The organism is Kamptonema formosum PCC 10802 (assembly GCF_000332335.1).
In the GTDB taxonomy this organism is placed as follows: domain Bacteria; phylum Cyanobacteriota; class Cyanobacteriia; order Cyanobacteriales; family Oscillatoriaceae; genus Oscillatoria.
On sequence record NZ_KB235948.1, the window covers coordinates 2,142,104 to 2,199,774 of the forward strand.

48 protein-coding genes (1 of these 48 cut by a window edge) are annotated in these 57,671 nt (G+C 55.4%); 28 read left to right on the forward strand and 20 right to left on the reverse strand.

Annotation, left to right across the window (positions count from 1 at the left end):
* Positions 1–468: 468 nt before the first annotated feature.
* On the reverse strand, positions 469–2,562 hold the full coding sequence (locus OSC10802_RS0109140; RefSeq protein WP_017716477.1) for an amylo-alpha-1,6-glucosidase: 2,094 nt from the start codon (positions 2,560–2,562) through the stop codon (positions 469–471).
* 183 nt (positions 2,563–2,745) lie between these two features.
* Here OSC10802_RS0109140 and OSC10802_RS0109145 point away from each other — a divergent pair, with 183 nt between their 5' ends.
* Positions 2,746–3,600 carry a DUF3153 domain-containing protein gene (locus OSC10802_RS0109145; protein WP_082218262.1) on the forward strand — a complete coding sequence of 285 codons (855 nt, stop codon included), beginning with the start codon at positions 2,746–2,748 and terminating at the stop codon, positions 3,598–3,600.
* A 509-nt stretch (positions 3,601–4,109) separates the two neighbouring features.
* Here OSC10802_RS0109145 and OSC10802_RS0109150 read toward each other — a convergent pair.
* A complete protein-coding gene (locus OSC10802_RS0109150) occupies positions 4,110–9,515 on the reverse strand; it encodes a trifunctional serine/threonine-protein kinase/ATP-binding protein/sensor histidine kinase (protein WP_017716479.1) in 5,406 nt (1,801 codons plus the stop codon).
* A gap of 829 nt (positions 9,516–10,344) precedes the next feature.
* On the reverse strand, positions 10,345–11,187 hold the full coding sequence (locus OSC10802_RS0109155) for a cyclase family protein (RefSeq protein ID WP_017716480.1): 843 nt from the start codon (positions 11,185–11,187) through the stop codon (positions 10,345–10,347).
* 87 nt (positions 11,188–11,274) lie between these two features.
* Here OSC10802_RS0109155 and OSC10802_RS49315 point away from each other — a divergent pair, with 87 nt between their 5' ends.
* The 4 genes from OSC10802_RS49315 (at position 11,275) to OSC10802_RS0109170 (ending at position 14,483) form a co-directional block, all read left to right on the forward strand.
* The gene (locus OSC10802_RS49315; RefSeq protein ID WP_155967494.1) at positions 11,275–11,595 is read left to right on the forward strand and encodes a hypothetical protein; all 321 of its coding nucleotides are present in this window, start codon (positions 11,275–11,277) and stop codon (positions 11,593–11,595) included.
* A complete protein-coding gene (locus OSC10802_RS0109160; protein ID WP_017716481.1) occupies positions 11,595–11,987 on the forward strand; it encodes a LapA family protein in 393 nt (130 codons plus the stop codon). The genes OSC10802_RS49315 and OSC10802_RS0109160 overlap by 1 nt, the downstream gene beginning before the upstream one ends.
* A gap of 218 nt (positions 11,988–12,205) precedes the next feature.
* Positions 12,206–13,072 (forward strand): segregation/condensation protein A, encoded by an 867-nt coding sequence (locus tag OSC10802_RS0109165; protein ID WP_044170712.1) that lies wholly within the window; start codon positions 12,206–12,208, stop codon positions 13,070–13,072.
* Positions 13,073–13,316: 244 nt separating this feature from the next.
* Positions 13,317–14,483 carry a nucleotidyltransferase family protein gene (locus OSC10802_RS0109170; RefSeq protein ID WP_017716483.1) on the forward strand — a complete coding sequence of 389 codons (1,167 nt, stop codon included), beginning with the start codon at positions 13,317–13,319 and terminating at the stop codon, positions 14,481–14,483.
* A gap of 161 nt (positions 14,484–14,644) precedes the next feature.
* On the opposite strand, the gene OSC10802_RS0109175 is transcribed toward OSC10802_RS0109170, so the two are convergent.
* On the reverse strand, positions 14,645–15,436 hold the full coding sequence (locus tag OSC10802_RS0109175) for a TspO-related membrane protein (protein WP_017716484.1): 792 nt from the start codon (positions 15,434–15,436) through the stop codon (positions 14,645–14,647).
* Between the two features lie 359 nt (positions 15,437–15,795).
* Positions 15,796–18,012 carry an AAA family ATPase gene (locus OSC10802_RS0109180; RefSeq protein WP_017716485.1) on the reverse strand — a complete coding sequence of 739 codons (2,217 nt, stop codon included), beginning with the start codon at positions 18,010–18,012 and terminating at the stop codon, positions 15,796–15,798.
* Between the two features lie 273 nt (positions 18,013–18,285).
* On the opposite strand from OSC10802_RS0109180, the gene OSC10802_RS0109185 reads away from it, so the two are divergent.
* The 3 genes from OSC10802_RS0109185 to OSC10802_RS0109195 all read left to right on the forward strand — a co-directional run bounded on the left by OSC10802_RS0109185 (position 18,286) and on the right by OSC10802_RS0109195 (position 22,457).
* Positions 18,286–20,172, forward strand: a complete 1,887-nt coding sequence (locus OSC10802_RS0109185; RefSeq protein WP_017716486.1) for an aminopeptidase P family protein — start codon at positions 18,286–18,288, stop codon at positions 20,170–20,172.
* Positions 20,173–20,261: 89 nt separating this feature from the next.
* Positions 20,262–21,344 carry a threonine aldolase family protein gene (locus OSC10802_RS0109190; protein WP_017716487.1) on the forward strand — a complete coding sequence of 361 codons (1,083 nt, stop codon included), beginning with the start codon at positions 20,262–20,264 and terminating at the stop codon, positions 21,342–21,344.
* Positions 21,345–21,455: 111 nt separating this feature from the next.
* Complete coding sequence (locus tag OSC10802_RS0109195) at positions 21,456–22,457, forward strand: YhdH/YhfP family quinone oxidoreductase (RefSeq protein ID WP_017716488.1); 1,002 nt, start codon at positions 21,456–21,458, stop codon at positions 22,455–22,457.
* A 64-nt stretch (positions 22,458–22,521) separates the two neighbouring features.
* On the opposite strand, the gene OSC10802_RS49320 is transcribed toward OSC10802_RS0109195, so the two are convergent.
* On the reverse strand, positions 22,522–22,734 hold the full coding sequence (locus OSC10802_RS49320; protein WP_155967496.1) for a hypothetical protein: 213 nt from the start codon (positions 22,732–22,734) through the stop codon (positions 22,522–22,524).
* A 113-nt stretch (positions 22,735–22,847) separates the two neighbouring features.
* Here OSC10802_RS49320 and OSC10802_RS0109200 point away from each other — a divergent pair, with 113 nt between their 5' ends.
* Entirely contained in the window at positions 22,848–25,331 is a 2,484-nt protein-coding gene (locus OSC10802_RS0109200) for an ATP-dependent Clp protease ATP-binding subunit (protein ID WP_017716489.1), read from the forward strand.
* A gap of 124 nt (positions 25,332–25,455) precedes the next feature.
* Here OSC10802_RS0109200 and OSC10802_RS0109205 read toward each other — a convergent pair whose 3' ends face one another.
* The 4 genes from OSC10802_RS0109205 to speA all read right to left on the reverse strand — a co-directional run bounded on the left by OSC10802_RS0109205 (position 25,456) and on the right by speA (position 31,438).
* On the reverse strand, positions 25,456–26,190 hold the full coding sequence (locus tag OSC10802_RS0109205; RefSeq protein WP_017716490.1) for a glutathione peroxidase: 735 nt from the start codon (positions 26,188–26,190) through the stop codon (positions 25,456–25,458).
* A gap of 704 nt (positions 26,191–26,894) precedes the next feature.
* The gene (locus tag OSC10802_RS0109210) at positions 26,895–27,884 is read right to left on the reverse strand and encodes an ARPP-1 family domain-containing protein (protein ID WP_017716491.1); all 990 of its coding nucleotides are present in this window, start codon (positions 27,882–27,884) and stop codon (positions 26,895–26,897) included.
* Positions 27,866–29,224 (reverse strand): hypothetical protein, encoded by a 1,359-nt coding sequence (locus tag OSC10802_RS0109215; protein WP_017716492.1) that lies wholly within the window; start codon positions 29,222–29,224, stop codon positions 27,866–27,868. Before OSC10802_RS0109215 ends, OSC10802_RS0109210 begins: the two co-directional genes overlap by 19 nt.
* 204 nt (positions 29,225–29,428) lie before the next feature.
* Entirely contained in the window at positions 29,429–31,438 is a 2,010-nt protein-coding gene (gene speA, locus OSC10802_RS0109220) for a biosynthetic arginine decarboxylase (protein WP_017716493.1), read from the reverse strand.
* Positions 31,439–31,837: 399 nt separating this feature from the next.
* Between speA and ndk the strand changes: the two genes are divergently transcribed.
* Positions 31,838–32,287 carry a nucleoside-diphosphate kinase gene (gene ndk / locus OSC10802_RS0109225; protein ID WP_026098325.1) on the forward strand — a complete coding sequence of 150 codons (450 nt, stop codon included), beginning with the start codon at positions 31,838–31,840 and terminating at the stop codon, positions 32,285–32,287.
* 142 nt (positions 32,288–32,429) lie between these two features.
* Here the strand turns inward: ndk and OSC10802_RS0109230 are convergent, their stop codons facing one another.
* The gene (locus tag OSC10802_RS0109230; protein ID WP_017716495.1) at positions 32,430–33,155 is read right to left on the reverse strand and encodes a MeeY/MeeF family manganese export membrane protein; all 726 of its coding nucleotides are present in this window, start codon (positions 33,153–33,155) and stop codon (positions 32,430–32,432) included.
* A 274-nt stretch (positions 33,156–33,429) separates the two neighbouring features.
* On the opposite strand from OSC10802_RS0109230, the gene psaM reads away from it, so the two are divergent.
* Positions 33,430–33,525 (forward strand): photosystem I reaction center subunit XII, encoded by a 96-nt coding sequence (gene psaM / locus OSC10802_RS46060; protein ID WP_071593293.1) that lies wholly within the window; start codon positions 33,430–33,432, stop codon positions 33,523–33,525.
* Positions 33,526–33,719: 194 nt separating this feature from the next.
* Complete coding sequence (locus tag OSC10802_RS52725) at positions 33,720–34,286, forward strand: slr1601 family putative cell division protein (RefSeq protein ID WP_017716496.1); 567 nt, start codon at positions 33,720–33,722, stop codon at positions 34,284–34,286.
* A gap of 5 nt (positions 34,287–34,291) precedes the next feature.
* On the opposite strand, the gene OSC10802_RS0109240 is transcribed toward OSC10802_RS52725, so the two are convergent.
* Positions 34,292–35,017 (reverse strand): tetratricopeptide repeat protein, encoded by a 726-nt coding sequence (locus tag OSC10802_RS0109240; protein ID WP_017716497.1) that lies wholly within the window; start codon positions 35,015–35,017, stop codon positions 34,292–34,294.
* A gap of 341 nt (positions 35,018–35,358) precedes the next feature.
* The gene (gene ctpA / locus OSC10802_RS0109250) at positions 35,359–36,591 is read right to left on the reverse strand and encodes a carboxyl-terminal processing protease CtpA (RefSeq protein WP_017716499.1); all 1,233 of its coding nucleotides are present in this window, start codon (positions 36,589–36,591) and stop codon (positions 35,359–35,361) included.
* A 247-nt stretch (positions 36,592–36,838) separates the two neighbouring features.
* Between ctpA and petB the strand changes: the two genes are divergently transcribed.
* The 7 genes from petB to OSC10802_RS0109285 all read left to right on the forward strand — a co-directional run bounded on the left by petB (position 36,839) and on the right by OSC10802_RS0109285 (position 43,259).
* Positions 36,839–37,486 (forward strand): cytochrome b6, encoded by a 648-nt coding sequence (gene petB / locus OSC10802_RS0109255; protein WP_017716500.1) that lies wholly within the window; start codon positions 36,839–36,841, stop codon positions 37,484–37,486.
* A gap of 87 nt (positions 37,487–37,573) precedes the next feature.
* On the forward strand, positions 37,574–38,056 hold the full coding sequence (gene petD, locus OSC10802_RS0109260; protein WP_017716501.1) for a cytochrome b6-f complex subunit IV: 483 nt from the start codon (positions 37,574–37,576) through the stop codon (positions 38,054–38,056).
* Positions 38,057–38,449: 393 nt separating this feature from the next.
* Positions 38,450–38,950 (forward strand): ATP-binding protein, encoded by a 501-nt coding sequence (locus tag OSC10802_RS0109265; RefSeq protein ID WP_017716502.1) that lies wholly within the window; start codon positions 38,450–38,452, stop codon positions 38,948–38,950.
* Entirely contained in the window at positions 38,947–40,074 is a 1,128-nt protein-coding gene (locus tag OSC10802_RS0109270; RefSeq protein ID WP_017716503.1) for a glycosyltransferase, read from the forward strand. The genes OSC10802_RS0109265 and OSC10802_RS0109270 overlap by 4 nt, the downstream gene beginning before the upstream one ends.
* A 43-nt stretch (positions 40,075–40,117) precedes the next feature.
* Positions 40,118–40,498: a hypothetical protein gene (locus OSC10802_RS0109275; protein ID WP_017716504.1), complete on the forward strand. Its 381-nt coding sequence runs from the start codon at positions 40,118–40,120 to the stop codon at positions 40,496–40,498.
* Positions 40,499–40,658: 160 nt separating this feature from the next.
* The gene (locus OSC10802_RS0109280) at positions 40,659–41,069 is read left to right on the forward strand and encodes a Z-ring associated ZapG family protein (protein WP_155967498.1); all 411 of its coding nucleotides are present in this window, start codon (positions 40,659–40,661) and stop codon (positions 41,067–41,069) included.
* 15 nt (positions 41,070–41,084) lie between these two features.
* Entirely contained in the window at positions 41,085–43,259 is a 2,175-nt protein-coding gene (locus OSC10802_RS0109285) for a pentapeptide repeat-containing protein (RefSeq protein ID WP_026098328.1), read from the forward strand.
* Here OSC10802_RS0109285 and OSC10802_RS49325 read toward each other — a convergent pair.
* On the reverse strand, positions 43,223–43,366 hold the full coding sequence (locus OSC10802_RS49325) for a hypothetical protein (protein ID WP_155967500.1): 144 nt from the start codon (positions 43,364–43,366) through the stop codon (positions 43,223–43,225). The genes OSC10802_RS0109285 and OSC10802_RS49325 overlap by 37 nt on opposite strands.
* Before the next feature lie 563 nt (positions 43,367–43,929).
* On the opposite strand from OSC10802_RS49325, the gene OSC10802_RS0109290 reads away from it, so the two are divergent.
* The 4 genes from OSC10802_RS0109290 to OSC10802_RS44150 all read left to right on the forward strand — a co-directional run bounded on the left by OSC10802_RS0109290 (position 43,930) and on the right by OSC10802_RS44150 (position 48,359).
* Complete coding sequence (locus OSC10802_RS0109290) at positions 43,930–44,436, forward strand: hypothetical protein (protein WP_017716507.1); 507 nt, start codon at positions 43,930–43,932, stop codon at positions 44,434–44,436.
* 98 nt (positions 44,437–44,534) lie between these two features.
* Positions 44,535–45,797 carry an ABC transporter ATP-binding protein gene (locus OSC10802_RS39355; RefSeq protein ID WP_017716508.1) on the forward strand — a complete coding sequence of 421 codons (1,263 nt, stop codon included), beginning with the start codon at positions 44,535–44,537 and terminating at the stop codon, positions 45,795–45,797.
* Positions 45,798–45,885: 88 nt separating this feature from the next.
* Complete coding sequence (locus OSC10802_RS0109300) at positions 45,886–46,683, forward strand: sulfotransferase domain-containing protein (protein WP_198525085.1); 798 nt, start codon at positions 45,886–45,888, stop codon at positions 46,681–46,683.
* 461 nt (positions 46,684–47,144) lie between these two features.
* The gene (locus tag OSC10802_RS44150) at positions 47,145–48,359 is read left to right on the forward strand and encodes a calcium-binding protein (RefSeq protein WP_017716511.1); all 1,215 of its coding nucleotides are present in this window, start codon (positions 47,145–47,147) and stop codon (positions 48,357–48,359) included.
* Here OSC10802_RS44150 and OSC10802_RS49330 read toward each other — a convergent pair.
* Positions 48,354–48,575, reverse strand: a complete 222-nt coding sequence (locus tag OSC10802_RS49330) for a hypothetical protein (RefSeq protein ID WP_155967502.1) — start codon at positions 48,573–48,575, stop codon at positions 48,354–48,356. The genes OSC10802_RS44150 and OSC10802_RS49330 overlap by 6 nt on opposite strands.
* Before the next feature lie 318 nt (positions 48,576–48,893).
* Between OSC10802_RS49330 and OSC10802_RS39365 the strand changes: the two genes are divergently transcribed.
* Entirely contained in the window at positions 48,894–50,309 is a 1,416-nt protein-coding gene (locus OSC10802_RS39365; protein WP_017716513.1) for a sulfotransferase, read from the forward strand.
* 217 nt (positions 50,310–50,526) lie between these two features.
* Here the strand turns inward: OSC10802_RS39365 and lepB are convergent, their stop codons facing one another.
* The 3 genes from lepB to OSC10802_RS0109340 all read right to left on the reverse strand — a co-directional run bounded on the left by lepB (position 50,527) and on the right by OSC10802_RS0109340 (position 53,649).
* Complete coding sequence (gene lepB / locus OSC10802_RS0109330; protein WP_017716514.1) at positions 50,527–51,630, reverse strand: signal peptidase I; 1,104 nt, start codon at positions 51,628–51,630, stop codon at positions 50,527–50,529.
* 129 nt (positions 51,631–51,759) lie between these two features.
* The gene (locus tag OSC10802_RS0109335; protein WP_017716515.1) at positions 51,760–52,533 is read right to left on the reverse strand and encodes an SDR family oxidoreductase; all 774 of its coding nucleotides are present in this window, start codon (positions 52,531–52,533) and stop codon (positions 51,760–51,762) included.
* A 258-nt stretch (positions 52,534–52,791) separates the two neighbouring features.
* The gene (locus OSC10802_RS0109340; protein WP_017716516.1) at positions 52,792–53,649 is read right to left on the reverse strand and encodes a DUF8623 domain-containing protein; all 858 of its coding nucleotides are present in this window, start codon (positions 53,647–53,649) and stop codon (positions 52,792–52,794) included.
* Between the two features lie 174 nt (positions 53,650–53,823).
* Between OSC10802_RS0109340 and murG the strand changes: the two genes are divergently transcribed.
* A complete protein-coding gene (murG, locus tag OSC10802_RS0109350; RefSeq protein WP_026098330.1) occupies positions 53,824–54,897 on the forward strand; it encodes an undecaprenyldiphospho-muramoylpentapeptide beta-N-acetylglucosaminyltransferase in 1,074 nt (357 codons plus the stop codon).
* A gap of 121 nt (positions 54,898–55,018) precedes the next feature.
* Here murG and OSC10802_RS52730 read toward each other — a convergent pair whose 3' ends face one another.
* Positions 55,019–55,213 carry a hypothetical protein gene (locus OSC10802_RS52730; protein ID WP_198525086.1) on the reverse strand — a complete coding sequence of 65 codons (195 nt, stop codon included), beginning with the start codon at positions 55,211–55,213 and terminating at the stop codon, positions 55,019–55,021.
* 382 nt (positions 55,214–55,595) lie between these two features.
* A complete protein-coding gene (locus OSC10802_RS0109360) occupies positions 55,596–56,222 on the reverse strand; it encodes a thioredoxin family protein (RefSeq protein ID WP_017716520.1) in 627 nt (208 codons plus the stop codon).
* Between the two features lie 67 nt (positions 56,223–56,289).
* Between OSC10802_RS0109360 and OSC10802_RS0109365 the strand changes: the two genes are divergently transcribed.
* The 3 genes from OSC10802_RS0109365 to OSC10802_RS49340 form a co-directional block, all read left to right on the forward strand.
* On the forward strand, positions 56,290–56,694 hold the full coding sequence (locus OSC10802_RS0109365) for an NIL domain-containing protein (RefSeq protein ID WP_026098332.1): 405 nt from the start codon (positions 56,290–56,292) through the stop codon (positions 56,692–56,694).
* A 54-nt stretch (positions 56,695–56,748) separates the two neighbouring features.
* Positions 56,749–57,225 carry a hypothetical protein gene (locus OSC10802_RS39375; RefSeq protein ID WP_198525087.1) on the forward strand — a complete coding sequence of 159 codons (477 nt, stop codon included), beginning with the start codon at positions 56,749–56,751 and terminating at the stop codon, positions 57,223–57,225.
* A gap of 360 nt (positions 57,226–57,585) precedes the next feature.
* Positions 57,586–57,671: the 5' portion of a hypothetical protein gene (locus tag OSC10802_RS49340; protein ID WP_155967506.1), read on the forward strand. 154 nt of this gene lie beyond the right edge of the window; the window shows 86 of its 240 coding nt (coding positions 1–86); its start codon is at positions 57,586–57,588; its stop codon lies off the right edge, out of view.

The following is a 57,671-nucleotide window of genomic DNA, read 5'->3' on the forward strand; positions in this document are numbered from 1 at the left end:
AAACAAGAGAGCAGCTTCAGGCACACCGGCAGCCCTCACCCCCCCGAAATGCCAGCTTCAGAGGGGGGACAGGCGAGACGCCTGTCCTACGCCTTTTATCCCAGGTCAGTGATGTCCGCGCGCAATAGGACTGTGGCTATATAGCAGTATGCACTTAGGTTAAGACACAAAGGACAGGCGAGACGCCTGTCCTACGCCTTTTATCTCAGGCCACTGATCTCTTAAGCAAGATGACTGCTGCTATATAGCAGTAGCCACTTAGGTTCGTACATTTCGGCCTCTTTTGCACCCCCGCACTCCGGCTCCTATTGTCCTAACCCATATTACTGCTGGGATATAGACGTAGGGCAGGCGTCCCGCCCGGCCTGAAGGTCTAATGTTTTAACCTAAGTGCATACTGCTATAACAGTAGGTGTACGCCTAACACAGAGAAAAAACCGGCACCCGAAAGCCCCAGCCCCCACGCCCCTATCTGGGCCACTGACGGATCAGCTCCGCCACTGACCAAGCCTGAGCGAACGTCCCCTGCGGTAAATGGGGCTCGTCGCCATCAAAAATTTCCGAAACCGATCCCAGGCAACCCTGCCGGCAGAAGTGATCCAGCAGGGGCTGCCAGTCAAAGCCCACCGGCTCACTGGGGTAAAACCGCTGCCAGGCCCGAATGTAGGGGCCAATCAGCCAGCTCCAAACCGTGCCCTGGTGGTAGGCGCAGTCGCGATAGTGCCGGTCGCCGGCATAACTGCCGACATACTCCGGGTCATCTGAAGCCAGGCTGCGCAAGCCAAAAGGCGTCAGCAGCTTGGCTTTCGCCACCTGCAAAACCTGCCGCCCCTGCGCCTCTGGGAACCCGCAATGGTGAAGCGACAGGGCCAAAACCGCATTCGGGCGAATCTGGGGGTCCGGTCGCCCATCCGGCTCAATCCGGTCGTAAAAATAACCCCGCTCGGCATTCCAAAACTTTTGCAGAGATGCCTTGACAAAACGCGACTGGCGTGCTAAGTTTTCCTGCTGTTTCTTATACGCTCGCTGCTTGGAGCGCTTGCCGAGACGTTCAGCCCACTTCGCCGCCCAGCAGAGTGCCGAGTGCCACAGAGCGTTGATTTCCACCGGCTTTCCCCGGCGCGGCGTCACCGGCACGCCATCAATCACCACATCCATCCAAGTCAGCGCCACACCTGGCGCATCCCACACCAGTAACCCATCCGAGGGGTCAGCCCGGATGTTGTAGCGAGTGCCATCTGTGAAATATTGATAAATCTGCCGCACCACCGGATACGCTTCCTGCAGGAAATCCCAGTCCTGAGTCGCTTCCAGATAAAGCCCCAGCGTTTCCACCCACAGCAGCGCCGCATCAATGCTGTTGTAAAACGGCTCAGCGCCGGCATCCGGAAAAGCATTGGGAATCAAACCCTGCTGGCAGTAACGCCCAAACGTTTGCAGCAACCCTTTAGCCAGCCCGAAGCGTTTAGTCGCCAGCGCCAGTCCGGGCAGAGCAATCAGCGTATCCCGCCCCCAGTCATTAAACCACGGATAGCCGGCAATCACCGTCGGGCCGTCAATCGAGGCGCGGTAGGCGATAAACCGGTCGCCGGCACTGAGCAACTGCCGCCAAACCACCTCCCGCTCGCTCTGGACAACCTCCCCCTGCGAAGTGGATGGGGGAGCAGTCAGCGGGCCAAACAGCTCCTGGAGCCGTTCCCCCTCAGCGCTGACAATTGCGTCGAACTTTAATTTTGACGCTTCCGCATTTTCTCTCTGGGACAATGGCACCTGGTAAATAGTGGCTGGCGGCTGGAGATTTTTCCCCTCCCCCTGAGGTTTTGACCACTCCACCCGCGCTTCCAAAATCACCGAACCGCCCGGTTTCAGACTCACCGTCAGCTCACCCGGACTGTAAAGGTCCTCCCGGTCGCACAGCCCCCGCTTGGTTTCCTCCGGATAGTGATAATTAAAATACCAGCAGCCGCTAATTTCATAGTCACCGGCACTCCAGCGCAAGTGCCAGGGCGTGCCGGGAGTCTCGCCGCGCATCGCTTGCAAGCGGAGTTCCCCCTCACCCAGCAACTGCAAAAAGTGCAAATCTGGCTCAGCAAATTGCTGGTGGTGAAAGTCGCGCTCGGCAATCAGCGGTCGCAACCGCAGCTTCCCCGGCACCCGACCGACGTAGCGGTATTTTATCAAAATCTGGTGACATGTCTTCGGGCCGGCATTCCCCTGATTGCCATATCCGTGCGGCATCACCAGCTGGCGCGCCAGCTGCCAGTTGGGCTGCTCCCAAACCCAGGTGGGTGCCGGTTCAATCTCAAAAGAGCGCAGCAACTGGTCGCCGCGAGGGGCAATCGTGCCATCAATCCAAAAATTCGCTCCCAGCGGAAATACTTGCCCCGCCACTTCCAGGGTTGCCTCTATATGTGACAGCAACAGCGTGCGCCGGATAGGGGGTTCGAGCGCCGCAACCAGCCAGCCGTGATAAGTGCGCGTCAGGGCATCGCAGACCGTCCCACAGGCAAAACTGCCTAACCCGTTCGTGAGCAGCCATTCCCGCGTATCCAAATCGTGCATTACAGACGCCTCATCTCTCTAGGTGGGGTGCCCTTGAGCACTCCCTACTGCTGCATTATCCAAGGATTCAGCTACCAACAGCACCCCATTCCAGCCTAAGATCGAAAAAGAACTGAGCCCGGCGGTGAGGGATTACCAGATTGATTGAACCGCTTCAGGCGCACGAATCGCCAGGAGGAGCAGATGAGAGGGACAGGGGGACAAGCAAGGAAGGCAGAGGGTTGGCTGGTGCGGGGCATCCGCGCTGTCTGGGAGCGCTGGCGAGTGCTGGGGGCGGTACTGTTTGCCTCGCTGCTGCTGTCTGGCTGTGTGGAGTATGATGTTGGCGTCAATTTTGAAAGCCAGACTCACGGGGAACTCGTGCAGCACATCCAGCTGGCAGAGCAGCTGACCAGCTTTAGCGGCGCAACGGTGAGGGAGTGGCTCGACAGCATCGACCGGCGAGCGCGGCTGCTGGGAGGGCGGACCAAGCGAGTCTCTCAACAAGAAATCACCGTTACCATTCCTTTTAACAATGGCGCTGAGCTGCAGGAGAAGTTTAACGAATTCTTCAATCCGCCGGACAAGAAAAAGTCTCAGTCCGCTGCGGCGCTAGACAGCCAGCTCCCGGATATCAAATCCCATCTGGGCGTCACCCAAAATAACTTTTTGCTGGCGCTGCGCAACCGGCTCACCTATGAGCTGGATATGCGCTCTCTCGGCGTTCTCTCCTCTGAGGGGAATGTCCTCGTCAGTGCCGGTTCGCTACTAGACCTGCATTTCAGGTTGAATACCCCTTGGGGTGCCCGCAGTGTTGAGACAGACGGTGCCCTCAGCCCAGAAATCCGGCAAGAAGGACGCCAGCTCGTCTGGACGCTCAACCCCGGTCAGGTGAACTATATGGAGGCGATTTTCTGGGTGCCCAGCCCGATCGGCATTGGCGCTGTCGCGATTATTTTGCTCGTCGCCGCCGGCACGTTTTTGAAATACCGGCTGCTGCCCGCACTGGGCGCAGGCAAGCGCCAAAAACCGCCGGTCGCTCCCAAACCCACCGCCTGATAACGATTTTGGATTTTAGATTTTGGATTTTGGATTAAACATCCAGACCGCAAGGGGATTTCGTCGGGGGAAACAATCCTGCTGCGTCATTCATATGAGTGAGGCGGGTGAGGGTTTCTTCTGCGAACTTCATCCAAGTGAGAGCCGCGATATCTATCTCAAGCTGGCAAGGTGTTAGGCTTTTATAGCAGCCGGCAATTGGGCACGGACGTAGGACAGGCGTCTCGCCTGTCAAGCGAGCCCTTGAGGGCACGGAGGGAACGCCTGCCCTACGTCTATACGTCGTATCAAGCGTGTCCTAATCTAACTGGCTACTGCTATAGAAACCGGGTTTCTTATGCGCACTTCATCCAAGTGAGAGCCGCGATATCTATCTCAAGCTGGTGTGAGATGTCGGTAGCGCGACAGGTGCGGAAGGGAGCGGATTTTCGCACGATATTTTTTCGCGTTACTGCGGACAGAAACCAGGTGTCTTTGAGAAACCTGGTTTCTTGTTTTCCGAGAGCGCGCTAATTTTTGGGTTTGACGGGAATGTGGATGGCGAATTCCGCCCCCTCGCCGGGTGCGGAAAGGCAGGTTAGCTGCCCGCCGTGAGAGTCTACCACAATTTGGTAGCTGATAGACAGCCCCAAGCCGGTGCCAGAACCCACCGGCTTCGTGGTGAAGAAAGGGTCAAATATTTTCTTGAGGACGCCCTCCGGCATGCCCGGGCCATTATCAGCAATCCCGACTCTCACAAAGTCGGTGTCTCTCACCGAGGTGCGAATGGTAATGGCCGGCTTTTTGCCAGACTCCCCGACATTCCTTCTCGCCTTGTCCAAGGCATCGATGGCATTGCTGATGATATTCATAAACACCTGATTGAGCTGGCTGGCGTAGCAGGTCACCCGTGGCAGCTTGGCGTACTCTTTAATCACCTCAATCTCAGAATAATTGCCCTGTTTCCTCAGGCGAGTCTGCAAAATCAGCAGGGTGGATTCGATGCCCTCATGGATATCTACCGGCTTCATATCCGCTTCGTCCAGGCGGGAGAAGTTGCGCAGCGACAGGACAATATTGCGGATGCGCTCCGCCCCGACTGTCATCGAATCCAGCAGCTTTTGCAAGTCTTCAACTAGGAATTCCAGGTCAATGTCCTCTATTTTATCTTGAATCTCGGGCGCAGGCTGGGGGTAGTGCTGCTGGTAGAGTTCGATGAGGTCGAGCAATTCTTGGACATACTCACCGGCAGGCGTGAGATTGCCATAGATAAAGCTGACCGGGTTGTTGATTTCGTGGGCCACACCGGCCACCATCTGCCCCAGGCTGGACATTTTTTCCGTCTGGATCAGCTGCGCTTGCGTGCGTTTCAGTTCTTGCAGGGTTTTCGAGAGGCGCTCATTTTTTTCCTTTAATTCCTGCGTGCGCTGCTGCACTTTTTGTTCCAGCGAAGCGTAGAGGAGGGCGTTTTCCAGAGAGACAGCCGCTTGGGAAGACAGGAGACGCAAGATTTCCAGCCGGTCGGGAGTGAACGCGCCGGTGGCTAAATTGTTCTCCAAATAAAGGATGGCGATCAGTTTCCCCTGATTGACGATCGGGAAGCACAGGACAGACTTCAGCTGCCGGCTGGAAATATAAGCATCGGCGGTAAATCGCCCCTCACTCGCGGCATCGCTCAAAACCACATCCTGGCGAGTGCGCTCCACATAATTAACCACCGTCACCGGCAAATCCTGAGAGGCGATTCGGCGCTGCACCTCAACCGGCTGGGATTGGCGCACGAGCACTTCTTCTTGAGCGACGGACGCCTCAGCGGAAATCAGCAGCTTTCCGTCTGCCGGCAAAATCAGCAAGCCTTTTTGAGCGCCGGCATTCTCGATCAGGATCTTCATCAGCTTGGCCAGTAACTTGTCCAAAACGATTTCACCGGAAATCGCTTGAGAGGCTTTCATTACCGAGGCTAAATCCAGCGCCCCCGAACTGCTGCCCGTCGTGGTGTGATTCGCCGTCGTTCGGGTGTCCGCAGCGCGAGTGCTGGCGGCAGTTTTCACCAGCAACTGCGGATATTTTTCCTCCAAATCCTCCAGCTTGCGCGCCGCACCCCAGCGCTGGTAGCTATAGTAAGCCTCGCGCATGTGGATCTCGGCATACTTCTGCTTGCCTTTGCTCAACCATAACTTGGCGGCGAGTTCATTGGCCAAGGCTTCATTGTGGGTGAACTCATTCTCTCTGGCGGATTCAATGGCTTCATTGCACAAGTCTATTGCCTCTGACTCCTTGCCGGAGAGGCGGGCCATTTCTGCTTCTACCAAAAGGTACTTGTGGGCGAAATTTTCCGGACAGTTCTCCGCCCAGGTTTTCATTTGCTTTTGATTGGCCTCTACCTTCTCCCAGTATTGCTTGCGCTCGTCTTCCGCAGCTTGTGGCCAGACAGCCAGAAACAGGAGTGAGGAGTAAAAATTGTACTCCGTCACTAATATTGTACCTGGAATATAGCGCAGCTGATCTTCTGTGACGCGAGCGCATTTGAGGGCTTCCTCTAGCTCCCCATACAGGTACAGGATATGGAATTTGCGGAGGTGGTAGATGCAGGTGGAGTAAAAGTTTTTATGCTCCTCACAGCTGGCCAGGTAATCGGCTTCGCCGAGCTCTCCGCAGTGAAAGTCAAATTTTCCGCCGGTGAGTTGGCTCAAGTTTGAGAGCGCTATCTGAAATCCCAGCATGGTATCTGTTACCAGCTGATTTTTGGTTTTTTGGCTGAACCGCACATACTCGGCAATTTCCGCTAGGGTTTGGGCGATGTTTTTGCCCTGGAAAACGGAATTAATGGCTTGGTAGTTCAGGGCGTATCCAGCAAACAGCAAATCCCCGGAGTCCAGAGCGGCTTGATACGCTTCCTTGCTGAGAGGTTCAATTTCTTTTACATGCTTGAACCAGTAAGTCAACGCATTGCCCAGAACTGAAAGCGATTTACATTTGAGCTCCACGTTGCCCCACTTCTGACTCAGCTTTACAGCGAGCAGGCAAAACTCGTAGGCGGATTTATAATCGCCAAAAAGAGCTGACAGCATCAGGCCATAGTTAGCGTAGCAACTGGATGATTCCGGTGCGGACCCATATTTGAGAGAAAAATTCACTCCTTTTAGGAGAGCCACCGTCCACAGCTGTGGGTTGTTAAGGTAAGCTGATGGCAGCATTTTAGTTAACAATTGTAGCGCAAATTTTTGCTCGGGTCTTTTGAGTTCCGGCTCATCTATCAGGGAGGCAATTTCTTTTTGTCCCAAATTGACTTTCGCTTCCGCGAGTTCCGCATTAATGGCGGCTTGCAAATCCTCTTCTGGCAAATCCACGCCCAGCAGGCTGAGAGCATTTTTCCCAGCCCTTACCGCTTCATCGTATTTGGAGGACATCGTAGACTGTAAAATCAGCACGCTGTAAATTCCCGCTTTTTCTGTGACGGATTTTGCTCGCTGCAAAGTCAGGTTAATCAATTCTTCTGACTTATCGAAATTGCCATTTAAATACTCCACCTCTGCCCGCTCTTTGTGCAAGGCCAAAGCCAAGTCGTAGCTCTCATCCCAGATCTTGCCGCTGAGCCCCTCCATGCCGGCGCTCAAATACTGCCTTGCGGCGATGTAAGCGGTTGCGTCTTTGGCTTTTTTGCCGGCTTCTAAGTTCAAGGCGGCCAGTTCCAGCCGCTCTCGCTCGTCCTCAATCAGCGACGCGCCGACATTTAGGTGATCCACCAGCTCGAAGATTCGCTCTGCGCGATACTCGGCGGGGGTGCTGGCCAGCAGCAGCCGCCCTATCCTGAGGTGAGCGGCTTTTTTCTTGTCCTCATCAATCAGGGCGTAGGCCGCCTGCTGCACCCGGTCGTGCAAGAATTTGTAGTTGAGGATTAACAGGGGCAGGTTGATCAGTGCCGGTTCGGGAGTGTCTGAGTCTGACACCGGCAGGATCAGCCCTTCCTCAATGGCGGGCAAAAGGTCTTGGAAGGTTGCGGACGCTTCTTGCTCGTAAATCAGGGAGAGGGTGTTTAAATCGAATTGGCTGCCCAGACAAGCTGCCAAGCGCAGCACCATCTGGGTGCCCTCTGGCAGTTTCTTGACTTTCCAAATCATCAGCTCCACTACATTGTCGGTGATGTCGAGGGCCTGAATTTGCTCGATGTCCCATTTCCACGCCCCGCGCTCGCCAGAGGAGGGCGGGGTGAAGGTGAGGAGGTTTTCTTGATACAGGGTTTTGAGAAATTCACTGACAAAGAAGGGGTTGCCTTGGGTTTTGCCGAGCACCAGTTCGGCGAGGGCTCTGACGGCGATCCGGTTGCTGTGCGCTGTCTCGGCAATCAGCTGGCCAATTTGTTCCAGGTTGAGGGGCGCTAGGGCAATGTGGTTGATTGTCGCTCCATTGCGGCGCAGCCCTTCCAGGGTGACGATCAGCGGATGCGCCGGGCTGACTTCACTATCCCTGTACGCCCCCATCACAAACAGGTATTCCGTCGCCTCATCCGCCAGCATTAGCTCTATCAGTTTGAGTGTGGCGGAGTCCGCCCACTGGAGATCGTCGAGAAAGATCGCCAGCGGATGCTCGCCGGCGCAAAACACCCGGATGAAGTTTTGAAAGACGAGGTTGAAGCGATTTTGTGTCTCGGCGGGGCCTAATTCTTGCACCGGCGGTTGGGGACCGACAATCAGTTCCACTTCCGGAATCACGTCTATAATAATTTGGCCGTTTGGCCCAAAGGCGGCTAGGAGTTTCTCTCGCCACACCGCGAGCTGCTCTTCGGTTTCGGTGAGCAGCAGCCGCACTAATTCCGAAAAGGCGCTGACTACGGCTGAGTAGGGAATTGTCCGCTGGAATTGGTCAAATTTTCCCGAGATAAAGTATCCCCCCCTGCCGGTAATTGGCTTGTAAATTTCCTGCACGAGGGCTGATTTGCCAATTCCGGAATATCCCAGCACCAGCATCATTTCTGTGCTGCCGGCACACACCCGATCGAAGGCGGCCATTAAGCTCTCTATCTCTCGCTCTCTGCCATAGAGTTTTGCCGGGATTTGAAATTTGTCAGAGATATCCTGAAGTCCGACGGTAAAGTTGGCAATCTTGCCGTCTGACTGCAACTGCCTCAGGCACTCCTCCAAATCCGCCACCAGCCCCCAGGCGCTCTGGTATCGCTTCTCCGCCGTTTTTGCGAGCAATTTCATCACGATGTCTGAAACGGCTTTGGGAATGTCCGGATCGATTTTGTGGGGCGGCTCGGGCACCTTGGCGATATGGCAGTGCACTAGCTCCATTGCGTCGGTGGCGGCAAAAGGCAGCCGGTGAGTCAGCAGCTCGTAAAGCGTGGCTCCCAGGGAGTAAAAGTCAGTGCGGTAATCCAGCGAGCGGTTCATCCTGCCGGTTTGCTCCGGCGACATGTAGGCGAGCGTTCCTTCTAAGGCGGCAGGATTTTTAATCGCGGTATTTTCCCGGCTTAGGGCGCTGGCAATGCTGAAGTCGATGAGTTTAACTTGCCCTGTGGCTGGGTTAAACGCGATATTGGACGGGTTAATATCTTTGTGGATGATATTGGCGGCGTGAATCTCTCCCAGGCTGCTAGCGATTTTTATGGCCAGGGTGAGAAATCCCAACAGGGTAAACTTTTGGGAGGACATCAATATCCTTAAGGATTCCCCGCCAAAATCCTCTAAAAACATTACCAAACTGTTCTTATATTTCTGCAAGCCGTAGGCTTTGATTGCGCTTTCTGTATTCAGAGAGCGCAAGATTTCATATTCCGCCTCATATCTGCTGAGTTCCGCCTGGGTGGGGTACTCTGGTTTGAGAAGCTTGAGGACAGCGGGTTGATTGTCCTCCTCCCCCCGCCCTCGATAGACCAGTGTGTTGGGACTGTCATAGATTAGAGCGAGAATCTGGTAGCCGGGAATTGCGAGCATGGTTGGGTTTTCCTGACTGGGCTATCACTTTATTATATAAAGTCGCAGCGCCGGCGGTAAGGGCGGGCTGAACTAGAAACCCCAGCCGCCAAATCCCCTGCCGGTTAAGGGATAGGGAGAGCGTCACTCCTCTTCTCGCCTGTGGGGAGTGGGGGCGGGGGGTGGGGGCTAGGGGTGGGGCTGAGGGCATTTTGGGTTTAATGAGTGCTGTTTTACTTGCCGGCTTGTTTAATCGCCTGCTCGCGAGGCAGTCGGTGATTAACACAAACAGGGGCGGGGTTCGGAACAGCTCGCACTTGTCTTGGTTGCCTCTCCCACGCTTCGCTGCCGGTGGAGAATCTGAGCTTAACATTAGACCGGCTTTTCTGTCAGACTTCCCTGACATGAAAGCCGAGTTTCTTTAGGGCTTCCTTCTGGCGTGGGGGGAAAACCCCTGACATCTTTCAGGCCAAGGCCCCAGAGATATAGGGAAAGCTATGCTGTTACCTGTTCTATGATAAACCTAATTTGTGCGGGAACCGGCTTTTTCCGTGAAATTAAGTATTTGTGGTGGCGACCTCCCCTGACTTCCCGGTTTCTTAAGAATAATTGCGCACCTGAATAAAATGTCCCGCAGTCTGGTATAGCAGTTCGCCGTTGGATGAACTGCGGCCTTTGAAACACGGTTTCTTAAAGAAACCGGGTTTCTGGGCACCTTAATAATATGAGAAACGCTATATATTCCACCGCTCTCAACGTTGGGAGGCGGAGCCGGTTGCTGTGGGGCGTGCGGGCAGCTTCCGGCGCGCACTGGCGTCCCGCTCTTGCGCGCACAAAGGAACGAGGAATTTCACGGCAAAATCGCAAACACTCGCGCCGGGAATCCAGAGCCATTTTTGGGTTTGGGAAAGGTGACGACCGCCAGCGCACCGGCTTGTGGAACTTTGTCCAGATTTGTCAGCAGCTCTATCTGGTAGCGGTTTTGCTTGAGGATGTACGCTTCGAGGGAGTAATCATCCTTGCTCGTAGCGACTCCGGGATCGGTGTCGGTCGTTTCGTGCCCGGAAGCGGTAATCTTGCGCTCTTCGTAGAGGTACTTGAGCACCGGCAGACTCCAGCCGGGGTAATGATCCACCCCTTTGGCGTCTTTGTTGGCCATCGCCGCCGCCTTTGGCCACCGCTTCGACCAGTCGGTGCGCATGGCCACAAACGCCCCTTCGGGAATCGGGCCGTGTTTGGCTTCCCAAGCCCTGACATCTTCCATCGTTATGGTATAATCGGGATTCTTTGCAACTTTGTCGTGAACGTCAATCACCACGAAGGGCAGAATCATCTCTTTGAGATCGAGCTGGTCAACGGTGCGCAACCCTTTGATGAAGTGTGCCGGTGGGTCAACGTGGGTGCCCCACTGCCCGACGTGGCAGTACAAATCCGCCCAGAAGCCAGAGCCCAGCTTGCCGACACCGGCATCGTACCAGTAGAGCTTCTGGCGGGTTTCGCTCGGAAAGCCCTTCCAGTGGGGAATCCCGGGCTCAAAAGCGTGGGTCAAGTCCACAAACTGCTTGGTCTTGATGACTTGGTAAGCTTCTGTCAGGGTGGGTTGCTGGCGGGCAGAGGTGCCGGTGGCGATCGCCCCCAAAGCGCCTAAGGCAGCGAACAGCACAGCGCTGGCAATTGTCTTTACAGCTGTCATGGTGGTGTTATATATGGGGGTGAACCCCACCCCCCGACCCCCTCCCCGAAAAGCGGGGAGGGGGAGAAAGAGGTAGGGGTTTCGTGGTTGGGTTCCATCATAGGTCTAGCCTGCAACGCCGTTATAGTGGCCTCTGGCAAGAGTTTCACGGTCTGGCCGGCCACGATCGGTGGCGCGGGCCGGTGGATAATAGCAGTATCACCGGCACTCCTGTCCGCTAGCTGTTTTTGCGGCGAGAGTCCGCCCGTGGTTTCCTGGAGGATAAACGTGCGGTCGCGCCCCGGAGGATGGAGCCAGAGGGCGGACAGGCCGACCGGCGAGCTGCGGGTATTGCCTGTGGCGGTGCTGACAGGTGCCGGTGCCCTCGTAAAATGGGCAATTGAACCCCAAGATGCAGGAGTCCGTTGATGCGACTGATCAACTTCGCGCTCATCTTCCTATTTTGCTTAGTGATGCTGCTGTTCGGCATCGAAAACACACAGGTGGCCACCGTTAAGATCGTGGAAGGCGTAGAGTTTCCAGCGCCCCTGTCCCTAGAACTGTTTCTGGCGATGGGGCTGGGAGCCTTCCTGGCGTGGATGTTTGGTGTGTGGGCTAGGTTGCAGCGGTTTCTGGCCGAGCTGCCGACTCTCCGTCAGCTTCGCAAACAAAAAGCCCGCATTGAGCAGTTGGAGCAAAATATTGAAGGCTTCAAGGTAGAAATGCAAGAGCAGCAGCGGCTGCTCACTTCCAGCGAGCCCTACACCACAGAGGCGTCCCTCACGAATGATGTCTCCCCCAGGAAAGCGGAAACCCGGTGAGAGGCTGCAGCTGAGTGCTGCAACCTCTCCCTACCCTGCCCGAAGGGGCTCTGCCGGGGGGCTGCCTGATGGGCCGGCATGACTGAACTGTCAGGTTGCGCTCTCCCGGTTCCCCAAAGAAACCGAAATTCGGTCGCCTCCGACTCAGGAGTTTAATGTTCTCCTGTTACTCAATAGTGCCGGTGCGGCAGCCGCAATCAACAGATAAAGGTCTGAGAATGGAAGAAAGCTTGTCCCTGGATGGCTTAGCCCGGGCTGACCGGCGTGCGGGCGCGTCGGTGCCGGAAATAGGGATCGCCCTGCTGATTGACCTGGCCAAGCGGGGGGAGATCAACCCCTGGGATGTCCAGGTCATTGATGTCATCGACCGCTACTTGAGTCAGGTGGTGCCGGTGGGCGATGCCAGCCAGCTGCAGCGGGAAGTCGCTCTGTCCCAGTCGGGGCAGGCTTTTTTGTATGCCTCAATGCTGGTGCTGCTGAAAGCTGACAGTCTGGTTCGTTCGGAATCGGAGGAGGAGGAGCCAGAACTGGCAGCAGAAGAGCTGCTAGAGGGAGAGGACGCTGCGGGGCGGCGGGAGCAGCTGTATCTGGAGCGCCAGCTGCGCCGCCGCGCTGTCGCCCAGCCCCCGCAAAGACGCCGGGTGACGCTGCAAGAGCTGATCGAGCAGCTGCAGGTGATGGCGGAAGCGATGCAAGACACTCCGGCACGCGCCCGCCGCCGGCGTCCCGCCTCTGGGTCGAAGGCGCAGGCGGCTCGCGCCATTGCCGAGCTGGCTCACCAGGAAAATCTCTCGGAACTGGCCACCGCCCTGGAGCGCTTTCTCCAGGAACACTGGCTGCAAATCGCTGGAGAGCAGGACTGGCTGGAGCTGGAGCAACTGCTGGACCGGTGGTCGCCGAATGCCCGGCAGAGTGCCTCCGAGCCCCACCCGCCCTCGGAGAGCGCCGCCGACCGAGAGCGCAACGACCACAGGGTGGGGGTTTTCTGGGCGCTGCTGCTGCTGTCGGCGCAGTCCAAGGTGGAATTAACCCAAGAGGAGTTTTACCGGGACTTGAAAATCCGGGCGCTGCCGCAGGCGCTGTGAGCCTGCTTCCCGTGGGAGTGCCGGCGCACCGGCCCTTCGGTGCGGATGGGGGCGCTGGAGAATGCAGCCAGTGAGAAAATATTTCCATTCCCACCAGAGGGACTCACACCAACCCTATTGCCAGCGCTTAATAGGATAGCACATTCCCCGGCACAGGTGGCAGGCCGCAGAGAGTAAAAACCGCTATAACAGTTAACGCTCGATTGACTAAAATAGATTCGCCCAAGGTCAAAAATAAATGTCGATGAAAGCCATGATCCTGGCGGCTGGGAAGGGAACCCGCGTCCGTCCAATTACCTACACCATTCCCAAGCCGATGATTCCCATCCTGCAAAAGCCAGTGATGGAGTTTTTAGTTGAGCTGCTGCGCTCACACGGGTTTGACCAAATTATGGTCAACGTCAGTCACCTAGCCAATGAAATAGAAAACTATTTCCGCGACGGTCAGCGGTTTGGGGTGCAGATTGCCTATTCCTTTGAAGGTCAAATTGTGGAGGGGGAACTGATTGGGGAGGCGGTAGGGTCTGCCGGCGGGATGCGGCGCATCCAGGACTTCAACCCGTTCTTTGACGGCACGTTTGTGGTGATGTGCGGGGACGCCCTGATAGACCTGGACTTAACAGAAGCCGTCAAGTGGCACAAACAGAAAGGGTCGATCGCGACGGTGATCATGAAATCCGTCCCGCGAGAGGAAGTCTCCAGCTACGGGGTTGTGGTGACAGACGCAACAGACAAAATCGTCGCCTTCCAAGAAAAGCCCTCCGTCGCAGAAGCCCTCAGCACCAACATCAACACCGGCATTTACATCTTTGAGCCAGAAGTGATCGACTACATCCCCTCTGGCCAGATCTACGACATCGGCAGCGAACTTTTCCCCCATTTGGTGAACATAGGGGCACCTTTCTACGGCATTGCGATGGACTTCCAGTGGGTGGATATTGGCAAAGTCCCAGACTACTGGCGGGCGGTGCAAGACGTGCTGCTGGGAAAAATCAAAAATGTGGCGATTCCCGGCAAAGAAGTGGCTCCCGGCATCTACACCGGCATCAATGTTGCCGTCAACTGGGACAAAGTGCACATCTCCGGGCCGGTTTACATCGGCGGCATGACCCGCATTGAAGATGGGGCGAAGATTGTAGGACCCACCTATATCGGCCCCAACTGCTGCATCTGCAGTGGGGCGACTGTGGAGAACAGCGTGATTTTTGAATACTCCCGTTTGGGACAGGGGGCGCGACTGGTAGACAAGCTCGTTTTCGGTCGCTACTGCATTGACAAAACCGGCGAAAATATTGACCTGCAGGCGGCGGCGCTGGACTGGCTGATTACCGACGTCCGCAAAACCATGCCGTCCCAACCGCCGGCGGAACGGCAAGCGATCGCCGAACTTCTCGGCACTGAGGCGAATTAGCTGCTAGGGCGGAGCGCCTGAAACGGGCTCGCCGGTAACAAAGGTAGGGGCGCGCTTTGTCCCCTCGTTTCCAGCCTCAGGCTGGAAACGCCCCTTTAGAGGCTCTGCCTCGTTTCTGGAACAAGCAGCATTATTAATTAGCCTAACAGCCTAACTTACAATCAGTTTGAAGAGAGCTGTCTCCGAACGGATAAGCCCCTGAACAGCGCCAAAAGAACCGCCAGCGCCAGACTCAAAGCCGCACCCAAAATTAAGGGTTGAGATGCCTGCCGCACAGCGATGCCAATATAAGCCCAGACTGTCACTAGCGCGTAGGCAATATCCGCGCTGCCAAAGGCAATGTTTGCCGCAATGGCTGCCCCCACGGCCATCACCAGCACCGTCCATATTGGAGCGCCGGCACCCCAACCGTTCCAACCCAAACTGTAGAGCGCTATCGCCACATTCACAATGGTTGCCACACAAATCCAGGCTAAATAAATGCTCAAGGGAACGCGCACAAACCACTTCTCAGCGCGGGAGACTCGCTGCGGGGCAATTCCCAGCCGCAGGTAAAGTGCGATCAGCGGGAGCAAAATCCCCAGCATCGCCACAACAGAGAGTGGGAACAGCCGGTACTGGAAGAGAAACACCCAGACAATCTGCGACAGGCTCGCCACGGCTAAAAGGTAGCCGGTGCGCCGCAGCAGGGGATTTTGCCACTGCGCCGGCAGTACCTGATAAATCCCAAAGGCAATCAGCCCCAAATAAATCAGCCCCCAAATGGCAAAGGTATAGTTAGCTGGAATTATCTGAACCTCGCTGAAGAATCGGTTGGAAATCGCACCAATCGAAAGCCCGTTTATCGGCGCGATGTTGGCTAAAATATTCACACCAAAGGCAGCTAGAATCGCCATCAGATTGGCGAATGACCGGAGAGTGTCGGAGTTGAGAAATTGAGACGACTGTTTCACGGTTTTGCGATTTTGGATTTTGGATTTTGGATTTTGGATTTTGGATTTTGGATTGAAAGAACAAAAATACTAAGCTGTTAGGCTTTTAACCTGCTTTTCTCTTGAAAGGAGGCAGAGCCTCCAGAGGGCGTTCCCAGCCTGAGGCTGGGAACGAGGGAAACGAGGGAAATGAACCTCTGAGCTCGAACGGTGGACCTCAGAGCTCGAACGGTGGAGACAGTAGTGTTGCGCCCGGCGCAACGCACCCCAAGAGCTAGAGCGTTTTTCATATGAGTGAGGTGCGACCCGGTTTCTTTAAGAAAGCGGGTTTCTTATGCGCACTCGATCCAGCTGAAAACCGCTATAACCTGACGGAACAGTCAGCGATGCGCCCGCACAAAGGCAATCGAACTCTCCCAAATGACAGTTTGATTGCGCAAGTGCCGGCTGAAGATGTCTTTCACAGTCATAACTTCAGCTTCTGAGAGACTGCGAGATAGATGCGCTGCGTAAGTCGGGCGCGTGCCGGCACTCGCAAACCAGCGCTCCAGCAAAGCCGGCGTGATGTGCGTGTGTGTGGTTGAGCGCGAAATCTCCATTTCAACAGCCAAACCGGCAGCCTCGAAAGCAGCGCACAAGTCGCCCGCATCCCAGTTCACCAGGGGATCTGACTCGCTGGCGTAGATAGCCTCTTCCGCAACAGCGAGGCGCTGGTACAAATCCGCATCCAGCCCGTGAGAATCCAGCAAGCGGTAGAGCCGCTGCGTGTGGCGGGGAACCGTCTCCGCCAGCACAATAATTCCGTCTGGCTGCAGGAATTTAGCAACCTGACGCACCCTCTCTATTTTATCACATTCTTGCAGCAGTGCGTTGCGCCCGATTATGCGGTCAAATTGCACGCCGGCTGCCTGTTCTGCTAATATATTCGGCAGCTCAGTTAAGCCGGCTTTCAGCACTGCAGGGCGCATTAATTCGGGGAGCGCCAACCCTTGTTCGAGCAAGGCGCTGGCATCATTTGGTGTGCGAACTGCGGCATAAATTCCGCCTTCTGGCGAGCGGCGTATTGCTTCCCAAGTGAGCAAACCGCTGGCGGCGTTGAGGTCTAAGATGAGATGGTGGCGCTGGGGTTCAGCGAGTGCGAATATGCGCTCGCGCACAGTGGCTAACTGTTCGCCAACTTGAGAGAGGGTGCGCTGCAGCCAGCGGTCAACTGTTGGGGCGGCTGTGCTGTAAGTCAGCACCTCTGCCGGTGCGACACCGGCACCTTCAACTAAAGCAGCGAGTTGCGCTTCGCGCCGGCGAGCGACTTGCGCGGCAATTTCGCCTTCAAACCCTTGAGTTGATGGCTGGTAAAATACCTGTCCTTGCAAGCTTGCCGGCAGATATTGCTGAGCGATCCAGCCATCGCGGTAAGCGTGCGGGTAGAGATAGCCGGCTCCGTGCCCAAATCCTTTTTTATCGCGGTTGGCATCCTTTAAGTGCGCCGGCACTTCCGATTCTGCCTCTCTCTCAACAGCAGCCAGAGCGTCAAAAAAGCCCATAACGCTGTTAGATTTAGGGGCGGTTGCCAGATAGAGAGCGGCTTGCGCTAAATGATAGCGCCCTTCTGGCATCCCCACGCGGTCAAATGCCTGGGCGCAGGCATTAATCACCGGCACTGCACTGGGCTCAGCCAGCCCGACATCCTCACTGGCGAGAATTAACATCCGCCGCAAGATAAAGCGCGGATCTTCACCGGCATACACCATTTTTGCCAGCCAGTACAGCGCGGCATCTGGGTCAGATCCTCGCAAACTTTTGATAAAAGCGCTGATGGTGTCAAAGTGAGCGTCTCCTTCTTTGTCGTACAAAACAGCGCGTTGCTGGATGGATTCCTCGGCGACGTCGAGGGTGATGTGAGTGATGCCGGCGGCGTCGGGCGGGGTTGTTTCTACTGCCAATTCTAGCGCATTGAGCAGGGAGCGAGCGTCGCCACCGGCAACATTAACCAGATGAGCGAGAGCGTCAGAATCAACCCGCACTTTCAGCTTGCCATACCCCCGTTCTGCGTCAGCGAGAGTTTGCTCCGCAACCCGGTACAGATCCGCCTCATTCAGTGGCTTGAGCTGGAAGAGGCGCGACCGGCTGACGAGGGCTTTGTTCACCTCAAAGTAAGGATTTTCTGTCGTCGCGCCGATCAGGGTGACTGTACCGTTTTCCACCCAGGGGAGCAAGGCGTCTTGCTGGGATTTGTTGAAGCGGTGCACTTCATCCACAAAAAGAATCGTGCGCTGGCTGTTTTTCTTGCGCCGCTCGCGGGCGGTTTCGATGGCATCGCGAATCTCTTTCACGCCGGAGAGGACGGCATTAATGGCGATGAAGTGAGCGCGGGTTGTGTTGGCAATAATGCGGGCGAGCGTGGTTTTGCCGGTGCCCGGAGGACCGGAGAAAATCAGTGAGGAAAGTTGGTCGGCTTGAATGGCGCGGCGCAACAAGCGCCCCACACCCAGGATGTGGTCTTGACCGACAAATTCATCCAGAGTGCGGGGGCGCATGCGGGCTGCGAGCGGGGCTTCTTTTTCGGCGAGTTTTAGGTTGTAGTGTTCAAATAAGTCCATAGGAAGTTGGGGTAGATTTTAACCGCCAAGACGCCAAGAGCGCCAAGGGAAGAAAGGAGAGAGATGTTTGAGAAATCATTTGGATCTGCTGCTGGCCAAAAATCTGCTCCTCTTTCTTCTTGGCGTCTCTTCACGGGGGCGGTTCACCACCCCCGCCCCGGCTTGTCGCGAGACACCTGTCCAGCAAGTTTGGGGCGGGGGTTGTAAATTTTGAGGCAAAGTGCTATAACTTAAATCATAATTACTCACCATTCGCACGATCGGTTCCCGTTTATGGCATCGCTAGACCTTGTAAAGCCTCAGACTGCTAAGAGAGAGCTAATCGGGGAGAAGCTGACTGAGTTGCGCTCTCTGATGGCGGCTCAGCAGCTGGATGGCTACTTGATTCCCTCGGCTGACGAACATTTGAATGAGTATCTCCCGGAAGCGAAACAGCGGCGAGCTTGGGTGAGTGGCTTCACCGGCTCGGCTGGAGATTTTCTCGTGGGGCTTCAGGGCGCTTGGCTGTTTGTCGATTCCCGCTACTACGAGCAAGCGGATCTGGAGGTCGATCCGTCGCTGATTCAGGTTTCCAAGGTGGGGCGGGAAGGTGAAAAAACTTTGGCAGAAACCTTGGAAGCTTTGGGAGAGGAGGCGGTGAAAAATCAAACGGTTTTCCGCTTGGGATTCGATCCGTTTGCGGTTGCGCTTGAGGAATACCGCCGGCTGAAAAAGCAGCTGGAACCGGCAGGAGTGGAACTGGTGCCGGTGGCGGAAAACTTAGTGGACCGGGTTCGCAGCCAAAGTCTCTGGGCGGAGTCCGATCCCGTACCGGCGTGCGGGAACTCGCCGGTTTTCCGCGTGCCGGTGGAGCTCACCGGCGAAACGGCACAGCAGAAAGTAGGTCGGGTTCGGGAAGCCATGAAAAAGGCTAAAACCGATATCCTCCCCATCACTAAACTTGATCAAGTGGCTTGGCTGTTTAACCTGCGGGGTTGGGATATTCCCTACAATCCGGTGTTCATCGCTTACACTATTATAACACACAGTGAAGTCTTCCTGTTTACCAATTTGGAAAGAATCGGCGGGGAGATTCACGAAGATCTCAAGAACACCGTCACCCTGCAGCCTTACGAGCGGTACGGAGAGATGCTGATCGATCTGGTTTCGCAGTCGCAGGGGCTGCGGGTGCTGCTCGATGCCAAACACTCGACAGCAGGCACATACCGGCTGCTGGAAGGAAAGGCTAAAATTGTAGAAGCCGCCAATCCGATTGAGGGGATGAAGGCGCGGAAAAATGCGGTGGAAGTCGATCAGATGCGGCGGGCAAACCTGAAGGCGAGTCGCGCTAAGGTGCGCACTTTGAAGTGGGTGCGGGACCGGCTCAACGGCGGGCAAACCGTGACTGAGCTAGACGTGGCGAGAGCAGTCGAGGGGTTCTATCGAGAGGAAGCGGGATTTCAGGGGTTGAGCTTTAATACAATTGCGGGTGCCGGTGCCAACAGTTCTATTGTGCACTACGGCACGCCCAGCCCGGATGAGGCGCTAAAACCGGGGGAATTCCTGCTGCTGGATTCGGGGGCGCAGTATTTAGGGGGCACGACAGACGCCACAAGAACAATCGTTGTGGGAGAGCCAAATGCAGAGCAGATTTTTCGCTATACTGAGGTGCTGAAAGCACACATTAACTGCGCGATGCAGCGGTTTCCCAAAGGCACTTCGGGAGTGCAGCTCGATGGGATTACTCGCGCTGGAATGTGGCTGGAGGGACTGGATTTCGGGCACGGAACCGGACACGGCGTGGGAGCATTTTTGAATGTCCACGAAGGGCCAAACGGGATTAGCAAGCGGGCGCAAGAAGCGCTGGAACCGGGGATGGTGACTAGCATTGAACCCGGTTTTTACCAGCCAGGATGGGGGGGGATCCGCATTGAGAACCTCTATGTGGTGGTCGATTTGTCCGCAGGAAATGGCGCGCAACCGGCAGCCGGTGAGACGCCGTGGTACGGGTTTGAATCCCTCACCTACATTCCCTTTGATAAGCGGCTGATCGATTTAAACCGGCTCGAATCCCGGCACCGGCAGTGGCTGGAGCGCTATAATACTGCTATTGTCGAAAAGCTGGCTCCCGCACTAGAATCAGAAGCAGCGGACTGGTTGAAAGAAGCTTGCAGCTTTTAAGCCTGCCGGCACGCAGAGGGTTTAAGAAACCGGGTTTCTTTAAGAAACCCGGTTTCTGAAGACGAGCGAGATTTAAACGAGAGTTAGCAATGAATTTTTGCAGCGATAATGTCACCGGCGTAGCGCCGGAAATCATGGCAGCACTGGTTGCGGCGAATGCCGGCGCAGCCATGCCTTACGGGAATGATGAGTGCACGGAGCGACTGCAAGCCAAATTTTCGGAACTGTTCGAGACAGAGGTGACGGTTTTTCCTGTCGCAACCGGCTCTGCAGCAAATGCCCTTTGTTTGTCGGTGATGGCACCGCCTTTCGGTGCGATTTACTGCCATGCGGAGTCGCATATCAACCTCGATGAGTGCGGCGCGCCAGAATTTTACACCGGCGGGGCGAAGTTGGTGGCGCTTCCTGGCGCTCGCGGCAAAATTGACGCCGCTGATTTGGATCGGGCGCTCAAGAAAGCCGGTGCCGGTGTCGTGCATCACGTTCAGCCGGCTGCGGTGAGTTTAACACAAGCGACTGAAGCCGGCACGGTGTACAGCCCTGAGGAAATCCGCCAAATTTCTGAAGTAGCTCGCACTCACAAATTGAGGCTGCATGTTGACGGCGCTCGCTTCGCCAATGCTGTTGCCAGTTTGGGGTGCGCTCCCGCAGACATTACTTGGCGTGCCGGTGTTGACGCCCTCTCTTTTGGGGCGACGAAAAACGGCGCGATGGCGGCAGAAGCCGTCGTGTTTTTCAACCATAACTTATCAAAAACATTCGCCTACCGGCGCAAGCGCAGCGGGCATTTATTTTCCAAAATGCGGTTTCTTTCTGCGCAGCTAGAAGCTTACATTGCGGACGATCTGTGGTTGAATAACGCCCGTCACGCCAATCAAATGGCAGCCAGTATGGCAGCGAAACTCGCCAAACTTCCGGGAGCGAAACTCTGCCAGCCGGTGGAAGCCAACGAAATCTTTATTGAACTGCCAGAAGCTGTTATTGAAGGGCTTCTCGCCGAGGGGTTCCAGTTTTACCGCTGGGAGGGAGAAGACTCAACTCTGCTGCGCATCGTCACTGCTTTCAATACGAAGAAAGAAGATGTCGCCGCTTTTGTAGAAGCGGCTGAGCGTTACGCACTCGGCAAACCCCACCCCCTAACTCCCTCCCCGCCGGCGGGGAGGGGAAAATGACGTAGAACAGGCGTCTCGCCTATCCTACAGAAGGGGAAATCCTCGTTCCCAGGCTCCGCCTGGGAAAGAAAAAAGGAGGCTCTGCCTCCATTTTACAAGAAGCCTATTAAAATGAGAAAAGAGACATTTAAAGCCTTCCTCGTCACCCAGACAGAGAGGGGTCAGTTTCACACCGGCATGGCAGAAAAAACCTGGGACGATCTCCCCGCAGGTGACGTTCTAATTCGCGTTCACTACTCATCTTTGAACTACAAAGACGCGCTCTCAGCCACCGGGCAACCCGGAGTCACCAAAAAGTTCCCCCACGTTCCGGGAATCGATGCCGCCGGCACCGTTATCAGCAGTGCGTCACCCCAGTTTCACGAAACTCAAGAAGTGACTGTCACCGGCTTCGATTTGGGAATGAACACTTGGGGGGGATTTGCCGAATACATTCGCGTTCCTGCTGAGTGGGTGGTGCCCCTCCCCCAGGGGCTAACGCTGAGGGAAAGCATGATTTTCGGAACTGCCGGTTTTACTGCAGCGCTCTGTACCGACGCCCTAGAGCAAAACAGCATTACTCCCGCAGCGGGAGAGATTTTGGTAACGGGAGCCACGGGGGGAGTGGGCAGTATGGCTGTTGCTATTCTAGCAAAAATAGGCTATTCAGTTGCAGCCGCAACCGGAAAGAAATCGCAGCATTCCTACCTGATGTCGCTGGGAGCGTCCTCAGTCCTATCCAGGGAGGAAGTGGATGATAAGAGCGGCAAACCGCTGCTGAAAGAGCGTTGGGCTGGAGCAGTCGATAGTGTGGGAGGAAATATCTTAGCGACGGCTGTCAAAAGCGCAAAATATAGCGGATGTGTCGCCGCCTGCGGTTTGGTGAGCGGGGCGGACTTAGTGACGACTGTTTACCCTTTCATCCTGCGGGGCGTGCGCCTAATCGGCATCGATTCCGCTAAATGTCCGGCATCAAAGCGCTTGGCAATCTGGGAAAAGCTAGCGGGGGATTGGAAACCTGCCGGTTTGGAGGAGATGGTGACTGCTATCACCCTGGAGGAGTTACCGGAAAAGATTGACGCCATCCTGAAAGGAGAGACTGTCGGGCGCGTCTTAGTTGCGCTGGCTGGATGAGCCATTGAGAAACCCGGTTTCTTAAAGAAACCGGGTTGCTGGCAGGCAGTTTAAATTGTTACAATTAGAGTGTGGCGATCGGACAGGTTACGAAAAATGAACCCTCATCTCTTTCTCCGCCTCCCCGCACGCGGGGAGGGGGTTGGGGGGTGGGGTTCATCCCCGGAATATGCAACGTCCATTCGCCCCGATCGTGCGGCAAATACCCCTGACTGTTACGGCTCTCCTCACTGCCACCGCCGGCTGCCCACAGATACATTAAATCAAGGAAGCGCACAAAACTTTCCAGCCCGGATTTTTGTGACTCTCCTGCGGGTTCCTTTGTGGGGGGACTGAGAAGCCGGCATCCGGATATCAGCTGCCAGAAAAATAGTAGAATAGGAATTAGCCATGTTTGAACGGTTCACGGATAAAGCCATTAAAGTGATTCTGCTCTCGCAAGAAGAAGCCCGTCGCTTGGGGCACAACTTCGTGGGAACAGAACAAATCCTTCTAGGTATAATTGGCGAAGGAACCAGCAACGCCGCCCAAGTGCTGAGCGAGCAGGGAGTCAACCTGAGAAAGGCGCGGATTGAAGTAGAAAAAATCATTGGCAGGGGTGCCGGTTCCGCCCGCGCCCAAATTCCTTTCACTCCCCGCGCCAAGAACATTTTCGAGCTATCCCTGCAAGAAGCTAGCCAGAATGGGCACAACTACGTCGCCCCCGAACACCTCCTCCTGGCGCTGCTTGAGGATGCCAGAGGCGTGGCAGCAAAAGTGCTGGAAAACTTCGGCGCTGACACAGAAAATGTGCGGGCTCAACTGATTGAAAAACTCCCGGAAGTCTTGGCCGTTCCCGCTGGCGCAAGCAGCAGCAGCAACAGCAATATTAACAGCCGCCCACCCCTACCCACCCTGGATGAATTTGGCACCAATCTCACAAAATTGGCAGCCGAGGGCAAACTTGACCCCGTTGTCGGACGCGAGACGGAAATCGATCGGGTGATTCAAATTCTGTGCCGGCGCACCAAAAACAATCCGGTGTTAATTGGGGAGCCCGGCGTGGGCAAAACCGCCATTGCCGAAGGTCTAGCCCAGCGCATTGCCAGCAAAAATATCCCCGAACTCCTGGAAGACAAACAAGTCATCGCCCTGGATATGGGAGCGCTGATTGCCGGCACAAAGTTGCGCGGTGAATTCGAGGAGCGCCTCAAGGCAATTGTCGAAGAAATCCGCGCTGCCGGCAACATCATCCTGGCAATAGATGAAATCCACACCCTGATCGGTGCCGGTGGCGCAGAAGGGGGGATGGATGCCGCCAACATGCTCAAACCGGCACTCGCCAGAGGCGAATTGCAGTGTCTCGGCGCAACCACCCTCGACGAGTACCGCAAGCACATTGAGCGAGACGCAGCCCTAGAGCGCCGCTTCCAGCCGGTGAGAGTAGGCGAGCCCAGTGTTGAAGAAACCCTTGAAATTCTCAAAGGTTTGCGCTCAACCTACGAGCGGCACCACAAAATCAAAATCGCCGACGACGCCCTCGAAGCCGCTGCGAAACTCTCAGCCCAGTATATTGCCGACCGGTTCTTACCCGACAAAGCAATTGACCTGATTGATGAAGCCGGCTCTCGCGTCCGCCTGCGGAATTACCAAGTGCCACCGGCAGTCAAGAAACTGAAGCGAGAGCTCGCCAAAGTCACCCAACAAAAAGAAGAAGCCGCCCGCGAGCAAGACTTTGAAAAAGCCGCCAATTTGCGCGACCGAGAGCGACAAATTAAAGCTGAACTTGAAGCCGGCGCTCACCAGCCGAAAACAGCAGAACCCCCCACCGTCACCTCAGAAGACATCGCCCAAATTGTTGCCAGCTGGACAGGCGTGCCGGTGAGCAAGCTGACAGAATCCGAATCTGAAATGCTCCTGCACCTGGAAGACACCCTGCACCGGCGTCTCATTGGCCAGCAAGAAGCAGTCAAAGCCGTTTCTCGCGCCATTCGCCGAGCCCGAGTTGGCTTGAAAAACCCCAACCGGCCCATCGCCAGCTTCCTCTTTTCTGGCCCAACAGGCGTCGGCAAAACCGAACTCGCCAAAGCCCTTTCTGCTTATTTCTTCGGTTCCGAAGACGCCATGATTCGGCTCGACATGTCCGAATTCATGGAGCGGCACACCGTCTCCAAACTCATTGGCTCCCCTCCCGGATTCGTAGGTTATGAAGAAGGCGGCCAGCTAACAGAAGCCGTGCGCCGGCGTCCTTACACCGTAGTGCTGCTCGACGAAATCGAAAAAGCCCACCCCGACGTCTTCAACATGCTCCTGCAAATCCTTGAAGACGGACGGCTCACTGATGCCAAAGGCCGCACTGTCAGCTTCAAAAACACGCTGATCATTATGACCTCAAACATCGGTTCCAGCGTCATTGCCAAAGGCGGCGGCGGCTTCGGTTTCGAGTCCGCCTCCCCCCAAGAAGACGCCCAGCACAGCCGCATTCGCTCCCTGGTAAACGAAGAACTCAAGCAGTATTTCCGCCCAGAACTTCTCAACCGGCTCGACGAGATTATCGTCTTCCGCCAGCTGACAAAACAAGAGGTCAAGGAAATCGCAGAAATTCTGCTGCGCGATGTCACAAGTCGCCTGTTAGAGCGGGGAATGACCTTAAACGTTACCGAACGCTTCAAAGATCGCTTAGTCAAAGAAGGGTACGACCCCAACTTCGGAGCCAGACCTTTGCGGCGAGCAATTGTGCGCCTCTTAGAAGATGTCCTAGCCGAAGAAATCTTAGCCGGTGGCATCAAAGAAGGCGACAGCGCCACTGTCGATGTGGATGAAACCGGTAAAGTCCAGATAGTGCCGGCACCTTCCCCGCGAGAAAGCGCCCCGCAATTCGCCCTCAGCCGTTAAATCGGACAGTAAAAAAACCCGGTTTCTTAAAGAAACCGGGTTTTTGGCTTTCGCAGGGTGCTATAGCAGTAGCAACTTAAATTAGGACGTAGGACAGGCGTCTCGCCTGTCCCTATCCCTACTACTACTTCACACCGAAGTAAGCCGCTAGCGCCTCAGAACCGCCAATCAATTTCCCATCAATAAAAACTTGAGGAACAGTTGTCGCCCCTGTAGCAGCGCGCAGAGAGCGAGTGGTAACATGCTTGCCCACAATAATTTGTTCGTAATCCAAACCGTGTTCCGTCAGCATCGCCTTAGCGCGGGCGCAGAACGGACAGCCCTCTTTCGCAAAAAGCGTCACCAATTTCGGCTTCTCGGCATTGGGGTTAATGTAGTTGAGCATCGTGTGAGCGTCAGACACCTTAAAAGGATCGCCCGGCTCCTCTGGCTCAATGAACATTTTTTCAATTACGCCATCCTTCACCAGCATGGAATAGCGCCACGAGCGCTTGCCAAAACCCAGGTTGGCTTTATCAACCAGCATTCCCATGCCTTCAGTAAACTCACCGTTGCCATCAGGAATCAGCTTGACATTTTCTGCCTCCTGACTCTTCGCCCATTCATTCATCACAAAGGCATCATTGACGGAAATGCAGATAATGTCATCCACGCCGTTTTCCTTGAAAATCTTCGCCAGCTCGTTATAACCCGGCAAATGAGTTGACGAACAGGTTGGCGTGAAAGCACCAGGCAAAGAAAACACAACCACAGTCTTGCCGGCAAACAGTTCGTCGGTCGTCACATCTACCCACTGGTTGTTCTGGCGAGTGCGGAAGGTGACGTTGGGAACTCTCTGTCCTTCGCGATTGGGCAACATCAATTTGGCTCCTGGACGAATCAAAGGGTACTGACTGGGACTGACCTTTCTTTTAGCGTAGTCATTATGAGTATGACTTGTCAAGCCGAAGGCTCCCTTATAAGTTTATCTGTACCGAGAGCCGGTCAACTATTAGCCGGTGCAATCATTCGGCGGTGGATTACCGCCGAATGAAGCCGGTGTCTTTTACCCACATCTTGCTATAGCTGTCAATAAGTAATTGCTACTATTCTCTCGTTCCCAGGCTCTGCCTGGGAACGCCCTCTGGAGGCTCTGCCTCCTTTACTGAGAAACCCGGTTTCTTAAAGAAACCGGGTTTCTTATGCCTACTTCATCCAACTGAAAACCGCTATAACAATACCAAAAAGGCCGGAACCCTAAGGCTCCGACCTTTTTAGCAATCGTGATAATTGCTAAGCAGGACTGGCGGCTAGCGCTGCAAACTTCTTTTGCTCCTCGGCAGAGATCAATAAGAGCCGAGGTGAGGAATCGAACCTCAAGCCGGCGCAGACAAAACGCCGGTGCCCCCTTGGCAATAGCTGAACCTAGCACAGTTCCCGCTAAAATCAGGACAGGCGGTTAGCGTGAAGGCGTGCAGCGCCACCTCTAGGGCAGCTTCCCAAATGTGGAATCAGGGGGATTAGCACGCCACACCCAACTCAGTTCCTGATGTCAATTATCATAACACGCGCTTTTCACAACTGTCAAGGTTTTTCCGAAAGAAATTCTGGCTTAGCAAAAAGGGAAGCGCAAACGAGCCGACCGGCATCTTCCACAAACTGGCCCGCAAAATTATTGCCGGTGGCCGTGTGCAGGCGCAGAGAGAGAAAGCGCTCCTCCTCCTGAACCTCAAACTTCTCCGGGGGTGTCTCAGCCAGCTGGGAGCGAATTTTTTCCTGAAATTGCAGCCGGCTTTCATGCAGATTCTCGCGCAGTTCCCCCAGGGTGCGAGCGGGAAAAGGCAGCACCGGATCGGCAGGCTCACCGGCAGCCTTTTTCTCCAAGCGCATCGCCGCACTCCCGTAGCAGAAACACACCAGAGGCATCCAAATTTCCTGGAAATAAGCCGCAGAAGGAGATATCTCCACACCCGCCAACTTGCCCCCAATAAAAAACAGCGCCCCCGTCTGACCTTTCAGCAACTCCAGCCGGCTCTGATATTGCGTCAGATACGCCCGCTGGCGCGTCAGGATCTGCTCCAAGTGCCCCCGGTCCGGCAAGCCAAACTGCCGGTTCAGACGCCCAATCGCATTCCAAAGTTTGCTGTAATCCTTCTGCCCCCGCAATTGCAGCGCCTGAAAGCGCAACTGCACCGGCAGGATAAAAAACCACTGCTCGCGACCTTCCAAATAGCCCCCTTGAGACTGCTGGACGCAGCAAGCATCCTCAAACAGAACCTTCCTGCCGGCAGCAATAAAAGCCGAGCGGCAAAGCGCGTGATTTTGCGCCTGGTCTTGAATATATCCCAGATGCAGCGGAACAATAGCCACGCCAGTTTTGGCGGGATTCGACAGTTCCACTTTCCCATAACCGATAACACCAGACAGCTTCAAACCAGACAGGGGGCTGGCAAATTTGCCATTGCTGTCCGGGCCAAAAATAGGCACAACCGCCATCGCCCCCGACTGCTGCGGCGTCCCAAACTGGTACGGGGAAAGGTCAAATTCCAGAGGAACTAACTTTTGGCAGTCCATACTTTTTCCACCCCCTCGAGTTTTTTCAGCAGATACTGCCGCAATCCCGGCTCGCTCACCTGCCGGCTAGCCATAGAGAACAGCTGGAGCAGCAGCAGCTCAAAATCATCTTCATGCCAGAATTCCAGCTGGGGCAAATCAGGAGCCGGTCGCCGCAAAGACAGGTCATCACTGCTGGTAAACTTGCTGTGGCAAAAAACCACCGGCGTCTCGATACCAACCTGCGGCAAAGTAGCGACAACTCTGGCTAAATCGCCAGGATACAAATTCTCGTACCCGTCAGAAATAATCGCCACCAAATCCGGCTGGCTTTCCAGGGCATCCAGCAGAGCTCCCGCCAGATCGGTATTGCCTTCTGGCGCGGGAAGCCGCCCAGAACCGCCAACCGGAAAGACTCGCACCTCGGTGCAGCATTTTTCCAGCACCAGTTGCAAAGCAACCGACTGCGAGACGCAGCAATATTCCCGCTGGCCATAGCCGCGCGCCGACTCAGAAGCGTCCAGCACCACAGCCAGTTTGCCGGCAAATCGCGGCAGACCGGCGGCGGCTCTGCCCACATAGCCTTGCAAAGCCTCCTGCAGCTCACTCGAAGTCCCGCCCCCGTAGAGGTGAATCAGGGTGGCAGAGATGTCCCCCCGATTGGTAGCGGTGACCGTGGCGGGGCGCTCCCGCACCGGCTGCAACTGCTGGGCATAATTAGCGCCAGCTAGCTTGTACGAGCCGGTGCCCGCTTGTGGCGGGCTGGAGTAAAGAGCGGCAAACACCCGCCTCACCCGCTGGGGATCGCTGGCGTTGCGCAGCAGGTGCCGGCGCAAATAAGCTTCATCCGCCACCGCCCCCGGCGAGAGCATCTTGGCGCAAGCTCGGGCCGTATTTTTCCCCATCGCGTGCTCCAAGCAGTCCACCAGCGCCGGTCGCCGGCAGCCGGCCATATCTTCCAGCTGGGGGTGATTGAGGATATAATTGAGGATTGCTCTCGACGTGTGTTTGTGATTGGCCCGCACTCGCCGCAGCGCCAGAAACACCGCCAGCACTTCGTCTGGGTGCAGCACTTCCAGCAGGAAATTGCTCACCCGGTCCAGGGTGCGGCGGACTTCTGCCGGCTGGCCGGCGCGGGATGAGCGCAGCAACTGGAACAAAATCCGCACCCGCTGCTCGTTGCGCACGGCTTCGTGCGCCGCGAACAGAGCGTAGATTTCGGGATTGAGCTGGTAAACGTCCTGGTGCGGCAACTCGTCGCCCCACTGTGCCGGTGCGCCGTTGCGCCGCAGGATAAACGGTTCGCCGCACTCGCGCAGGTGCTGTAGAAAATTGCCGGCAGTTTGTTTGCTTGCGTACATTTGGCCACCTCCTTGCAACTGGCAGCTCGCCGGTGGTCAAAGCTCTGACACCGGCTTGTAATACATATTAGCACATGCGTATTACACGGCAACCCAGTTTAGGAAAGGTTTCTCCCCAAAGACGTAGGACAGGCGTCCCGCCTGTCCCACGCCTGTCCCACGCCGGTCCTGCGCAAAATCCGGGCTCTCTCCCTAAGCGCCCCATTATGACGACAAGTAAGTGTAGCTGCTCAGACAGCGCTCGTAGTTCTGCACAAGCCGCTGAGCCTCCTGGATGCTAATCCGCCCTTCTTGCAGAGCGTGCTCGGTCTGTTTGCGGATACTTTCAACCAGATCCTCAGAGTCGTACTGGACATAGCCCAGCACTTCTGTCATCGTATCCCCCTTGACAACCTGTTCGATTTGGTAGCCTTTGGGCGTCAGCTGGATGTGCACAACGTTTTCGTTGCCAAACAGATTGTGGAGGGAACCCATGATCTCTTGATAAGCGCCGGCGAGGAACATTGCCAAGTAATAGGGTTCTCCTTGTTTGAGCGGGTGCAATTCCAGCACCGGCTTGACATCCGACTTGTCAATAAACTTGTCGATTTTCCCGTCACTGTCGCAAGTCAAGTCGGCCAGAGTGCCCCGCCGGGTGGGCTCTTCATCGAGCCGGTGAATGGGCATGATAGGAAACAGCTGGTCAATCGCCCAAGTGTCTGGTGCCGATTGAAAGACAGACATATTGACGTAGTAGATAGATGCCATTATATCATCTAAATATTTCAAATCATCATGCACGAACTCCTGCTGGCGGACGATTTCTTGAATTTTGTGGCAGCACGCCCAGTAAAGCCGCTCAGCCCGGGCGCGGTCCCGCAGGCTGAGATAGCCGAAGTTGAACAGGCTAATCGCTTCTTCTTTAAATTGAATCGCGTCGTGGTAAGCTTCCTGGTAGTTGTCGGCGGTAATTGACTGGTAAGTTTCGTAAAGATTGCGCAGGATTAGATGCTCTTTTTCTCCGAGGGGGGGCGGTGTGCCGGCGGGCACCTCGCTCGTACCGAGAACGTCAAAAACTAGCACTGACTGGTGGGATGCCAGAGCCCGACCGCTCTCACTAATTAGGGTCGGTGCCGGCACGGAGCGCTCCTCACACGCTTCTTTTACCTCCGCCACAATGTCATTGGCGTAGTTCTGCATGTTGTAGTTTTTAGAGGCGTAGAAATTCGTCTTAGAGCCGTCGTAGTCTACTGCCAAGCCGCCGCCGACGTCTAGATATTTCATATTGGCTCCTAATTTCGCCAGCTCGACATAAATCTGGCTGGCTTCTCGGATAGCGTCTTTGATGGCGCTAATGGAAGAAATCTGAGAGCCGATGTGGAAGTGCAGCAGCTGCAGTGAGCGCAGCAAGCCGGCGTCTTTGAGTTCGTCCGCCGCCTGGATAATTTCTGGAATCGTCAGGCCAAATTTAGCGCGGTCGCCGGTGGTGCCGGCCCACTGGCCCATCCCCTTGGAGGTGAGCTTGGCGCGGACGCCCACCACCGGCTCGATCCCCAGCCGGCGGCTCGCCTCAATCACCATCTGCACTTCTTCGAGCTGTTCGAGGACAATAATCGCCGTCTGACCGAGGCGAAGGGCCAGCATGGCCGTCTCGATGTATTCTCGGTCTTTGTAGCCGTTGCAGATCAGCAGCGCGCCGGGCGTTTTCAGCGTGGCCATCGCAATCAGCAATTCTGGCTTCGAGCCGGCTTCCAGCCCGAATTGATGGGGCTGGCCAAACCGCACCAGCTCTTCCACCAAGTGCCGGTGCTGGTTGCACTTCACCGGGAAAACGCCGCGATAGACTCCGGGATAGTTGTAGCGGGCGACCGCTTTGGCAAAACAGGCATTCAGCCGCTCAATCCGGTCTTGCAAGATATCGGAAAAGCGGATCAGCAGCGGCAGCCCCAGGTTCCGCTGGCGCAGCGATTCAACCAGTTCGTACAAATCCAGGGAGCCGCCCCGATCGGCTTTGGGCGAAACAGTGACGTGACCTCTGGCATTAATTGAGAAATAAGGCTCCCCCCAGCCGCGAATCCGATACAGTTCCTCGCTTTTCTCTATTGTCCAGGATTTGCGGGTGCCGGCGAGCAGCTCGCGGTGTCCGTTCGCCGGTGGGGCAATTTCCACGCTACCGGGCGATTTGGTTGACAGTTGCTCAAAACCGGCATCAGCGGTGGTTGTTTCCAAACCCATCTAGCAGTGACCTCGCAATGACCTTTAGAGTAGACAGTTTATCGCATCGCCCCTCCGCATAAATGTCGGGGCATGGGGCATGGCGGCGGGCATTGGGGCATGGGGCATTGGGGCATGGGGCATTGGGAAGATTTTCGGCAAGGCGTCATGCCACACCCCGTGCCGACATGATTTACGCTTGAATACTTTTCTTTTAACTCTTTATCTGTATAGCTCTGAAATTCAAATAATAATGAGCAATCAAAAGGTTAATATAGAATTAATAGTCTCTTGGCGCTCCTTCACGGCGGCGGTTCAAATAACACCAGATTTTTGTTCTCGCCGTCAGCGGCCCTCACTAGCAGCGACACTCCTAGCGTATGATTTTTGTGTGATTTGATGCAGTTCGAGGAGTTCGGTTTGGAAAGGACATTTTTAGCAATCAAGCCCGATGGCGTCCAGCGGGGGCTAGTCGGCGAGATTATCCGCCGTTTTGAAGCCAAAGGCTTTACCCTGGTGGGTTTAAAGCTGATGAAAGTCAGCCGGGAGCTGGCCGAGCAGCACTACGACGTCCACCGGGAGAAACAGTTTTTTGCCGGACTGGTTGATTTCATCACCTCTGGGCCACTGGTAGCGATGGTGTGGGAAGGAGAAGGCGTTGTTGCGTCCGCCAGAAAAATCATCGGTGCCACCAATCCCCTCACCTCCGAACCGGGCACCATTCGAGGAGACTACGGGATCAGTATTGGCCGCAACCTCATACATGGCTCTGACGCCATAGAAACCGCCAAACGGGAAATCAGCCTCTGGTTCAAAGAAGAGGAATTAGTCAGCTGGCAGCCCTCCCTCAGCAGCTGGATTTACGAATAGAGATAGAGGGAAGCGGTCACTGGCCAGTGACCGCTTCCCTCAGATTCGCTTGTATCGCTCTCACCCTCAGCGGAGCCAGCGGCAAAAATACAAAAACGATTCCAGCGGAATCGAGGCGTATGTCGCTTGAGACCGCTGAGGTTCAAGGCTTTTCTTCTGTAATGTCTTCAGCCTCACCGGCAGCTTCAGGGCTCTCCGGCTTCCGTTTGGAAAATCCCCAAATGAACAGCACGGCGATCGCCAAAATCATCACCGGCTCCGGCAGCAGCGATTCCCAATTGACAACCTTGAGCAGGAGCCGCAATCCCACCAAGGCCACCGTGATGTAGCCGGCATCTTCGAGATAGAGGTATTCATCTAGCCAGCGGATGAACAGCTCAGCCATAAACCGCAGGGTAATAATCCCCAGGGTAGCGCCGGTGAGGACGAGCCAGGTTTTGTCAGAAATGGCGATGGCGGTGGTGACGCTATCGAGAGAGAAGGCCAGATCCGTCAGAGCGATCGTGGGGATAGCTTGCCAGACGGTGGAAAACCTCGGACCGTGGTGTTCCCCCTCCTTCCCCTGATCCGAGGTAAAGTGCTCGAACGCCAGCCACAGCAGGTAGAGCGCACCCAGCAGTTCAAACTGCCAGAACTTAATCACCCAGGTAGCGGTGAGAATCAGAGCCATCCGCAGGGCAAACGCCACCAGCAAACCCAAGTTGAGCGCCTGACGCTGTAGCCTGTCATCTTCCAAGCCCTGGGAAATGGACGCCAGCGCGATGGCATTGTCAGCCGACAGCACCGCCTCTAGGGCCACCAAAATGACCAGCAGGAAAAAGGCGTCAGCACCGAAATTGGGGTAGAAGTCTGTAAATCGATCCAGCATTAAGGATTCTTTGAGCCTGAGAGTTGCGTGCCCGAGAGCGACAAGCGCGCCTGCCCAAACTGGGGCAGAGGACAAGTACCCTCACAAGCTTAACGTTAATCAGGGGAGTCTGCCGCACAGCCAAAGGGACAAAAGCCTGCTTCCCCCTGATTTCGGCGGGCCGGCTTGCCAGCAGCGCACGTTTTGTTTCATCTTGTAACAAGAGTATTCCACAAATCGGCAATTTAGTCGAAATTAGTGAACGAATACCCCTAACAACAGGAGCTGTTTAACCATGTCTCTATCCGACACTCAAGTCTTCGTCGCTCTCGTCATCGCCCTGATTCCTGGCTTCTTGGCCTTCCGCCTGGCCACAGAGCTGTACAAATAAAGCCGTTCCAGTGACGCAGGCGGGGAGCCTTTCAGGGCAATTGACTCCAAAGCTTCCAGGCAATTCGGTCGAGCGACTGTAAATTGCTGGCGAGCACCCGGGAGTCAAGGCTCCAGGGAGGCTCCCCTCGCCCTCTGTTGAAGTTCAACCAGCGCTCTAAAATTTAGGTATTCTCCCCTAGTGCGGTTTGACCGATGAGCGACTCCACTGCAGGCGTGCGCAGGGTGAGGTTTTTCTCGAACACCGTTGAAATCGCGGCTAAAAGCGCGGAAATTCAAGAGACCATGAATGCCACTGAACCCTCAAGACACCCTTTGCAACCTGCAGGACCGAGCCGGCGTGCCGATCGTCAGGACAAACGCCGCCAGCGCAGTCACCCTTACCGAGTCATGGCCTCTGAAACTACTGTCAAGCTGGCAGTCAATGCCGTGCTGTCCTTCGCAGCGGCTTCGGCGCTAGCGCAACTGTGGCCCTATTACCGCTCCGAGGTCGAGAAACTCCAGAAAATCCAAGCGGAAGTCAAACAGACCGAAGGGCGAGTCACGCAATTGCGCGAGGACTTCAGCCGCTCCTTCGATCCCCAACAAATGAAAAGGGTGATGCAGGAGCAGAGCCATCTGGTGGACCCCACGCAGCTGCCGGTTATTTTCCAGGAAAACCAGGCCCAAAGCGCGCCGGCACGCACCGGCGGGCGAGAGGAGGCTCAAGGAGCGCCGGTGCCGGCCAGCCGGCGAGAGGATTTTCAGGCTGAGGGGCGGTGAATTGATTAAGCGCTCAAAGGTTTGAGCAAGTCGCTCAGCCAAATTTCCACCCGAGCGAGCGCGCTGTTGTCCGCCGGCGCTTCCTGCAGCTGGCTTTTGGCCCGCCGGTAGTCGGCCACGGCGCAGTTCCACTCACCCATCAAGTGATAGGTGCGGCCTCGCTCCGCCCAGATGTGGCCCTTGAGGCTGCCCAGCCTCTCGGCGAAGTCAAAGTTATCAATCGCTCGCTCGTACAGTCCGAGCTCTCGCAAGGTAATGCCCCGGTTGAGCCAAGCCCGAACGTGCGCGGGGTTGAGGTCAATGGCCCTGTCATAGTTCAGCATGGCCGCCGGCAAATCGCCTCGGGCGGCGCAATAATTGGCCAGATTGTTGTAGGCGCTGGCCAATTGCGGGTTCAGCTGGATCGCCCTGGTGTAATCGGCGAAGGCTCTGTCAAGTTCCCCGCTCTGGAAATACATCAGTCCGCGATTGCTGTAATCGGCAGCACTGGCGGGATCTCGGGAAATCAGCCCAGTCAGGATCTCAATCGCTTCGCTGTACTGCCCCCGCTCGGCTTTGGCGCGGGACTGCCGGCGGAGCGCCACCACCTCGTCAGGCTCCACCGGGCTTTTGGCTTTCTCTGGCGAGGGGGAGGAGTCTAGCTGAGGTTGCTGAGCGCGCCGGCACGGAACAGTTCGGCGCTGCCGCTGCCCACTGCTGTCTTGACGGTCTGCAAAAAAGCGAGTCTTCATACTCAAAGTCCCCTATACCCTTTGAGCATTAGCTTACAAACTCCGGCAGCACCCCCGATGTGCCGGTGTGTCACTTGCACATGCGTATAGCGCCTGACTTGAAATTTGAGTGTTGAGAGTTGGGATTGGCGACGAGAGCGAAAATCCCGGCGTGCCAGACCGGCTGGGACTTTGGGAGTGTGGCGAGGCGGTCTTTCACACGTAAGCCGGCACTCCCAACTGTCCTGCCTGCTCGCAGACAGTTGCGCAACTGGAATAGGAGCCGGATGCGGGATAACAGCGCTTCTATTTGAGCTGTGAGACGCAGAAACCGGGTTTCTTGGAGAAACCCGGTTTCTGCATTAAGCCGCATCAGCCACTACGGACTCTTTGCTGAGCAACTCCACAGCGGCTTGATACTGCCGGTCAGCCTCCGTCGCCACCTGGCTGCGCCCCACCGGCTCCAAGGGCACCACCCGGTCTGGGACAATGCCTAACTTGTGGATGTCTCGGTGGTTTGGCGTCTCGTATTTAGCCACCGTTACCGCCAGCCCAGAGCCATCGGACAGGTCAAACAGGGACTGAATCAAGCCCTTGCCAAAGGTTTTTTCCCCCACCAGCAGCGCCCGCCCGTTATCTTGCAGGGCACCGGCGAGAATTTCACTGGCGCTGGCGGTTCCCTGATTGACCAAAACCGCCAGAGGGGCGTCAGTCAGCGCTTCGCCAAAGGCTTCAAAGCTGCCCAAAACCCTTTTCCGGTTGACGGTGTGAACGATTGTGCCAGTATCGATCCAGAGGCGGGCGATTTCAATGCCGGCTTGCAACAAACCGCCCGGATTGTTCCGCAGGTCGAGAATGTAGGCTTTCGCCCCCTCTCCCTGCAGACGGGAGATAGCGTGAGCCACTTCAGCGGTGGCGTTGGCATTGAACTGGCTGAGGCGAATGTAGCCAATCGGCGTGCCGCTTGAGGAAGTCTGCAGCTCGGCGTACACTGGATTGAGGGCAATCCGGTCCCGCTGCAGCTGAAATTTTAGCGGCTCGGCGCTCCCCTCTCGCCTCACCGTCAGGGTGACGCGACTGCCCGACGGACCCCGCATCCGTGCGGCAGCGGCGTCCAGAGAGAGGTTTTCTGTAGAAATGTCATCTATCTTGAGGATGATATCGCGCGGTTGCAGGCCCGCTCGGGCTGCCGGTGAGCCGTCAATCGGAGCCACCACTTGTATATAGTCGGTTTCCTCATCGAGGGCAATTTGCAGCCCGACGCCGGTCAGCTCCCCTGAGGTATTTAGCTGTAAACTGTTGTACTGGTCAGGTTTTAACAGTCGCGTGAAGGGATCGTCCAAGGTGGCTAGCATCTGGCCGATCGCCTCGTAAGTCGCCTCTCGATTTTTCAGCGGCTGCTTGACCAGCTTCTGGCGCACCTGCCACCAGTCCTGATGGTTGAACGTGTCGTCCACATAAGCGCGATTGACAATCCGCCACGCCTCCGACAGCAGTTGCTGTTCCTCTGTCAGGGCGCTTGCCGGTCTTGCCGGCCATCCCAAGCTTATCAGCAGTACCAGTAAAAGTCCGACCCAGAAAACTCGTTTGCGCATGAGACAAATATGATATGTGTGACGAGAAGCCACCGTCAAAGCCGCCGGTGGCCAAACCGCAATTGGGTGGCGGGCGTTACAATCCTTACCCCGCCAGGGTTCCAGGTGCGTTAAGCGCTGGGCAGTCAGTAACCTTCCTCAATCCCCCTATCGTTTTCGAGCAGTTGTGGCTTGGCTTTATGAAAACCTGTTTAGACTATGTTACATTCTTGATGAACAGCAATACATTTCTGGGAACGCTTGCTCTATGGCCAATGTCTACGACTGGTTTCAGGAGCGCTTAGAGATTCAGGCGCTTGCTGATGACGTATCTAGCAAGTACGTCCCCCCCCACGTCAACATCTTCTACTGCCTGGGCGGGATCACCCTCACTTGCTTTTTGATCCAGTTCGCCACTGGATTCGCCATGACCTTCTACTACAAGCCGACGGTGACGGAAGCCTTTACGTCAGTGCAGTACCTGATGACGGAGGTCAACTTCGGCTGGCTGATTCGCTCCATCCACCGCTGGTCTGCCAGCATGATGGTGCTGATGATGATCCTGCACGTTTTCCGGGTTTACCTCACCGGCGGTTTCAAAAAGCCCCGCGAGCTGACCTGGGTGACCGGCGTGATTTTGGCCGTGATTACCGTTTCCTTCGGCGTCACCGGCTACTCCCTGCCCTGGGACCAAGTGGGTTACTGGGCCGTGAAGATTGTTTCCGGTGTCCCTGAAGCCATTCCCGTGGTCGGTTCGCTGATTGTAGAACTCCTCCGTGGCGGTGCCAGCGTTGGGCAAGGCACTCTCACCCGCTACTACAGCCTGCACACTTTCGTGCTGCCTTGGCTGATTGCAGTGTTCATGCTGCTGCACTTCTTGATGATCCGCAAGCAAGGGATTTCCGGTCCCCTGTAAATTGCTAAGCAGTGAGCTGCTAGTGTTGAGCCGCTAACAGCTCACGGCCACTAATAAGCAAAACCTTTTAGGAGAACACGCAGAACTATGGCAACTCTGAAAAAGCCAGATTTGAGCGATCCCAAGCTGCGCGCCAAACTGGCAATGGGAATGGGCCACAACTATTACGGCGAACCGGCATGGCCCAATGACCTGCTCTATGTTTTCCCTGTGGTAATTTTGGGCACCATCGCCCTCTGTGTCGGTCTGGCGGTCCTCGATCCCGCAATGGTGGGCGAGCCGGCGGACCCCTTCGCCACTCCTCTGGAAATTCTGCCCGAGTGGTATTTGTGGCCAGTTTTCCAAATCCTGCGCATTCTCCCCAACAAACTGTTGGGGATCGCCTCTATGGCTGCGATTCCCCTGGGACTGATGCTCGTTCCCTTCATTGAGAACGTCAACAAGTTCCAAAACCCCTTCCGCCGTCCGGTGGCCACCGCTGTCTTCCTGTTTGGCACCCTGGTGACCCTCTGGCTGGGGATCGGCGCTATTTTCCCGATTGACAAATCCCTCACCTTAGGTCTGTTCTAAAAGACTGAAACGGGTTAAAATTTGACGCCTGTCAGGTTTCATAGAAGTGCGGGTGCGCTTCTGTTGAAACCCGAACAGGCGTCACTCCTTAATAGCTGGCTGTTTTTTCTTTAAAATAAGTTTATAAAAATTAACTGCACTATTACAGCGAATTCGCTATACTGAAAGTTGACCGACCCACTCCTGAAAATATATCTAGTGTATTCCGGCAGTTTTCCGCGAGGAACCTTTTCTATGTTCCTTTCGCTCCCCCTCTCCTCAAGAGGTGGCTAGCTGGGGTTAGGCGCTGAAAATTTTTTAGCCCCTAAACCCCTAGCCTACAGCCCCGAACCTCTCCGCCGGCGGCGCTGCTCAGCTAGCGTTTCTCAAGGAGCGTTCCTGCGCCACTAGCGGATGGAAAAATTCCCAGACTGCTGCACTAGCTCGCCCGAATCAATTATTGGCCTGTGCACGGAAATGTTGCAGCAAGAACATCTGACGGTTCAGAGCGATTTGGCTGCCCTAAGCCAGGTGCAAAAATGGTTTGAGAGATTCTTTCTCAAACACACCTCACAGCTTTTATGGTCAGAAGAAAAACTCTACTGTCTCAACTTAGCGCTAGCAGAAGGATTTACCAACGCCGTCCGCCACGCTCATCAAGAATTGCCACCGGCAACCCCCATCGAAATTGATGTGGCGCTGTGGGACGACCGGCTGGAAATTCGGATTTGGGATAGGGGAAACCCCTTCAATCCTGATTCCATAAAAGAGCCAGATCCGGGAACCCTCCAGTCCGGCGGGTATGGCTGGTTCTTGCTGCGGCGTTTGGCAGACCGAGTGGTTTACGAACGGTGTGAGAATGGCGGGAACTGCCTGGTGATTTTAAGTAAAATTTGCAATAACAGACAGCCTTGAAGCAGAAATTGAGCGCACCGGCAACCCCTGTCTTCGTTTTCTTAGAAATTTTTGCCCAAGAAGGCGGCATTCAATCTTATGTCAAGGATATTCTCAGGGCTTATCTGTCGGTGGGTTGCGGTCCTGCCGAGGTTTTCCTGCTGCGGGACAGTCCGGGATGCCCAAATCCCTTTAACACCGGCCTGCTAAAGTTTTACTACCTGAAAACCCTGCCCCCCTGGCTGGGACGCCTGCGGCTGGGAGCCGCCCTGCTCGGCTGTCTGCTGCGCCGGCGTCCGCAACGGGTTTTCTGCGGTCACGTCAAACTGGCACCGCTGGTACAGCTGCTGTGCCAGCCCTTAGCAATTCCTTACACGGTCCTCACTTACGGCAAAGAAGTGTGGGAGCCGCTAGCGCCTCCATACCAAAGGGCGCTAAAACTTGCAGACAGCATTTGGGCGATCAGTCGCTACAGCCGAGATATAGCCTGCTCTGCCAATAACCTAGACCGGCAAAAGTTCCAGATGTTACCCTGCGCGGTGAGTGGCGACATCTTCACCCCGGGCGAGAAAGACCCAACGTTGGTCGAGCGCTACAGTTTGGCCGGCTCCAAAGTGCTGATGACCGTAGCCCGCCTGTGGTCAGGAGATATCTATAAAGGTGTGGATGTGACGATTCGGGCGCTGCCACACATAGCACAAAAAATCCCAACTGTCAAGTATTTAGTGATTGGGCGGGGAGACGACCGGCCCAGGCTGGAGCGACTGGCCCAAGACTTAGGGGTAGGGGATCGGGTGGTATTTGCCGGCTTCGTGGGGGCAGAAGAGCTGCCGGCGCACTACCGGGTGGCGGACGCTTACGCCATGCCGTCCCAGGAAGGGTTTGGCATCGTCTATCTAGAGGCGATGGCAAGCGGGGTGCCGGTGCTCGCCGGGGACGCCGATGGCTCAGCAGACCCCTTGCAGGATGGCCGGCTGGGGTGGCGAGCGCCGCACCGCGACCCGGAAGCGGTAGCGGCGGCGTGTGTGGAAATGCTGGAGGGGAAAGACCGCCGGTGTTCGGGGGAGTGGTTGCGACAGGAAACCCTGACCCGGTTCGGTACGGATGCCTTCACCGAGAGAGTCAAACAACTCATAAATTTGTGATTAGCATGGAATTATATCCAACCGCGAGCGCCAGGAGATTCCCGTGAACCAGAACAGCTGGAAAAGTTTTCAATTCAACTTCTCTGACGCCGGCAACTGGCTGACTGCCTTGCTTGTCATCTGGTTGCTGGGCTCTATTGGCTTGGGCTGGCTGGTCAAGTCGATTTTGATTTTAATGGGGCTGGCTCTGATTGCGCCGGCGCTGGCATTTTTTGGGGTGCGCTGGTGGTTGAGCCGCAACCTGATTGAAGACCAGTGTCCCGTCTGCAGCTACGAAATCGCCGCCTTGAACAAGACGCAACTGCAGTGCCCCAGCTGCGGCGAACCGCTCCAGGTGGAACAGGGTCATTTGCAGCGCCTGACACCTCCCGGCACCATTGATGTCAAGGCGATTGAGGTGTCAGCGCCCCAACTAGAGGACTAGCCAGCAGCTAAAATACTCTGGTGCTGATTGGTGAAATCCGCCGAGCGCTCGGGGGGCTGATTCCAGTCAAACAGTCCCGGTTCCCAAACGGGTCAAGTGACTGCGGCGAGGGGAGCCACACGCGAGGCTGTTTTTCTTCTATAGTAGAGTCGCTACGACCGTGCGACTTGCTGGCACGTGGGTGCTGGTTGAGCGTTTGTGGTTGGATCGGGTCGCATCCGCTATCTGCCTGGAATTTTACAGCATGAACCCTGAAGAGCAGCGACGCCTAGAGCGTCAACTGGAAAACCTGGAAGCTGAACTCAATCAGCAAACACCCCTGCAGCCCCATTTTGACAGAACTGAATCGATGCAGTCCCTGTACAGTCAATTTACCGTCTGGTATCGAGGACTCGCCCCAGCCGGCCAAGTGGCAGTCATTGTGGGCGGTGCACTGATCGGCCTGTCACTGGCAAGTACAGTAGTGAAGCTTATTTCCCTAGCTTTCAATCTGGCTGTCCTGGGAGCCCTCGTGTATGTAGCGTACAAATTCTTCCTAGCTCCCCAGGCCCCTAACAGTAACGACTCGTGACGGTGAAAGATACCGATGACTAGCCCAACCGCGTCTAGAGGCTTTCGTCCCTTCAAACAGGTGTTTCAGGTTCACTCCCACCCCCTCTCACTTCTGGCCAGACGCTGCGGTGCCTGGGCAGCAGAAGTTTCTCTGATTGTAGCCAGTGCGCTGGTTCCTTACAGCATCGGTCTGTACACTCAATCCCACCTGTTTGGCAAACAAGTTACCCTCAACCCGCTGCTGGCGGTGGCGGAGGAGGCGTTCGCCAAAACCTTCTCCCTTCCCGTGCGGGCGCGTCCGCGACAGGTGGGGCCGCTGACCAATTTGTTTTGGTCTGGGGCGCTGGTGATGCCGGTGCTGGCAGCCGGCTGGCAAATCTACCTGCTGGGAAAAACCGGCAGGACCCTTCCCAAGGCCCTGTTCGGGCTGCAAGTGGTGACAGCGACCGGCGCTGCTCCGGGTTTGAGACGAGCCTTGCTGCGCGAGGGAGTAGGGCGCACCGGACTTCCCCTGGGACTGGCGTACCTGGTGTGGCGCTACAGTGGGGCGGTGCCGGACTTGGGAATTCTCACTGGACTGGCCGGTTTGATACTGCTGGCAGACAGCTGTGCTGTGTGGTTTGATGCCAAGGGCCGAACCCTGCACGACCGCTTGGCGGGAACGTTTGCTGTCGATACCTTGGAAAGTATTCCCAAGTTCAAACGGTTTGACGCTCCCCGGCTAGGGCGCTCGACCGTGCGCGACAGTTTTAGCGCTTCGGATGAGGATGCGGAGATCGCCGCCCTAGTCCTGACCCCGGAAGACAGCCGGTGGCCGAAACCGGGACTTTTGTACTGGATTCGCCAAAACCCGGGCCTGACGCTGGTAACAGTCACGGTGGCCGGGGTGAGTGCGGTGCTGGCCACCTTTGCCGGCACGCAAATTTACATTCAAAGTCAGGTGAACTGGCGTCAGGTGCAGCAGCTCGACAGTGAGAAGCTGCTGGCACTGGTGAGCAAGTTCGCCCCGGACGAGCGGCGGGGAGCGATTTTGGCCCTGGGCAGCATCGAACACCCGGAAGCGGCGACTCAGCTGCTGGCGGACATGCTCAGCTTGGAAACTGAGCCAAAGCTGATGGATGCGATTGGGCAAGCTTTGCTGAGCACCGGCCCAAAGGCCCTGCCCTACTTGCAGCGGCTGAACCAGTCTCTGAAAAATGACCAGGACTCCCTGCGCTATGGGGGCTCCAAGGAAGAGCAAAACTTGATTGCCCAGCGACTGCGAACGACCCAGCGCACGATCGCCAAAATTCTCACTCTCTACAACGAGCAAATTGGCGGTGCCGATCTCAGCCGCCTAGACCTCGGCCAAACCGCCTCTGGCCCTGGCCAGTTCACGCTGGTGCTGGACTACGCGGACCTGTCAGGAATTCAGCTGAGAGGCTCTATCCTCAGCGGAGCCAGCTTTCGGGAGAGCCGCTTCTACCATCCTGGTGAGGACGGCCTTTTTGGCACGTTCGACGACCGGATTGCGGACCTGAGCGGCGCTGAGCTGAAACAGGCGAACTTCAACGACGCCACACTTGCCCTGGCGCTGATGAATCGGGCTAACCTGATGCGAGCTGAGCTGAATAAGGCGAATTTGTTCCGCGCCCGCTTGAGTGGCGCGAATCTCAGCAGCGCTCAGCTGCTGGGAGCGGATCTGCGCCAAGCTGCGCTCAGCGATGCCAGCTTGACGGGCGCTCAGTTAGGGGAGGCTAAGCTGGCAGGGGCTAACCTGCAGGGGGCTCGCCTCGGGCAGGTGACGGCGAAAGGGGCTTCCTTCCAAGCTGCGAATTTAAGCCAGTCGGAATGGCTTGGGGCGGACTTGTCGGGAGCGGATTTCAGTGGCAGCAACCTGCAAAATTCTGACCTGTCTTCGGCGCGACTCGCCGGTGCCAATCTCAGCGGTGCCGGGCTGGAGCGCGCCAGCTTGCGGAACGCGGATCTGGTGGGGGCGGATTTGCGGGGAGCTCATTTGGCAGGGGCAGATTTTCAGGGCGCGACCTTTGTGGAGGTCAAGCCGGCTAAATCGGATCAATTTATTCAACTGCCGCCCGCCGCGCCTTCTACCGGCCTGAAGGGGGTTGACTTTTCATTCGCCAAAAATTTAAACGCCCAGCAAATTTCCTATATCTGCGCTCAGGGTGGGCTTCATCCCAAATGTCCCGCGCCCAATCCCTCTCCCTGATTGATGACGAGAGCCAAAATTAAGTGCCGGTTGCCAGCTGCAGGGTGCGTTAATAACGCACCCTGCTGGTTTTTTGGCACTGCCGGTGAAATTATAGCAGTATGCACTTAGGTTAGTACATGGGCATTGGGCATCATCGCATTGGGCATTGGGCATCACGCAAAAGCTGTGAGTCTTTCCCATGCGCATGAGCCCGATGCGCATGAGCCCCTTAAGCCATGTCATTAATGTCTTAACCAATATGACTGCTGCTATAGCAGTATGCACTTAGGTTAGGACATTAGACCTTCGGGGGGGCGGGACGCCTGCCCTACGTCTATATAGCAGCAGGCATTTAGGGAACCTACATTCCGGCCTCCCTTGCTCCAGAGCTCCCGAAGGTTCTATTGTTCTAACCAATATGACTGCTGCTATAAAAGGACAGGCGAGACGCCCCGACTGCGGCCCCAAGCACCGGCAGAAGGGTTCCGCCTGAGGTATTATTTAGAAAGTTATTAAACGTAAATAATAGGATAGACGTTTGTGTGAATAAGGTGTAGCCTTTAGCTCACACTGAGTGATAGCTGCTGCTTGGTGGGAATTCGGCAGGCGAGCTGACGATCGCGATTAAGATAAGATAAACCAGCAAAAGAGAGTTTTGCGCAACACCTGCAGCGTGAGGAGTAGGGAAATGGAACGTCTCAAGAGTTTTTTGCCGGCAGTGGGGCTAGTCGCACTGGGCACCGCCTGTCTGGCATCCGCCGCCCCACCAGCATGCGCTCAAGCTGCTTATGGGAGCTATGTGGGGGTTGGGGGGGGGTTTGGTGTCATTAGCAGGGACGGCGAGCGCCAAAGTTCCGCTCTGATTGCTATCCGCTACAAGGTGCTGGAAGTTCCGATTTCCCTGCGCGCTCAAGCTTTCCTGATGGGGGAGGGGGTGGCACTGGTGCCGACGGTTTCTTATGATATTCCCCTCAACTGGCAGACGGATACTTATGTGGGGGCGGGAGTTTCTTTTGCCGGCGGGGAGACGCCGGTGGGGAACAAAACCGGCTTTGCCATTCAACCGGGGATTGATTACTCGCTCCCCAACAGCCGGTTAGTTGTGTTTGGGAATGCTATCATTGCTTTCGACGCCTACCGCGAACAGGGAGGAACCGCGTTTTCCCTGCAAGGGGGTGTGGGTTTGAGGTTTTAGAAGAAACCGGGTTTCTTGAAGGAACCCGGTTTCCGCACACTCGCTCGATCAGTGATAACAAACTCAGTCGCAGGCAGTAAGCCGTTCCATGAGTGAACATGAGTGAAATAGCAATTGGGGTCAAAAATGTCTCGAAGTGCTTTAATCGGTACGCTCGTCCCCTGAATCGGTTAAAAGAGGTTTTGCTGCCAGGGCGAAGCTATGCCGAAGAGTTTTGGGCGCTGCGAGACATTAACCTGGAAGTGCCGGCGGGCAAAACTGTGGGGGTTATCGGGCGCAATGGCTCGGGTAAGAGTACGCTGCTGCAAATTATTGCCGGCACCATGACTCCAACTTCAGGGAGCGTTGAGGTGAGTGGCAGGATCGGGGCGCTGCTGGAACTGGGCAGCGGATTTAACCCGGAATTCACGGGGAGAGAAAATGTCTTTCTCAATGGAGCAATTCTGGGGTTGAGTCAGGAAGAGATGGCGCAGCGGTTTGAGGCAATTGCTGAGTTTGCGGATATTGGGCAGTTTATCGACCAGCCGGTGAAAACCTATTCCAGCGGGATGATGATGCGGCTGGCATTTGCCGTATCGGTGAATGTGGAGCCGGAGATTTTAATTATCGACGAGGCGCTCGCTGTGGGGGACGCTGCGTTCCAATTTAAATGCTTTGAGAGGTTGGAGCGCCTCACCCAGTCGGGAGTGACCACCTTATTTGTCTCTCACGAGATTGGCACAGTGAAGGCTTTTTGCGAACAGGTGCTGTATCTGGAAAGCGGGACGGCCAGGGCGTTTGGGCCGGCTGATGAAATCGCTGAGCTATATTTAATGGAGCTGCGCGACCGGCAGAAGCGCTCTCTATCTGGCAGTGCGCCGGTGAGAGCAAAAGAGTCCATTGGCGGGGATAGGGGAATTGCTTTCGGTACGGATGAGGGGCGCATCATTCGCGCCGAATTTGGGGATACCGGCAGCTTGCGCTCGGCTTATAATACGGGAGATCCGATAACAGTAAGAGCGGAAGTTGAGTTTGTCAATACCCTGAAATACCCTACCCTGTGCCTGATTGTCCAAAACCGGCAGTTGCTGCCCATTGGCGGGCAGTTCCTGAAATTGGCCCAGCCGGAGACTGAAAAAATATCGCGCTGTTGCGCTGTCTTTTCCTTCCGCGCTCGTTTAACAGAAGGGACTTACTTTCTAACCTTTAGATTGGAAGACCGCCAGTCTGACAGCCACTTTTTTGTCGTGGACAAGCAGGTCGCTGTCCTGTCTTTTGAAGTTTTAAAAGCCAGTTCGAGAGAATTTTTAGGAATGGTAGATTTGGGGATAAAATGCGGGGAAGAAAAGGAATTGACCTCCTCGAACGCGGGAGTGTCCTGATTTTGCAATCGGGCCTGCGATTAAAACTGGCTGCGACAGAGAAAGCCCGCGCTGAGTGGATGTAGAGAACCGGCTTTTAGCAATGTTTATGCAAATTTGTCCGAGAACTGTGGCGATTACTTTACCGAAATCAGGGACGCACTTGCTGGCGAAGGCTCTCGATGAGTTGGGATTGGTTCGGAGGCTGGCTGCTGACCGGAATCTGACTGAAAATGTAACGGATGATAGAGATGCGATCTGGTTGGGTGTGGGGAGCCCGCAAAAGAAATCTTACTGGGAAGTTTACAAGTGCTTTGCAACTGTAAGTTGCGGAGAATATGCGGTAGCCCATCTCCCCCATTCGGAAGCGGCTGTCAGGCTGTTGAGCGAACTGGAGTTTTTCAAAATCATTCTCATACGCGACCCGCGAGATGTTGCCGTTTCTCTCTGCCATTTCGCTTGCCTTCCGGTTCATCCTTTATGCGAATACTATAGAAGTTTGCCGACTCAGGATGCTAGACTAATAGCATCTATTGAAGGGGTGGGCTGGGAAAACTACCCTTTACTGAATATGGGCGAACGGCTGGCTCATATTTTGCCCTGGCTGCGCGAGCCAAACTGCTTAGTAGTGCGCTTTGAGGACTTAGTAGGTGAAGCGGGTGGGGGAAGCCTCTCCCGACAAGAAGCGGCGCTCGGAGAGATTAGCGATTGTTTGAATTTGCGACTCAGCCGGCAGGAGATTGTGGCTGTGGCTAGCCGCGTTTTTGACCGAGCTAGCGCTACTTTCAGGAAGGGTGAGATTGGGGAGTGGAAAAAGTCTTTCAAACCGGCACACGTTGAAAGCTTTAAGAAGATTGCCGGTGAGCAACTTATTCAACTGGGTTACGAGAGGAATTTGGATTGGTAGCTATGCGCTCCCTATTTTGGATTTTAGATTTTGGATTTTGGATTGAAAATCCAGAGAGAAAGGGGGCGGCGTGGGGAAAAAATACTATCTATCTCAACTTGGTGTGAGGCGGAGTCTGCGATTGTGGGAGCGAGAAGTTGGTCTTCACTTAGATTAGGACACAAAGGACAGGCGGGACGCCTGTCCTACGCCTTATATTCATATTACAGGCGTAGGGCAGGCGTTTCCTCCAACCTGAAGCTCGAATGTCCTAACCTTAATGGCTAGCGCAAGAGAAACCCGGTTTCTTAAAGAAACCGGGTTTCTCAGTACCTCACAAAGGATGAAAAACGCTATAATTGTGGGCAATTGCCACCGGCAGGGAGCGAGCGGGAATCCTCAGAGACATAAAGGTTCCGTTTGTGGGCAAAGGAAGACGAGCGTGGTAGAATGTATAAAGGCACGCTTACAGAGACAGATAAATGGCTACAGTTTCTAAGGTACTGGACATAAATCCAGCGGGTAACTCAGGGTACTATGAGGGGAGAAATACTGGATTCGATGACTATCTCCTGGCGGGACTAGCACCCAATCAGCCGGTAAAGATTACCGCAGTGTCTAATGCATTCGATACGGTGATCCAAGTCTTTAGGGCAGATGCTGTTGGCAACGTTATAGGGACACCGGTCGCGCTGAACGACGATAAGGTTCTGGGGATTAACCTCAACTCTGAAACGACTTTTACTCCAGAAGTTGGCGCTAGCTACATAGTGCGCGTCAGCAGTATTAACCTCTTAGGGGGAAACTATGATGTTAGCGCCTTGCAAAATGGGGGAGCGCCAGCCCTGAATTATGTCACTGCTGGCTTGGAAGCGGGAGGCGACAGTCCGCTTGTGGCGGTCAGCACGCCTCAACCCCTAGCGGCAGAACCTGTGGAACCGAATCCATTCGATCCTTTTAGTCTGCTGCTCGGAGATGGGGTGATGGGTTTCAGTTTATCTGATGCGGCTGACAGTCTGGCTCTGAGCAATTTTCCCGACGCTGCTAGCGCTAGTTACATTTTTGCTTGGAATGGGGATGATAATGTACTGGGCACGGCACGCATTGAGAACATCAACGGGAATAAAGGGAATGATACCATCGACGGGGCTGCCGGTGGGGACATCCTGCGGGGCGGGAAAGACTCCGACAACCTTTTTGGCAACTCCGACTCCGACGTTCTGAACGGCAATAACGGGAACGATACGGTGGATGGAGGCACGGGGAGTGATATCGTGCGGGGCGGGAAAGAAAACGACCTCCTTATCGGTGGGGACGGCGACGACCTTCTGATTGGCGACTACGGTCAAGATAGCCTGATCGGCGGTGCCGGTCGGGATATGTTTGTATTCCGAACGGATGGCAGCAATCCCACCTTGAAACACACCTCGGCGAATGTCTCTCAGGTAGATATTATCCGCGACTTCATCATTGGTGAGGATACAATTGGACTCACGGGGCTAGCCTTCACAGACCTTTCCTTGGAGGCGATTCAGCTGTTGGTCAATGGCGGTGCTGCAGTTCCTTCCACTGCTATCAAAATCAACAGCACTGGCGAGTATTTGGGCGTCGTGGAAAATATAACTCCAGACCTGCTCAAAAATCCAGCCCTGTTCGACAGCAGTATCAGTAGCAATCCCAGCTACCTGCAATCATAGTGCCGCTGCAAAAACAGTGGGCAGACCGGCAGCTTCGTCGCAAAAAGCCGGTGCCTCCGGAATTGGCAAATCTCCAGGACCCACCCGCAGTGCTAGCGGGGGGCTTTTGCTGTCCGCAGTCGCCGGCACCGCTTTTGGCCGGTTCGCCCTTCGGTGCCGGCGGGCTGTTGCCCCTCCCACAAATGGACAGGCGGAGGGAGGAGTTAGCTCCCACAAGGGAACGCTGGCAGGGGTTGCAAAGCTTCGCCACGCCGCGCGGCCACCGGGACATGGCCTATTCTGGAAGAGGACTTGCGCTTCGGAGGCGCGCCGGTGCCTCCCGCCCCCACCCCGCCCCCAACGCCCCTCTATCCAGGGAGGGCCGGCGGTGCTCCCCGCTAGAGGGTGCAGTGCGGTTAAAATAGGTAAGCTCCATCTCCCAAAAAAACCCTGAGATTTTTTTCAGGAGTTTATAGCCTATAACCATTACACTGTCGTCGGTTGTGGCTTTGCTGCACCCTTGAAATGCCCTACTACTTAGATTCACGCAACCTTATGGAGACTCCTGAGATTCAAAAATCCACTTTTATCGTCACCGGCATGCATCGTTCCGGCACCTCTCTGATAGCTTCTTTACTTCAGAGTGCGGGAGTGGATCTGGGTCAAAGGCTCATGCAACCAAGCCACGGCAACGTTAAGGGTCACTTTGAAGATATCGATTTTGTTGAGTTCCATGAAAGTGTCCTGCGCTCTCAGGGAATCAGTAAAGCCGGCTGGACTTTTGCCCCCCAGATTCAGGTTCAAGAACAGTATTTAGAAACAGCTAAACTAATTCTGAGGGAACGATATGGCAAAGCCATTTGGGGATGGAAAGATCCGCGAACCACTCTCTTCTTAAAATTTTGGTATCAATTCCTGCCGGAAGCGAAATTTATCCTCATCTATCGCTCCCCTTGGGAAGTAGTGGACTCCCTGTACCGCCGTGGTTATGTAGATGATAGTGTTTTTTATTCCAACCCTAACTTCGCTCTCAAGCTGTGGGGCCACTACAGCCGAATATTATTAGATTTTTACAGTCATTTTCCGGAGCAGTGCCTGCTACTTAATCTTTACAGCATCACGGAGAATCCTATTTTTTTAGTAAAAGCGATAGAGGAAAAGTTGGGAGTGCACTTAAAGCTGCCGGCGCAAGATATCTATGACGCTTCGTTACTGCACAGTGAAGTTTCAAGCTCTCACCGGCCCGCCCTAATCAAGCATTATTTCCCTGAAGCGTTTGAGCTGTACGAGGAACTCAACTCCAGGGCGTGGTCGCTCAATGGACTGTCCACCTTTCCTTTTTCTAGCGCAGCGCAGCTTCCCCCCTATGTGGTGTGGGCGCTGCAAGACTGGCTCGACGTGCGCCGGTGGGAAAAGCAGGCGTCAAACTTGCAGTCGGAGGGCGAGCAATCCCAGTCCCAACTGCAGCAAACTCAGGCGCAACTGGAACACTTCCAGTCCCAACTGCAGCAAACTCAGGCGCAACTGGAACACTTCCAGTCCCAATTGCAGCAAACTCAGGCGAAATTGGAACACTCCCAGTCCCAACTGCAGCAAACTCAAGCGAAATTGGAACACTCCCAGTCCCAACTGCAGCAAACTCAAGCGAAATTGGAACACTCCCAGTCCCAACTGCAGCAAACTCAAGCGAAATTGGAACACTCCCAGTCCCAACTGCAGCAAACTCAGGCGCAACTGGCGCAATCCCAGTCCCAACTAGAGCAAACTCAGGCGCAACTGGCGCAATCCCAGTCCCAACTAGAGCAAACTCAGGCGCAACTAGAACACTCCCAGTCCCAACTAGAGCAAACTCAGGCGGAACTGGCGCGTTCGCAATCTGTTATTGCCGCTGTGCAGACGAGTAAATTCTGGAAATTGCGGACACAGTGGTTCAATTTTAAAAAGTTTGTGGGGTTGGTCAATGATGTCTGAGCCCAAATTGACTAATATAGCGGTTTTCATCTGAGTGAGGTACTGAGAAACCCGGTTTCTTTAAGAAACCGGGTTTCTGGCATGTACTTCATCCCACTGAAAACTGCTCTAATTAACCCTAATTGCTCCCGAAGGAGGCAGAGCCTCCAAAGCGGCGTTCCCAGGCGGGAGCCTGGAAACGAGAGTAATATTATGCAAATTATAAGCCTATTCGATGCTAGCGCAGAGCGCCTATCCGTGCCGGTGGCCAATAAATTTTATACGCTTTGCCGACAATATTGCCTGCCGGCAGGAACCCCCAAACGTGGGAGTCAAAGCTGTCGTTGCGATTGTCTCCGAGAACAAAATAGCTGCCGGGTGGCACTGTTGCCGGACCCCACTCATACACAGGAGGCAGGGCAATATAGTTTTCTTCCAGAGGTTTGCCACTCACATAAACGCGCCCGTTGCTGACTTGAACCACTTCCCCCGGTTTGCCAATCACTCGCTTGACGAAAAGCGTGCCAGCAACTACATTTTCTGTTGGCACTGTATAGGGAAACTTAAAGACGATCGTGTCGCCTGTTTCGGGAAGGTAATGGCTGTTTTTGGACACCAATATTCCGTCTCCGATCTGCAGCGCCGGCACCATTGAGGTGCTGGGGATGTTAAATCTTTCCACTCGCTGTTCTACCCACACCGGCAAATAGGCTGCCGCCAGTCTCAGGGCAACAATTGCCCCGACTATCCCACTAATCAGCAGCTTCGACTTTCCCTGAGGCTTTGGGGCGGCAACATAGGCGTGGTAAGCAGCAAGAGCGTACAGTGCCGGCGGACAGACTAGCAAAGGCGAGAACAGCGCCGACAGATTTGCTGCCACAATTATCCCCGATAAAAAAAGAAAACCAGGCAGTAATTCCTCTAGATATAAATGACCTAAGCCAGGCAATATCTGGGACAAGAATACAGCCTGCCAAGGGTCTTTATTGAAGGATGAAGGAGAAAGGCTGAAGGAGGAGTGAGCCTGTTTTTTGGGGGCAAGTGTGGCTTTAGGTTGCTGGGGGGTTTGTTTTTTGACGGATTGGTGAGCGTCAAAAAGATTGAGGACATAAACCCCCGCAGCCAGCGCTAAAAAGCTCAGGCCGGTCACTGTATTGCCGGTGGGACTGAATACTGACCAGGCGGCAATTGCGAGCAGGAGAATTTGACTGGCGGTAAAAATTATCCCTTTCCTCAGTCTGCCGGCATAGATTTGCCCGATGCCAGGAAACAATAGGGATAAATTAACGGCCACCCAAGGTTCTTTATTGCGGCGTTTGACCGGCTGCTGTGAGTTCAGCAAAAAACCTCACCTCCGGTTTGTTGTACGGTGGGGAAAATCCCACTTGGGTAAACAGGAATGCTGCTTTGGTACATTTTTGGGTGGGTGAAGCTCAGAGCGTCAACCACCCTACTATAAGATATGATAGCATTAACTTCGCCGGTGAACGAGGGTGACATTTGCCTGGTCTGCCGGCACTAGCAAGACCTCGCTGATATTGACATGAGCCGGTCGGGTGACGCAGAAAAACACGACATCAGCAACGTCTTCTGGCGTCAGGGGCGTCAGCCCTTGGTAGACCTTTTTAGCGCGGTCGGCATCCCCGTGAAATCGCACGACGCTAAATTCCGTTTCCACCATGCCGGGGTCGATTTCGGTGACGCGCACCGGCGTGCCCAACAAATCCTGCTTCAGCCCCTCCGAGATCAGTCTGACAGCGGCTTTGGAAGCGCAGTAAACATTGCCTGCTGGATAAGCGGCGCGACCGGCAATCGAGCCGATATTGACGACATGACCGCGCTGCCGGCTGACCATTCCGGGTAAGATAAAGCGCGTCACATAGAGCAACCCCTTGACATTCGTATCGATCATTTCTTCCCAGTCTTGGATGTTGCCCTCCTGGAGTTTATCCAGCGCCCGACTCAGACCGGCATTATTAATCAGAATATCCACCGGCTCCCAGGATGCCGGCAGGGAGTGCAAGGCGGATTCAACTTGAGTGCGGTCGCGCACGTCCAGCTGCAGCAAGTGCGTCATGCTGCCAAACTTCTCGCTGAGTTTTGCAGCCAGCTGTTCGAGCCGGTCGAGACGCCGCGCTGCCAAAATCAATTTAGCGCCGTGGGAGGCAAATATCTCGGCGCAGGCGGTTCCAATGCCGCTGCTCGCGCCGGTGATCAGAACAATTTGGTCTTGAACAGAAATCATCACTCCTCCTGGCAGAAAATTGTTGCACAGATCGCCGGATCGACCCCACCCCCCAACCCCCTCCGCGTGTGCGGGGAGGGGGAGGCAAGAGGGGGTTTTAGATGTGTGACAGAAGTTTCAATCATGCTTCTAGTGTCGCGACGCCAACAATCTTTCCTCTACAGCAATGTTTGCAGTAAGGATTTTACTATTTATCCAGCCGGGAGGGCTGAGGGCTGTTGCCCTCACTGCAAACCGTGTGAGGCGGCGCAGCATAAATCAGGGGTTGGCGGAGCTGGATGGGGTATTGGGACCGACGACGCGCAGGCGCTGGGTAATCATCGTCATGCCGTCGTGGCGCACCAAGACTGCAGAAATCCAGCGGCTATCTGCCTGTGCCGGCGCTCGCCCCACCTTGAAAATCCCCCCAGCGACCAGAGGTTCTAGCTTCACCGGCGGGGGCGTGAAATAGGTTTCCGCTTTAGCCGGCTCTTCCAGGGCGGCTCCGATCAGCAAATTATTGCCCAGGGGTTCGACAACGATGGCGTCAAAGTTAAACTCCTGTCCGGGGCGAACCTGCTCTGGCAATTTCACCTCAACCTTGGGAGGGTTCTCGCCAGAAGTCAGCTGGCTGCGTTCCGCCAAAATTTCTTGCCGGACAATAGTTTGGTTTTCATAGCGCTGCCGCCCGCGCACGGTGGCTTGGAGGGAGACGTCCCGATCCATCATTGACTGGGTGCCGGTAATGGTTGTTACCGTTTCCGCGACAAATCCCCTGCCATCTGCGTCCCAAGATACGAGTTCTGTGCGGTAGCTGAGTTTGGGGTAGCGCTGCCAGAGATCGCTCAAGGCGCGTTTCAGACTCTCGTGGGTTAGCCCGTCGGTATGGCTCAAATTCTTGCTGTAAAATTGCATCACCGTATCCAGATCGCGGGCGTTGGCGGCGGCGTCAATCTGGGACAGGAGGTTTTTCAGTTCCGGGGGTGCAGTGTCGGGAGGGGCGGCGATGGCAGCGCCGGCACCGAACGCGCCGGCGCACCAAATGGCGAACCCGATCAGGGGCGGGAGGAGTCGCGTGCCGGTCTGGCGGCGAGCCAGCTGAGACAGGCGTGACAGTAGCGTTAGAGGATTGTGCATTGAGTTACAGTTTCAATAGCGGGGTTATGACAGCAGTTGAGGGCTATTTATTGATTGTAGCTGTCAGCGTATTTTATATTGAGATTTTATATTTTGAATGAGCGGCGAAACCGGACATCGGAGATGAAAAATTCAAAGGTGCGCCGGTGAGTGCGTGTAGGAGAGATAGAGACAGTGGCGAACAAACCGATCCGATTGCTGATTGCGGCGAGTGGCACGGGGGGACATCTGTTTCCCGCGCTGGCGGCTGCCGAGCAGCTGAGCGACTATGAAATTGAATGGCTGGGGGTGCCCAACCGGCTGGAAACGCAGCTGGTTCCCAAGGAGTATCGCCTGCACACCATTGAGGTGGAGGGATTCCAGCAGCGGGGGCTGCGCAGCTTGCTAGTGCTGTTCAGGCTGGTTGGTTCGATTCTGCGGGTGCGGCGCTTGCTGAAAGAGGGACAATTTCAGGGCGTGCTCACCACCGGCGGCTATATTGCCGCACCGGCTATTATAGCGGCTCGCTCCCTGGGGCTGCCGGCCATTCTCCACGAGTCCAACGCTTTGCCTGGGAAGGTGACGCGCTGGTTCAGCCCGTGGTGCTCTGCGGTGGCGACTGGCTTTGAGGGAGCGGCGCAATACCTCCCCCGCGCCAAGACGGTTTATGCCGGCACGCCGGTGCGCGAGCAGTTTCTCTCCCCGCAGCGGCTGGATTTGCCGGTTCCGCCGGATGTGCCGCTGATTGTGGTGTCGGGGGGCTCTCAGGGGGCGGTGGCGGTGAACAAGCTGGTGCGCCAGTGCGCTAAGGCGTGGTTTGAGGCGGGCGCGTGGGTTGTCCACCAGACGGGAGACAGCGATCCGGAGGCGGGGAGTTTGCAGCACCCGCAGTATATTTCGGTGCCGTTTTATGATAATATGGCGGCGCTGCTGCAGCGGGCGAATTTGGCGATTAGCCGCGCCGGTGCGGGTACGCTGACTGAACTGGCGGTGGCGGGTACGCCGGCAATTTTGATTCCCTACCCTTATGCGGCGGAGGATCACCAGGCGTTCAATGCGGCTGAGTTTGCCAGTGCCGGTGCGGCTGCGGTTTGCCGGCAAAAGGACTTGACGCAGGCGGTGCTCGAAGAGAAGGTTTTGGGGCTGTTGCGATCGCCGGAAAGGTTGCAGGAAATGGCGTTTCGGGCGCGTTCGCTGGCGGTTCCGGACAGCGCGCAGCTGCTGGCGCAGTTGGTGCGGGAATTGGTGGGGGGAAAAAACCGCTCCTGAGCCAAGGACGCCAAGGAAGTGAGATGATGTGATAGGGTGTGGGAAAGGCTTGCCGGTTGAGGTTTTCTTAGATTATGTTAGAAGTTCTAGAGACTGAGGTCTTCCCACCTCCAGATATCCCTCAGATTATTACTGAAGACGATACTCCTGTTGAGAATTTTGCTTGTGAAAAACAGCAGCGTTTACTGGCAAGGGTAGTGTGCAGTTCTTGGGGGACTGGCAACTTCCGAACGTTTCTGGCGTCGGCTAATGAGGGGATTTTCTCTGCGGTTAGCCAGCCGCCGGTTGTGCCGGATGTTTTTATAGCAGCAGTCATATTGGTTAGAACAATAGAAGCTTCGGGAGCTCTGGAGAAAGGGAGGCCGGAATGTAGGGTTCCTAAATGCTTACTGCTCTATAGACGTAGGGCAGGCGTCCCGCCCCCCCTGAAGGTCAAATGTTCTAACCTAAATGCATACTGCGATATCAGTTTGGATGTGCGAGTTGCTGAGAATTGGTGGGAGAAGAAAAACCGATATTATTTTATTTGGGAGTTTGGCAAACCGCCAGAGGTTGTGATTGAAATTGTTTCGACTCCTAGAAAACCCCCTCTCACTCCCCCGCCCCGCAAGCGGGGAAGGTGGGGCCCCTTCTGGGGATAAGGGGCAGAGGTTGGGGGGTGGGGTTCATCCCCAGAATACCCCTGTGCACTCGCGCCGCTAATTCACCACCTGACTGCTGTGACTGCGCGGATCGGCAGAGTTGCCCGCTGCCGGCGCAACCGGCGCGTCAAACGCAGACATTTGACCGGAAGCAGTGGCGTAGGGCAAAGGCAAACCGGCAGCCAACGCCTCTAAATTCGCCTGCATAATCGTGCGCGGCACCTCACCGATAGCCTCAGCGATCGCAGCGCCATCCTGACCCAAAAACACAAAGTGAGGAATCCCATCCACGCGGTACTTGAGAATTTCCGGCAACCACTTAGAATTATCGACATTGAGCATCACAAAGTTCACCTTGCCCCTGTACTGCTCCTCCAGTTGCTGAATTTCCGGTGCCATTGCCATGCAGCTCGTGCACCAATTGGCATAAAATTCCATTAGGGTCGGTTGCCGATTGCTGAGCGCCACCTCCAGCGGCGTGGACTCCTCAGCCAGCTCGGTGAGGTCAGGCGAGTTCGTCTCAGCCCGCAGCCCCAGGAAGATGGCCACAGTGAGCGCCACCGCCACCAGCACAATCACCAAATTTCGCACTCTAGTGGCAGAGCCGGTTTCAAACCCGCTCGCCACGGGCGATTCAGACTTCTGTTGCGACACAGGTTTCGGATCGGGTAAATTGGCAGCCATCAGATATTTTTTTACGATCTATGATTCAGATATTAGTCTAGCTGAAGTTGCTCAAAGCCCCCCAGCCGTGAAAAAACGGGTCATGCTCACCTTTCCCAAACGCTCTATCCAGATGCCGATCACCTATCGGCTGGCCAAAGATTTTAATGTGGCGGCGAATATCATCCGCGCCCAGATCGCGCCGAACCAAATGGGCACGATGGTGGTGGAACTCGCCGGCGACATTGATGAACTCGACGCCTCCATCGAGTGGATGCGATCGCAGAATATCACCGTCTCGCTCGCCAGCCGCGAGATATTGATTGATGAAGACAGCTGCGTCCACTGCGGCTTGTGCACCGGCATTTGCCCCACAGAAGCCTTGACTCTGGAACCGCCTGCATTTAAACTGACATTCACGCGGTCGCGCTGTATCGTTTGCGAGCAGTGCATTCCCACCTGTCCCGTGCAAGCGATTTCCACCAACCTGTAAAGAGGCGCAGCCAATCGGTTGCGTCCTCTGTTCCCGCAAACCCACACCAGCCAGATGACGCAAATGTCCATAGCCAAACAACTGTCCCGCCTCTCTCTGATACTCCTCTCGCTTGGATATTTCAACTTGGGCTGGGAGTTATCTGAGGGGAAGTCTCCCTGGTGGGTTTGGCTGTTAGTAACAGCTTTTACCTTGGCCCTTGCAGAAACTTTGGCTTTTCCCTGGTCAATCGTGAGAGCCTTGTTTAACCGCTGGATTAGCTCTGATACGAAAGCGTTCTTTGCGGCTACCTTCGCTTCTTTTCTCACCGTTGTGTTACTATCATGGAGTAATATTTCTGCCCAGGGTCTGCTTTTAGTGGCGGCAGCAACCCTAGCCAGAATCGACCTTCAACTGGCTTCTATAGGAGAATTAAAAGCTTTTTTTATTCTGAATTTATTGGGGTTTTCTGGCTTGGGTTTGGGGAGTTTGGCGCACTGGGCTGCGAACCATTTTGAATTAGTGGTAAAAGCCTTTAACCAGCTATTCTAAACCGCTCACATAGCAGTTATAAATGATTTGCGAACCTCTGGGGGCCCCATAACCCCGGTTTCTTTAAGAAACCGGGGTTATGAAATTTACACGAAGTTTATTGACGCGCTATATCACGCACTGGGGTGCGTGATATAGCGCACCTCAGCCACTGATGGAGTGGGAGGGGAAGGCGGAAGGCACCCTAGCTCCCAGACAAGACCTGCTCACCGGCAGTCCCGGTTGCGGCTCCCAGGATGGGCCCAAGCTGTGCTGCCGGCGCGCCGGTAGAGGATGGACAGTGTAAAAATTGTCACAGACGCGCTTGCCGACAGGGGGAAACGCCCCAGACACTAAAAACAGAAGCGTTTATCTGTCCTTGTGCCCTGCAGCGCCGAAGCCGTGGGGCAATTTTATATATATATGGCGGCTGTCGGGGGATGCGCCCACCGCAGGATCGCTGCGGG

Bases quoted from the DNA above. Each gene is read 5' to 3' on its own strand.
- OSC10802_RS39375 (WP_198525087.1), top strand. From the start codon at position 56,749: ATGACGCAAATGTCCATAGCCAAACAACTGTCCCGCCTCTCTCTGATA.
- OSC10802_RS0109360 (WP_017716520.1), bottom strand. From the start codon at position 56,222: ATGGCTGCCAATTTACCCGATCCGAAACCTGTGTCGCAACAGAAGTCT.
- petD (WP_017716501.1), top strand. From the start codon at position 37,574: ATGGCAACTCTGAAAAAGCCAGATTTGAGCGATCCCAAGCTGCGCGCC.
- OSC10802_RS39355 (WP_017716508.1), top strand. From the start codon at position 44,535: ATGAGTGAAATAGCAATTGGGGTCAAAAATGTCTCGAAGTGCTTTAAT.
- OSC10802_RS0109240 (WP_017716497.1), bottom strand. From the start codon at position 35,017: ATGAAGACTCGCTTTTTTGCAGACCGTCAAGACAGCAGTGGGCAGCGG.
- OSC10802_RS0109285 (WP_026098328.1), top strand. From the start codon at position 41,085: ATGACTAGCCCAACCGCGTCTAGAGGCTTTCGTCCCTTCAAACAGGTG.
- OSC10802_RS39365 (WP_017716513.1), top strand. From the start codon at position 48,894: ATGGAGACTCCTGAGATTCAAAAATCCACTTTTATCGTCACCGGCATG.
- OSC10802_RS0109215 (WP_017716492.1), bottom strand. From the start codon at position 29,224: ATGTACGCAAGCAAACAAACTGCCGGCAATTTTCTACAGCACCTGCGC.
- OSC10802_RS0109170 (WP_017716483.1), top strand. From the start codon at position 13,317: ATGAAAGCCATGATCCTGGCGGCTGGGAAGGGAACCCGCGTCCGTCCA.
- speA (WP_017716493.1), bottom strand. From the start codon at position 31,438: ATGGGTTTGGAAACAACCACCGCTGATGCCGGTTTTGAGCAACTGTCA.
- ctpA (WP_017716499.1), bottom strand. From the start codon at position 36,591: ATGCGCAAACGAGTTTTCTGGGTCGGACTTTTACTGGTACTGCTGATA.
- OSC10802_RS0109160 (WP_017716481.1), top strand. From the start codon at position 11,595: ATGCGACTGATCAACTTCGCGCTCATCTTCCTATTTTGCTTAGTGATG.
- OSC10802_RS0109265 (WP_017716502.1), top strand. From the start codon at position 38,450: ATGGAAAAATTCCCAGACTGCTGCACTAGCTCGCCCGAATCAATTATT.
- OSC10802_RS44150 (WP_017716511.1), top strand. From the start codon at position 47,145: ATGGCTACAGTTTCTAAGGTACTGGACATAAATCCAGCGGGTAACTCA.
- psaM (WP_071593293.1), top strand. From the start codon at position 33,430: ATGTCTCTATCCGACACTCAAGTCTTCGTCGCTCTCGTCATCGCCCTG.
- OSC10802_RS0109200 (WP_017716489.1), top strand. From the start codon at position 22,848: ATGTTTGAACGGTTCACGGATAAAGCCATTAAAGTGATTCTGCTCTCG.
- OSC10802_RS0109335 (WP_017716515.1), bottom strand. From the start codon at position 52,533: ATGATTTCTGTTCAAGACCAAATTGTTCTGATCACCGGCGCGAGCAGC.
- petB (WP_017716500.1), top strand. From the start codon at position 36,839: ATGGCCAATGTCTACGACTGGTTTCAGGAGCGCTTAGAGATTCAGGCG.
- OSC10802_RS0109165 (WP_044170712.1), top strand. From the start codon at position 12,206: ATGGAAGAAAGCTTGTCCCTGGATGGCTTAGCCCGGGCTGACCGGCGT.
- OSC10802_RS0109185 (WP_017716486.1), top strand. From the start codon at position 18,286: ATGGCATCGCTAGACCTTGTAAAGCCTCAGACTGCTAAGAGAGAGCTA.
- OSC10802_RS0109155 (WP_017716480.1), bottom strand. From the start codon at position 11,187: ATGACAGCTGTAAAGACAATTGCCAGCGCTGTGCTGTTCGCTGCCTTA.
- OSC10802_RS0109230 (WP_017716495.1), bottom strand. From the start codon at position 33,155: ATGCTGGATCGATTTACAGACTTCTACCCCAATTTCGGTGCTGACGCC.
- OSC10802_RS52725 (WP_017716496.1), top strand. From the start codon at position 33,720: ATGAGCGACTCCACTGCAGGCGTGCGCAGGGTGAGGTTTTTCTCGAAC.
- OSC10802_RS0109195 (WP_017716488.1), top strand. From the start codon at position 21,456: ATGAGAAAAGAGACATTTAAAGCCTTCCTCGTCACCCAGACAGAGAGG.
- OSC10802_RS0109210 (WP_017716491.1), bottom strand. From the start codon at position 27,884: ATGGACTGCCAAAAGTTAGTTCCTCTGGAATTTGACCTTTCCCCGTAC.
- OSC10802_RS0109180 (WP_017716485.1), bottom strand. From the start codon at position 18,012: ATGGACTTATTTGAACACTACAACCTAAAACTCGCCGAAAAAGAAGCC.
- OSC10802_RS0109140 (WP_017716477.1), bottom strand. From the start codon at position 2,562: ATGCACGATTTGGATACGCGGGAATGGCTGCTCACGAACGGGTTAGGC.
- OSC10802_RS52730 (WP_198525086.1), bottom strand. From the start codon at position 55,213: ATGACTGCTGCTATAAAAACATCCGGCACAACCGGCGGCTGGCTAACC.
- OSC10802_RS0109340 (WP_017716516.1), bottom strand. From the start codon at position 53,649: ATGCACAATCCTCTAACGCTACTGTCACGCCTGTCTCAGCTGGCTCGC.
- OSC10802_RS0109290 (WP_017716507.1), top strand. From the start codon at position 43,930: ATGGAACGTCTCAAGAGTTTTTTGCCGGCAGTGGGGCTAGTCGCACTG.
- OSC10802_RS0109145 (WP_082218262.1), top strand. From the start codon at position 2,746: ATGAGAGGGACAGGGGGACAAGCAAGGAAGGCAGAGGGTTGGCTGGTG.
- OSC10802_RS0109205 (WP_017716490.1), bottom strand. From the start codon at position 26,190: ATGTTGCCCAATCGCGAAGGACAGAGAGTTCCCAACGTCACCTTCCGC.
- OSC10802_RS0109150 (WP_017716479.1), bottom strand. From the start codon at position 9,515: ATGCTCGCAATTCCCGGCTACCAGATTCTCGCTCTAATCTATGACAGT.
- OSC10802_RS0109300 (WP_198525085.1), top strand. From the start codon at position 45,886: ATGCAAATTTGTCCGAGAACTGTGGCGATTACTTTACCGAAATCAGGG.
- OSC10802_RS0109190 (WP_017716487.1), top strand. From the start codon at position 20,262: ATGAATTTTTGCAGCGATAATGTCACCGGCGTAGCGCCGGAAATCATG.